Source organism: Croceicoccus mobilis (assembly GCF_001661965.1).
Classification (GTDB): domain Bacteria; phylum Pseudomonadota; class Alphaproteobacteria; order Sphingomonadales; family Sphingomonadaceae; genus Croceicoccus; species Croceicoccus mobilis.
The window spans coordinates 56,164-113,834 of record NZ_LYWZ01000021.1 but is presented as its reverse complement, the minus strand read 5'-3'; the positions used below and the strand labels follow the sequence as shown (position 1 = coordinate 113,834).

Annotated in this window: 51 protein-coding genes, 1 tRNA gene and 4 pseudogenes (2 of these 56 only partly in view); 32 read left to right on the top strand and 24 right to left on the bottom strand. The window is 61.5% G+C overall.

What is annotated here, in order from left to right; all coding sequences use genetic code 11:
• The 5 genes and pseudogenes from A9D13_RS07355 to A9D13_RS07335 form a co-directional block, all read right to left on the bottom strand.
• A protein-coding gene (locus tag A9D13_RS07355; protein ID WP_066772065.1) for a putative nucleotidyltransferase substrate binding domain-containing protein crosses the window boundary here: on the bottom strand, positions 1-543 show its 5' portion. Its footprint begins 1,344 nt before the window's first position; 543 of the gene's 1,887 nt are visible here — the first part of the coding sequence; it begins with the start codon at positions 541-543; the stop codon falls past the left edge of the window.
• A gap of 65 nt (positions 544-608) precedes the next feature.
• Positions 609-1,028, bottom strand: coding sequence for a hypothetical protein (locus A9D13_RS07350; protein WP_066772064.1), 420 nt, complete (start codon positions 1,026-1,028; stop codon positions 609-611).
• Between the two features lie 108 nt (positions 1,029-1,136).
• Positions 1,137-2,144, bottom strand: a complete 1,008-nt coding sequence (locus tag A9D13_RS07345; RefSeq protein WP_066772063.1) for an aldo/keto reductase — start codon at positions 2,142-2,144, stop codon at positions 1,137-1,139.
• Positions 2,145-2,644: 500 nt separating this feature from the next.
• Positions 2,645-3,049, bottom strand: a pseudogene (locus A9D13_RS07340) (ATP-binding protein); the annotation flags it as partial.
• 49 nt (positions 3,050-3,098) lie between these two features.
• Positions 3,099-3,503: pseudogene (locus tag A9D13_RS07335) on the bottom strand (IS21 family transposase); the annotation flags it as partial.
• Positions 3,504-3,616: 113 nt separating this feature from the next.
• On the opposite strand from A9D13_RS07335, the pseudogene A9D13_RS20065 reads away from it, so the two are divergent.
• Both A9D13_RS20065 and A9D13_RS07330 read left to right on the top strand, forming a co-directional pair.
• Positions 3,617-3,853 (top strand): annotated as a pseudogene (locus tag A9D13_RS20065) (ATP-binding protein); the annotation flags it as partial.
• A 506-nt stretch (positions 3,854-4,359) separates the two neighbouring features.
• A complete protein-coding gene (locus tag A9D13_RS07330; RefSeq protein WP_066772060.1) occupies positions 4,360-5,172 on the top strand; it encodes an enoyl-CoA hydratase/isomerase family protein in 813 nt (270 codons plus the stop codon).
• A 345-nt stretch (positions 5,173-5,517) separates the two neighbouring features.
• Here the strand turns inward: A9D13_RS07330 and A9D13_RS07325 are convergent, their stop codons facing one another.
• Positions 5,518-7,962 (bottom strand): TonB-dependent receptor, encoded by a 2,445-nt coding sequence (locus A9D13_RS07325; RefSeq protein WP_066772055.1) that lies wholly within the window; start codon positions 7,960-7,962, stop codon positions 5,518-5,520.
• A 584-nt stretch (positions 7,963-8,546) separates the two neighbouring features.
• Here A9D13_RS07325 and A9D13_RS07320 point away from each other — a divergent pair.
• From A9D13_RS07320 to A9D13_RS07285, 8 genes are all read left to right on the top strand, one after another.
• Positions 8,547-9,470: a hydroxymethylglutaryl-CoA lyase gene (locus A9D13_RS07320; protein ID WP_066772053.1), complete on the top strand. Its 924-nt coding sequence runs from the start codon at positions 8,547-8,549 to the stop codon at positions 9,468-9,470.
• Entirely contained in the window at positions 9,467-11,515 is a 2,049-nt protein-coding gene (locus A9D13_RS07315; RefSeq protein ID WP_066772051.1) for a hydantoinase/oxoprolinase family protein, read from the top strand. Before A9D13_RS07320 ends, A9D13_RS07315 begins: the two co-directional genes overlap by 4 nt.
• A 15-nt stretch (positions 11,516-11,530) precedes the next feature.
• Positions 11,531-13,402, top strand: a complete 1,872-nt coding sequence (locus tag A9D13_RS07310; RefSeq protein ID WP_066772049.1) for a hydantoinase B/oxoprolinase family protein — start codon at positions 11,531-11,533, stop codon at positions 13,400-13,402.
• A 15-nt stretch (positions 13,403-13,417) separates the two neighbouring features.
• Positions 13,418-14,641 carry a CaiB/BaiF CoA transferase family protein gene (locus tag A9D13_RS07305; RefSeq protein ID WP_066772048.1) on the top strand — a complete coding sequence of 408 codons (1,224 nt, stop codon included), beginning with the start codon at positions 13,418-13,420 and terminating at the stop codon, positions 14,639-14,641.
• On the top strand, positions 14,638-15,267 hold the full coding sequence (locus A9D13_RS07300; protein ID WP_066772047.1) for an isochorismatase family protein: 630 nt from the start codon (positions 14,638-14,640) through the stop codon (positions 15,265-15,267). The genes A9D13_RS07305 and A9D13_RS07300 overlap by 4 nt, the downstream gene beginning before the upstream one ends.
• Before the next feature lie 75 nt (positions 15,268-15,342).
• The gene (leuC, locus tag A9D13_RS07295; protein ID WP_066772143.1) at positions 15,343-16,779 is read left to right on the top strand and encodes a 3-isopropylmalate dehydratase large subunit; all 1,437 of its coding nucleotides are present in this window, start codon (positions 15,343-15,345) and stop codon (positions 16,777-16,779) included.
• Entirely contained in the window at positions 16,776-17,354 is a 579-nt protein-coding gene (leuD, locus tag A9D13_RS07290; protein ID WP_066772046.1) for a 3-isopropylmalate dehydratase small subunit, read from the top strand. Before leuC ends, leuD begins: the two co-directional genes overlap by 4 nt.
• 194 nt (positions 17,355-17,548) lie before the next feature.
• Complete coding sequence (locus A9D13_RS07285; RefSeq protein WP_066772044.1) at positions 17,549-18,616, top strand: ChbG/HpnK family deacetylase; 1,068 nt, start codon at positions 17,549-17,551, stop codon at positions 18,614-18,616.
• A 48-nt stretch (positions 18,617-18,664) separates the two neighbouring features.
• Here the strand turns inward: A9D13_RS07285 and A9D13_RS07280 are convergent, their stop codons facing one another.
• Positions 18,665-19,414: an IclR family transcriptional regulator gene (locus tag A9D13_RS07280; protein ID WP_082922197.1), complete on the bottom strand. Its 750-nt coding sequence runs from the start codon at positions 19,412-19,414 to the stop codon at positions 18,665-18,667.
• A gap of 119 nt (positions 19,415-19,533) precedes the next feature.
• Here A9D13_RS07280 and A9D13_RS07275 point away from each other — a divergent pair, with 119 nt between their 5' ends.
• From A9D13_RS07275 to A9D13_RS07250, 6 genes are all read left to right on the top strand, one after another.
• A complete protein-coding gene (locus tag A9D13_RS07275) occupies positions 19,534-20,724 on the top strand; it encodes an FAD-dependent oxidoreductase (RefSeq protein ID WP_066772141.1) in 1,191 nt (396 codons plus the stop codon).
• A 25-nt stretch (positions 20,725-20,749) separates the two neighbouring features.
• Positions 20,750-21,496: a maleate cis-trans isomerase family protein gene (locus tag A9D13_RS07270; protein WP_066772139.1), complete on the top strand. Its 747-nt coding sequence runs from the start codon at positions 20,750-20,752 to the stop codon at positions 21,494-21,496.
• Positions 21,471-22,382, top strand: a complete 912-nt coding sequence (locus A9D13_RS07265; RefSeq protein ID WP_066772041.1) for an SDR family NAD(P)-dependent oxidoreductase — start codon at positions 21,471-21,473, stop codon at positions 22,380-22,382. The genes A9D13_RS07270 and A9D13_RS07265 overlap by 26 nt, the downstream gene beginning before the upstream one ends.
• Before the next feature lie 35 nt (positions 22,383-22,417).
• Positions 22,418-23,665: an MFS transporter gene (locus A9D13_RS07260; protein ID WP_066772040.1), complete on the top strand. Its 1,248-nt coding sequence runs from the start codon at positions 22,418-22,420 to the stop codon at positions 23,663-23,665.
• Positions 23,666-23,879: 214 nt separating this feature from the next.
• On the top strand, positions 23,880-26,066 hold the full coding sequence (locus A9D13_RS07255) for a TonB-dependent receptor (RefSeq protein ID WP_066772038.1): 2,187 nt from the start codon (positions 23,880-23,882) through the stop codon (positions 26,064-26,066).
• A gap of 44 nt (positions 26,067-26,110) precedes the next feature.
• Entirely contained in the window at positions 26,111-27,115 is a 1,005-nt protein-coding gene (locus tag A9D13_RS07250) for a Gfo/Idh/MocA family protein (RefSeq protein ID WP_066772035.1), read from the top strand.
• 45 nt (positions 27,116-27,160) lie between these two features.
• Here A9D13_RS07250 and A9D13_RS07245 read toward each other — a convergent pair whose 3' ends face one another.
• The 3 genes from A9D13_RS07245 to A9D13_RS07235 all read right to left on the bottom strand — a co-directional run bounded on the left by A9D13_RS07245 (position 27,161) and on the right by A9D13_RS07235 (position 30,563).
• Positions 27,161-28,867, bottom strand: a complete 1,707-nt coding sequence (locus A9D13_RS07245; RefSeq protein ID WP_066772030.1) for an alpha/beta fold hydrolase — start codon at positions 28,865-28,867, stop codon at positions 27,161-27,163.
• A 52-nt stretch (positions 28,868-28,919) separates the two neighbouring features.
• Positions 28,920-29,276 carry a hypothetical protein gene (locus A9D13_RS07240; protein WP_066772029.1) on the bottom strand — a complete coding sequence of 119 codons (357 nt, stop codon included), beginning with the start codon at positions 29,274-29,276 and terminating at the stop codon, positions 28,920-28,922.
• Between the two features lie 81 nt (positions 29,277-29,357).
• A complete protein-coding gene (locus tag A9D13_RS07235) occupies positions 29,358-30,563 on the bottom strand; it encodes a class I SAM-dependent methyltransferase (RefSeq protein WP_066772027.1) in 1,206 nt (401 codons plus the stop codon).
• Positions 30,564-30,951: 388 nt separating this feature from the next.
• Here A9D13_RS07235 and A9D13_RS07230 point away from each other — a divergent pair, with 388 nt between their 5' ends.
• Positions 30,952-32,370, top strand: a complete 1,419-nt coding sequence (locus A9D13_RS07230; protein WP_066772025.1) for an MFS transporter — start codon at positions 30,952-30,954, stop codon at positions 32,368-32,370.
• On the opposite strand, the gene A9D13_RS07225 is transcribed toward A9D13_RS07230, so the two are convergent.
• From A9D13_RS07225 to istA, 3 genes and pseudogenes are all read right to left on the bottom strand, one after another.
• A complete protein-coding gene (locus A9D13_RS07225; protein ID WP_066772023.1) occupies positions 32,367-33,008 on the bottom strand; it encodes a GntR family transcriptional regulator in 642 nt (213 codons plus the stop codon). The two genes, A9D13_RS07230 and A9D13_RS07225, sit on opposite strands and share 4 nt — an antisense overlap.
• A gap of 243 nt (positions 33,009-33,251) precedes the next feature.
• The gene (gene istB / locus A9D13_RS07220) at positions 33,252-34,019 is read right to left on the bottom strand and encodes an IS21-like element helper ATPase IstB (RefSeq protein WP_066772021.1); all 768 of its coding nucleotides are present in this window, start codon (positions 34,017-34,019) and stop codon (positions 33,252-33,254) included.
• Positions 34,016-35,230 (bottom strand): annotated as a pseudogene (gene istA, locus A9D13_RS07215) (IS21 family transposase); the annotation flags it as partial. The pseudogene istA and the gene istB, both read right to left, overlap by 4 nt.
• Here istA and A9D13_RS20445 point away from each other — a divergent pair.
• Positions 35,156-35,743, top strand: a complete 588-nt coding sequence (locus A9D13_RS20445) for a hypothetical protein (protein WP_156521952.1) — start codon at positions 35,156-35,158, stop codon at positions 35,741-35,743. The pseudogene istA and the gene A9D13_RS20445 overlap by 75 nt on opposite strands.
• An 18-nt stretch (positions 35,744-35,761) precedes the next feature.
• Here A9D13_RS20445 and A9D13_RS07205 read toward each other — a convergent pair whose 3' ends face one another.
• On the bottom strand, positions 35,762-36,163 hold the full coding sequence (locus A9D13_RS07205; protein ID WP_066772016.1) for a hypothetical protein: 402 nt from the start codon (positions 36,161-36,163) through the stop codon (positions 35,762-35,764).
• Between the two features lie 168 nt (positions 36,164-36,331).
• On the opposite strand from A9D13_RS07205, the gene A9D13_RS07200 reads away from it, so the two are divergent.
• From A9D13_RS07200 to mobF, 7 genes are all read left to right on the top strand, one after another.
• Positions 36,332-36,922 carry a hypothetical protein gene (locus A9D13_RS07200; protein WP_156521951.1) on the top strand — a complete coding sequence of 197 codons (591 nt, stop codon included), beginning with the start codon at positions 36,332-36,334 and terminating at the stop codon, positions 36,920-36,922.
• A gap of 111 nt (positions 36,923-37,033) precedes the next feature.
• Positions 37,034-37,801, top strand: coding sequence for an OmpA family protein (locus A9D13_RS07195; RefSeq protein ID WP_082922194.1), 768 nt, complete (start codon positions 37,034-37,036; stop codon positions 37,799-37,801).
• Positions 37,798-38,040: a hypothetical protein gene (locus A9D13_RS20800; RefSeq protein ID WP_066772010.1), complete on the top strand. Its 243-nt coding sequence runs from the start codon at positions 37,798-37,800 to the stop codon at positions 38,038-38,040. The genes A9D13_RS07195 and A9D13_RS20800 overlap by 4 nt, the downstream gene beginning before the upstream one ends.
• 124 nt (positions 38,041-38,164) lie before the next feature.
• Positions 38,165-38,851 (top strand): TonB-dependent receptor plug domain-containing protein, encoded by a 687-nt coding sequence (locus tag A9D13_RS07185; RefSeq protein WP_066772009.1) that lies wholly within the window; start codon positions 38,165-38,167, stop codon positions 38,849-38,851.
• 330 nt (positions 38,852-39,181) lie between these two features.
• Positions 39,182-39,472, top strand: coding sequence for a hypothetical protein (locus A9D13_RS07180; RefSeq protein ID WP_066772008.1), 291 nt, complete (start codon positions 39,182-39,184; stop codon positions 39,470-39,472).
• Positions 39,462-40,214: a hypothetical protein gene (locus A9D13_RS07175; protein WP_066772007.1), complete on the top strand. Its 753-nt coding sequence runs from the start codon at positions 39,462-39,464 to the stop codon at positions 40,212-40,214. Before A9D13_RS07180 ends, A9D13_RS07175 begins: the two co-directional genes overlap by 11 nt.
• Positions 40,215-43,061, top strand: coding sequence for a MobF family relaxase (gene mobF / locus A9D13_RS07170; protein WP_066772006.1), 2,847 nt, complete (start codon positions 40,215-40,217; stop codon positions 43,059-43,061).
• Here the strand turns inward: mobF and A9D13_RS07165 are convergent, their stop codons facing one another.
• Both A9D13_RS07165 and A9D13_RS07160 read right to left on the bottom strand, forming a co-directional pair.
• On the bottom strand, positions 43,062-44,348 hold the full coding sequence (locus tag A9D13_RS07165) for a tyrosine-type recombinase/integrase (protein ID WP_066772004.1): 1,287 nt from the start codon (positions 44,346-44,348) through the stop codon (positions 43,062-43,064). It lies immediately after the preceding gene.
• 158 nt (positions 44,349-44,506) lie between these two features.
• Positions 44,507-44,598 (bottom strand) — tRNA-Ser (locus tag A9D13_RS07160).
• Between the two features lie 283 nt (positions 44,599-44,881).
• Here A9D13_RS07160 and A9D13_RS07155 point away from each other — a divergent pair.
• Positions 44,882-45,736, top strand: a complete 855-nt coding sequence (locus A9D13_RS07155) for a DUF1134 domain-containing protein (RefSeq protein ID WP_229665551.1) — start codon at positions 44,882-44,884, stop codon at positions 45,734-45,736.
• Between the two features lie 157 nt (positions 45,737-45,893).
• A complete protein-coding gene (locus tag A9D13_RS07150) occupies positions 45,894-47,069 on the top strand; it encodes an amino acid aminotransferase (RefSeq protein WP_066772138.1) in 1,176 nt (391 codons plus the stop codon).
• 77 nt (positions 47,070-47,146) lie between these two features.
• On the opposite strand, the gene A9D13_RS07145 is transcribed toward A9D13_RS07150, so the two are convergent.
• From A9D13_RS07145 to A9D13_RS07120, 6 genes are all read right to left on the bottom strand, one after another.
• Positions 47,147-47,752, bottom strand: a complete 606-nt coding sequence (locus A9D13_RS07145) for a riboflavin synthase (RefSeq protein ID WP_066772000.1) — start codon at positions 47,750-47,752, stop codon at positions 47,147-47,149.
• On the bottom strand, positions 47,734-48,720 hold the full coding sequence (ribD, locus tag A9D13_RS07140; protein WP_066771999.1) for a bifunctional diaminohydroxyphosphoribosylaminopyrimidine deaminase/5-amino-6-(5-phosphoribosylamino)uracil reductase RibD: 987 nt from the start codon (positions 48,718-48,720) through the stop codon (positions 47,734-47,736). The genes A9D13_RS07145 and ribD overlap by 19 nt, the downstream gene beginning before the upstream one ends.
• A gap of 10 nt (positions 48,721-48,730) precedes the next feature.
• The gene (locus tag A9D13_RS07135) at positions 48,731-49,249 is read right to left on the bottom strand and encodes a hypothetical protein (protein WP_066771998.1); all 519 of its coding nucleotides are present in this window, start codon (positions 49,247-49,249) and stop codon (positions 48,731-48,733) included.
• 68 nt (positions 49,250-49,317) lie between these two features.
• Positions 49,318-50,079 (bottom strand): M48 family metallopeptidase, encoded by a 762-nt coding sequence (locus tag A9D13_RS07130; protein ID WP_082922192.1) that lies wholly within the window; start codon positions 50,077-50,079, stop codon positions 49,318-49,320.
• On the bottom strand, positions 50,076-50,582 hold the full coding sequence (locus A9D13_RS07125; RefSeq protein ID WP_066771997.1) for a YcgN family cysteine cluster protein: 507 nt from the start codon (positions 50,580-50,582) through the stop codon (positions 50,076-50,078). The genes A9D13_RS07130 and A9D13_RS07125 overlap by 4 nt, the downstream gene beginning before the upstream one ends.
• The gene (locus tag A9D13_RS07120) at positions 50,570-51,202 is read right to left on the bottom strand and encodes an SCO family protein (RefSeq protein ID WP_066772134.1); all 633 of its coding nucleotides are present in this window, start codon (positions 51,200-51,202) and stop codon (positions 50,570-50,572) included. The genes A9D13_RS07125 and A9D13_RS07120 overlap by 13 nt, the downstream gene beginning before the upstream one ends.
• 152 nt (positions 51,203-51,354) lie before the next feature.
• Between A9D13_RS07120 and A9D13_RS07115 the strand changes: the two genes are divergently transcribed.
• From A9D13_RS07115 to ssb, 5 genes are all read left to right on the top strand, one after another.
• Entirely contained in the window at positions 51,355-51,966 is a 612-nt protein-coding gene (locus A9D13_RS07115) for an ankyrin repeat domain-containing protein (protein WP_229665547.1), read from the top strand.
• Entirely contained in the window at positions 51,966-52,628 is a 663-nt protein-coding gene (locus A9D13_RS07110; RefSeq protein WP_066771995.1) for a COQ9 family protein, read from the top strand. Before A9D13_RS07115 ends, A9D13_RS07110 begins: the two co-directional genes overlap by 1 nt.
• Positions 52,629-52,701: 73 nt before the next feature.
• Positions 52,702-53,037, top strand: a complete 336-nt coding sequence (locus A9D13_RS07105; RefSeq protein ID WP_308420410.1) for a FeoA family protein — start codon at positions 52,702-52,704, stop codon at positions 53,035-53,037.
• Positions 53,034-54,884: a ferrous iron transporter B gene (gene feoB, locus A9D13_RS07100; RefSeq protein WP_066771991.1), complete on the top strand. Its 1,851-nt coding sequence runs from the start codon at positions 53,034-53,036 to the stop codon at positions 54,882-54,884. The genes A9D13_RS07105 and feoB overlap by 4 nt, the downstream gene beginning before the upstream one ends.
• Positions 54,885-55,012: 128 nt before the next feature.
• Positions 55,013-55,573: a single-stranded DNA-binding protein gene (ssb, locus tag A9D13_RS07095; RefSeq protein WP_066771986.1), complete on the top strand. Its 561-nt coding sequence runs from the start codon at positions 55,013-55,015 to the stop codon at positions 55,571-55,573.
• 69 nt (positions 55,574-55,642) lie between these two features.
• Here ssb and A9D13_RS07090 read toward each other — a convergent pair whose 3' ends face one another.
• Together A9D13_RS07090 and A9D13_RS07085 are read right to left on the bottom strand one after the other, a co-directional pair.
• Positions 55,643-56,989: an aromatic ring-hydroxylating oxygenase subunit alpha gene (locus A9D13_RS07090; protein WP_066771985.1), complete on the bottom strand. Its 1,347-nt coding sequence runs from the start codon at positions 56,987-56,989 to the stop codon at positions 55,643-55,645.
• A 112-nt stretch (positions 56,990-57,101) separates the two neighbouring features.
• Positions 57,102-57,671: the 3' portion of a TetR/AcrR family transcriptional regulator gene (locus A9D13_RS07085; protein ID WP_066772130.1), read on the bottom strand. The gene runs 93 nt beyond the window's last position; the window shows 570 of its 663 coding nt (coding positions 94-663); its start codon lies off the right edge, out of view; the stop codon is at positions 57,102-57,104.

The window sequence follows — 57,671 nt, the reverse complement described above, 5'->3', positions numbered from 1 at the left end:
CTCGGCAATCGGCATGGCGGGCGGGGCGGTCACTACCTCGCGCCTGCGGTTGAGCGAGCCGATGGGGCCATGTGCGCCCAGCGCCTCTGACGCATCGCCCGCAGCCATCCGGCGCGACCCTTCCAGGGCACGGCGCAGGCGGCCTGCCTCGTCAGTATCGAAGAAAGCGCGAAAGTCGCTGTCGGCACGGCGCTGGTCGAGGAAGGCCTGCTTCTCGACGCGGTAAAGGAGGGTATCCTCCAGCGCGATTACCTCGTTCTGCGCAGGGCCGCCGCGGATCAGCGAGGGGTAGCCGAAGCTTTCCCCTTCACCCAACCGCGCATTGAGATCGGTGCCTCCCAGCTTCAGTTCCACCGCGCCCGAGCGGACCACCGACAGGAAACGATTATCATCGCCCGCCGTGGTGACGGTGCTGCCGCGGCGATAATAGGAAACCTCTGTATGGCGGACGAGCGATCCCAGGGCCTGCGCCGATAGTCGTGAAAAAGGCGGATGGGCGGCAAGAAAGGCATGGATCTCGCCCAGTTCTGAGTCGCTGGTCATGATGCGAGCGAAACTATGCCTGTGCGCAGGGGCGGTCCATCAGCGAAAGGTCGTAAGCGGGCGGATTATTCGCCACCGGACGCAGGTTCCGGACAATGGCTGACGCATCGCGTACCCGCGTTCGGGGTCATGTGTCCGCTGACCTTGATCCCCGCCCCGTTCGACAGGCGATAGCTGGAGGCGTCGGTCCCCTTCAGCGGATCGACTCCGGCAGGAATGCGGCCCCCGGTAGAAGCAGAGCCGCCGCCCCGGCGTGGCGCGCGATAGGTGCCGCCGCCATTGCCGCCATTGCCGACGCGGACCGCATTGGCGGCATTGCCGATGCTGCCCGAAATTGACCTGCCAAGCGAACGCTGAGCGCCGCCGGTACCGGCATTGCCGGACAGGATGATGGCGCTTTCCGCAGCATCCTGCGCTTTTGCCGTGCCCGCGCCGCCGGCAATCGCGAGAGCCGCGCCAGCTGCGAGAATGGAAATCTGCCGCATCGTATCTTCCCTCCACCCGTTTTCCCACGGGGGAAGGTGCGCCCGTTCGCCGATGGTGGCAAGGCTCCTCCTGGGCCTGTGCCATCATCGGGCGAAACGCCGGGGCCGTCAGTCGGGCGTCGCGGCATCCGGGTGGATCAGCATTTCGCGGCGCAGATCGTCCCAGAACGCGGCCGGGATCGGCGTGTCCATCGCCGTCGCGTCATTGATCGCTTCATCCGGGCGGCCCATGCCGACGACGACCGCCTGCGCCACGTCGGGCGCCTTGGCGAATTGCAGTGCGGCATCGAGCAGGCTGACCCCATGGTCGAATCCCACTTCGGCCAGTTTCTTGCGCTTTTCCATGTGATCCTTCGAAATCACACCGCTGCTCGCGCCGTAATGATAGCGGTGCACGCCTGCCAGGAACCCGGCGTTCAGCGACGAGCCGATGACGAAGCTGTTTCCTTTTTCGCGCGCCTTGGGGAATACGGTCTCGACCGGATAATCGTGCTCGATCAGCGAATACTGGCTGGCCATCAGGTGCAGGTCGGGATCGGAATCCTCCATGCACTTCATGATCGGTTCGGGGCTGTTCACGCCCATGCCCCACGCCTTGATCACGCCTTGGTCGCGCAGTTCGCACAAGGTTGCGAAACAGCCTTCGACCGCCTCGGGCCATAGTTCCAGCCACGGTTTCGGCAGCGCGTCTTCGTTGTCGGGCGACAGGTCGTGGACATAGATAATGTCGATGCTGTCGAGCCCGGTGCGCTGGAGCGTGTCCTCGATCGAACGCATGGTCGCATCGCGGCTGTAATCATACACCTCGATATTGGGTGAGGGCGAATAGGGCATGAGCTGCTGGTCGCGATGCTCGCGCCCGGCCTTCAGCAGGCGCCCGACCTTGGAGCTGAGGATGAAGCTGTCGCGCGGCTGGCGGTGCAGGAACTGGCCATAGCGTCGTTCCGCAAGGCCAAGCCCGTAATGCGGCGCGACATCGAAATAGCGGATGCCTGCCTGCCATGCGGCATGCAGGGTTTCGGCGGCCTGTTCGTCGGTGGTGACGCGAAATTCATTGCCGATCGGCACGCCGCCCATGCCGATGTCGTGGGGAAGTTGGTATTTCTCGGTGCTCAATTACTAACCTTTCATATGGTGAGTAATCGCAACGAACGCCCGGTTGCGCAGTTCCGTCAGTCGACGGACTGAGGCTGGAGATGTGGCGGTGCGTTGATCCCGCTGGCAAGTCAGGCGGCTACGGCGGCGCAATCGCGAGTGGCCTTCGAAGCACCAATGGTGTCCTGGCGGTGATGTTCGCGGTGGGCAGGGGAATGGCGGAGACGGAGGGATTCGATTTAACAATTCAATTATCTATAATATAAGATTATCCTGGAAGTGGGCGCTAAAAAACGCCCCCGGGCGTGCCCCGAAAGACGGTTGATGACCTTGCCGAACATTCGGCCAACACTCGATGCGGCACCTACCCGTCAATCGGCGCGCAAACGGGGACCGGGATCGGCGCTCAATAGGGGGCCAGGTTTTTGATACGCACTTACGTCGTTGCGGGACGGCGTAGGGCGTAGCCCGGAGACGTTTCGCAACGACGTAAATGGTTTTCTTTCGGCTTTGCTGCGGGCTCAGCTGCGGTTCTTGAAGCGCCAGCTATCGTTGCCGGTCTCGATGATGTCGCAATGGTGGGTGAGCCGATCGAGTAGAGCCGTGGTCATCTTCGCATCGCCGAACACGGTGGGCCATTCGCCGAAGGCGAGGTTGGTAGTGACGATAACCGTGCGTTCATACAGGCGGCTGATGAGGTGGAACAGCAATTGGCCGCCGGTTCGGGCGAACGGAAGATAACCCAGTTCGTCGAGGATCAGCAGATCGACCCGCTCCAGGTGTTCGGCGAGCTTGCCGGTACGGTCCTGATGGACTTCCAATTCGAGCATGTTGACCAGATCGGTGGTGTTATAAAATCGGGCCCTGAAGCCACTACGGATACAGTTGCGCGCGATGGTGATGCTGAGATGGGTCTTTCCCGAACCGCCCGCCCACACACGGAATTCCTGACAGTCCCCCAAGGCCCCCATGTGAGTCGAACTGGTAAGCCTCGCCGGGCTCAAAACTCAGCGGCACAAACGCAGTTGCCGTGCGCCCCACTTCCTCGCGTTGCCAGCAGCGCGCATGACGGCGGACCGTATCGTAACCGCCTTCATATCCCGGGGCTCGCAACGCTTCGAACAACCGGATCAGCGTCAGCCGTTCGCGCCGCGGCTTGCGTTCGTTCTCCGCCAGTAATCGTTCGAGTTCTTCAACGTAGGCGCCGAGCTTCGGCTTCGGCTGAACCGTGCGATCGTAGATGAACTTGCCGTCCTCGGCCTCAATCGCCTTCCTGACAGTTTTCCTCGATACATGCAGCCGCCGCGCGATCTCGCGCACCGATTGCCGCTGCACAAAATATGCGCGCCTGATCCGGCCAATCGTCTCCACCGTCGTCATCCTCCGCCTCGTCGTCAGCCCAAATAGCCAACGAACATAGATGACCCGGGGGTGGTCCCCGATTAGGCGCCGATCACCGAGTCAGGTGGGCACCAATTGCACGCCGATTCACAAGCAAGCTCTACGAGCCTACCAGCGTCATCATCACCACCAACCTCAGCTTCTCCGAATGGGCCAGCGTGTTCGGCGATGCCAAGATGACCACCGCCCTGCTCGATCGGCTGACCCATCACTGCCACATCCTCGAAACCGGAAACGACAGCTTCCGCTTCAAGGCTTCCGCCGCCAACAGCACAACCAAAAAGGAAATAAGCCGACCCTTGACCAAACCCGAAGCCAGGGGAACATAGGCACCCCGCAACCCGGGTCACTTCTCGATGAAAACCCCGGGTCAACTCTCAGTGAAAATCAACATCCTGCAATTACAGATCCTTGCCTAGCCAAGGAAATCTAGGGCCGAAAACTCCATCTGCGAATGGTCCAAAATTCAGGTGGCAGAGCAGTCCGTCCGATGCGCCCCGCTGCCCAAGTGTAGCAGAGGTTCGGGGCCAAGAGGTACCGGGCCTGCCTTGCGGCCCAACTCTGGGTTGCTGCCATCACCGCGCAGGGCCTCCAGCACGATGCGGATTTTGCCTTTTACCGATAGATAGCGCCGAATACGCCGCTCGATTTCTCTGACGACTACATTAGCACAGGGTTTGCCCGCCCGATTGGAATTCGGCCGTGCGTGGGCCGTGGTGCGACCGCATGGTCTGTGATTTTGGACACTGAGCCTTTGTAAAGGCCTATTCCTCTTTTCTGTTCGACCGATGGACTGTATCGGGTTGGCCCGTTCCGAACATCGCAGAGAATTTTAATGACCGAACTGCCATACGACATTGACGGCGCAAAACTTTTGATCTCCGGCGCGGTAGCAACGATCCTGCTCGATCGGCCGCAGGCGCGCAATGCCATGCAGTATCGAGTGTGGTCCGCCCTGCCGGACATGATGGCGAAAGCATGTGCCAATCCAGAGGTCGGCGTAATCGTCATTCGTGGTGCAGGCGGGACTTTCGGCGCAGGGAACGACATCTCCGAACTCGGCCAGATCTGCGGCGATGCGGATGCCTGTCGCAGCTATGGTCTGGCCATGGCGGGATCCATGCGGGCCATCGAAATGGCGGCCAAGCCGGTCATCGCGGCCATCGAGGGCAATTGCTACGGTGCATCGGTGGCCCTCGCCATTGCAGCAGACCTGCGGATCGCCTCCGATACGGCGCGCTTTGCCATCACCCCGGCGAAACTGGGGGCCGTTTACCTGCAAAGCGATCACCATCGGCTTGTGTCGCTGATCGGCCCTGCGCGTGCACGCCAGATGATCTTCACCGCGCGCTCCATCGACGCGGCACAGGCAGAGGCATGGGGATTGATCAGCCAGGTCGCGGCCCCGGACCGGTTCGAGGAAGATCTGGCCGCACTGGTGGATGGGCTGCTTTCCGGCTCTGCCTACACCTTGATGCAAAGCAAGCGGATGATCCGTTCATGCGCCGATTGCGAAGCACCGGAAGAGACGGAGGAGACTGTCGGCTGGTTCGTCGATGCGATGCTGGGGCAGGATTTCGCAGAGGGCCTGGACGCCTTCCTGTCGAAAAGGAAGCCGCGCTTTGCCTCAGGCTACGGCGGCGCGTAAATGGACGAATAACGCCGCGCCGCGCGCGTTGCTGTCATGTACGGCTGGTGCCCAGACTCACATTGCTTGATCGGCTGATGATAGGGCGGCTATAGCAATCGCCATGGTCCGGAAGTCCCGCATATGGCCTTCGTCTCAAGGGATGCGCCAATCCGGTGCTACAATGTACCGACAGGCTATCGGGTGTCCCGACAGCCTGTCGGCCGGTATTATTGGATGCATTTTGCGCGGAGGATTCCCAGTCGCAACGCGACCACTGCGTGCCGGTCCGGACATCGGGCATGCCAACGCCCGGTACCGACACGCAGTCGTCTCATCCGGCTGGTCGAGCCAGACCCTTGACGATCAGAACTCCTGACTAAAGCGAACGCCAATCTCGCGCTTGTCCGGCAGGCCAAGGCGCAATTCGTTGAGGGTCAGGGCAACGCCCGGAACGACCCCACCCGCGCTGGGCCGATAGACGACATCATTACCGCGAATTGCTGCTGTGATGGTGTCATCATCGAACAGATTGTTGGCATATGCTTGGATCTTGAAGCCCCGCCTATCGTTTTCGAACCCTGCGTGCAGATTGAAGGTGTCCCGCTTGTCCAGCCATGCGCTGTTGGTGGGATCGACATAGATCTTGCCGCGATGGATATAGTCGACGCGGACGAGGAAGTCCCAGCTTGTGCTGATCGCACGCGTATAGCTGGGCGACAGGGTCCAGGCCCATTTCGGCGACTGGTCGAGCTGGTTGCCAGTGACATCGCTGCTGCCGTTGATCCTCAGCCCATCGGGGTAGACATAATCCCGGATTTTATTGTCGGCATATTGCAGGCTGCCGTCGATTGAGAAATTGGGCGTGGCGGCAAAGCTTGCCTCAAGCTCCACGCCGCGCATCCGCACCTTGCCGCGGTTGACCGTCAGCACGGCTCCCACGGTCGTATCGTCGGGCCTGACGGCAAAGGTGCTGCTGGTGACCTGGCCGTTGTTCCAGTTCATGTTGTAAATCGCCAGCGTCGTGCGCAGTCGGCGGTCGAAGAACGCGCTCTTCAGCCCGATTTCGTAGTTGTCCAGGCGTTCCTGGTCAAAGAATTCCGAAGCGTCGGGCGCAGCGGCCACGATCAGGCTCTTGTCGCTTTCCGAAAGGCCGGCAAAGGTGGCGTTATACCCGCCCTGCCGATACCCGCGAGAGAAAGTGGCATAGACCATCGTATCGGGACTGATCTTGTAATCGGCGGAAACGCGCGGGGAAAAGCTCTTCCAGGTCCGTTTGAAATTGGTGAGCGATGGATCTGCCGGAGCCGGGTAATTTTGTTCGGACCCGATCTTGTCCCATTGATATCGTCCTTCGAAGGTCAGGGTCAGCCCGTCGAGCGGATCGACATAGACACCGCCGAAGATGGCCGGCGTGTCGATCGTCGATTTGGCGTTGGCGCTGCCCCCGCGCCCGAACGGACTGATGTTGAAGACGAATTCGCCGGGACGGTTCAGCCCGTAATAGCTGGCGCCGATCGTCGCGCGGATCGATTGGTCCTGCGGCGAGGTGACACGGCCCTCGAAGAAGGTCTCGCTATATTCGGACTGCTGCATCGCATCGAAGCTGTAGTAGCTCGACTGGGCTTCATTCGTGCCGGTGAAATAGGGATTGGCGATGTCGCTGACATCGCGTCCCGTGAAGGTGTTCAGGCGCTGCTGCTTTGTATGGCTGTATGCGCCAATGGCTGAAAGCTCGAAACCGGACACCTCATAATCAGCGCGCAGTGACACGTGATGAATGTCCTGCTTGAACCCGAAGTGATCGAGGTAGTCCGGGTTGAACAGCGTGTCGGGCCGCTCGCCAGCATTGTTGACGAACTCGGCAATGCGCCGTTCGTCCATCCTGGTGTCGAGCGAGATATAGGAAGCCGGAAGGGCCGATACATCCGGTAATGCGCCACACCAGTAATTTCCTCCGGTGCCGCCAAGGTTGCAGTCGAGCACTGTGCCCGAACCCGCGTTCTTGATCGTAGCCGTGGGCGGTGCGCCGTCCTCGTCACGCGTGTATGCATAGAACAGCCGCAGCTTGAAATCGGGATCGGGATCGAAAGTGAGCGCGAAGTTCGCGTTCAGCGTTTCTTCCTTGCCGAGCTCTCCGCCCGCGTAGAAATTCTTGTACTGGCCGTCCTGCTTGTATTTGCGAATGCTTGCGCGAGCAGTGAGCGTGTCGCCGATCAGCGGCCCTTCAAGCGAAGCGCGAACGTCGAGAAGCCCGTAGGTGCCGATATCGGCACTGACACTTCCGCCGAACGTCGAAGAAGGATCCCGGGTTACGTAATTGACCGCGCCCGAATAGGTCGAGCGGCCGAAATAGACTGCCTGCGGACCCTTGAGAACTTCCAGACGGGACACGTCCGTGAGGTCGGGCTGTCCGCTGCCCGCATAGGGCGCGCCGTTGATGAAGATACCGCCGCTGGCAACCGAAAGCCCGCGGAAGGTGAGGCGGGTCGAACTGCGATCGTTGCGGCCAGACGATACCGATGCGTCGGTCTGTGCGAACAGGCCGGGGGTGAATGACGCGATTTCGTTGATCGATTTGACGCCGCGATCCTCAATAGCCTCTGAGTTGAACGCGCTGACGGCAATCGGAACGTCGAGGATGCTCTCCTCCCGCCGGCGGGCCGTAACGATGATCTCGCCATTCGACGCAGATTCGCTCTCGTCCGCTACTTCTTGCGCATGAACGTTGATGGATGCCGCAAAGCTGGCCAGTGAGCACCCCGCACCCAGCAAAGCCTTGATAAAAAGGCGACTGTCGATCCCTGTCATATGTCCCTCACATTGTTTGTTAGCTGGTTTCTCTGCCCGCGCAAATGTCTTTAGCCGCGGGATCTGAATTCATGGAAAGTATACAAAACGGGACGTCCAGACCTTTGACAAGAGGCTTAGATCGCATAACTCGCACACCGAGCGCTCGTCAGTTTATCGTTTCAATAATGCGCCCAATTATGGATTTTTTGAGCACGCATAGCTGTGACATGGGTTTCGTGTGAACGCCTTCCGCGAAACACAGTTCAATCGATTCAGGTATGCAATTTTAGGCCCTGTCTAGCGTTTGCGTGGCACCCGTTTCGACCGGTCAGTTCTTTGATTACTCGATTCACCGCGGGCCGGCAAAATAGCGCGCAGCCAGTGAAGCGAAGGGTGAGCGCACAATCGGACTGAATGTGAGGGCGTGAGGCCGTGCATAATTTGATCAGTGCTTGCGGTCCGTGCGGCCGTGGCAGGTGCAGAAGCATGATGTCGCAATATATGTATGCTTAAAATTAGTATTTCCGAGATAATGGGTGCGATTTCGGGTTTACATGTGGAGTTTATGCATACATAAATGCGATACGAGGAGGTGACGCGAGTTGTCGGGAATTGAAATCGTCGAGGTGGCGCCGCGCGATGGGCTGCAAAACGAAAAGCAGCTTTTCACCACGGCTCAAAAGATCGCTCTGATCGAGGGTATGGTGGACGCTGGCGCGCGCCGGATCGAGGTCGCGAGTTTCGTTCGCGGCGATCGCGTTCCTCAGATGGCGAATGCCGAGGAAGTCATCGAGGGCCTGTCTTTGCCCGATGGCGTGACGACAATAGGCCTTGTCCTCAATCTCAAGGGGCTTGACCGCGCGCTGGCCACCCGAATCGATGAAATTGGTGCAGTTTGCGTCGCCTCGGACGAATTCGCCCAGCGCAACCAGCGGCAGCAATCGATGGAATCGGTCGATGTTGCCGCAGATGTTGTGCGCGGCGCCAAGGCTGCCGCACGCAGCGCGCAGGTTACGATCGGGGCGGCCTTCGGCTGCCCGTTCGAGGGTGAGGTCGATCCGGAGCATGTCGTGCGAATGGCCCGCATCCTGGCCGAGGCGGCGCCCCGCGAAATCGCCTTGGCCGATACAATCGGAGTGGCCGTTCCGCAGCAGGTTTACGATCTGGTCACCGCCGTGGCTGCGGTGACCGACGGCATTCCGATACGCGTCCACCTGCACAACACCCGCAACACCGGCATCGCGAATGCATGGGCGGCAGTGCAGGCCGGCGCCGCGACGCTGGACAGTGCGGTGGGCGGCATCGGCGGATGCCCCTTCGCCCCGGCCGCAACCGGCAACATCGCCACCGAAGACCTGCTTTACATGCTTGGCCGGTCGCATGTGCCGGTGGACTTCGACCTCGACAGGACGATCTCGATGGCGGGTTGGCTCAAGGCCCAGATGGGCCGGGAATTGCCGGCCATGGTCAGTCGCGCCGGGACCTTTCCTCCGGCAGATCAGAACACAGCAAAGGAACAGCGATGAGTTATCGTCTTGGGGTTGACGTAGGGGGTACCTTTACCGACCTGCTTTTGTTCGATCAGGAAACGAGCGGTTTCTGGCGTCACAAGACCCCGTCGACGCCGCATGACAGTTCGGAAGGTATTCTGAACGGCGTCACCGAAATCTGCGCCAAGGCGGGAATCCAGCCTTCCGATGTGGAGATATTCCTGCACGGCACCACCGTGGCAACCAATGCGGTGCTCGAAGGAAAGGGCGCGCGCGTCGGCCTGATCGTGACCGAAGGTTACCGGCAGATCATGCAGATCGCCCGCAGCTTCGTTCCCGGCGGGCTTGCCGGCTGGATCGTCTGGCCCAAGCCCGAGCCGCTGGCCGCGCTTGAAGACACGTTCGAGATCGAGGGCCGCATGAATGCCAGGGGCGAGGAGCTTCGTCCGATCGACGATGACGATATCCGCGCCCAGCTGCACAGACTGAAGGCACAGGGCGTCGAGGCGATCACCGTCAGCCTGATGAATGCCTATCTCAACGGCGCGCACGAATTGCGCGTGGCCGAGCTCGCGGCAGAGATCGTGCCCGATGTTCCCGTTTCGCTCAGCCACATCGTCTTGCCGGAAATGCAGGAATACGAACGAACCCTGACCACCGTGGCCAATGCGGCGGTGCGGCCCGTGGTGGGGCGCTATGTCCGCAACCTGCGCGCAAGACTGCGCGATGCGGGAATGGCGGGCAGCCTGTCGCTGCTGCGCTCCGACGGCGGCCTGATGACCTCGGAGAAATCCGAGGAGCACCCTGTTTCCCTGCTGATGTCAGGTCCCGCGGGGGGCGTGACCGGCGCGATCTGGGTCGGCCGCAATGCAGGGATCGAAAACATACTGACGCTCGACGTGGGCGGAACATCCACCGATGTCGCGTTGATCGAAAACCTGGAGGCGCGCCGCGTGCGCACCACCGAAGTCGGACATCTTTCGGTCCGTGCATCCGCTCTGGATGTAAAGACCGTGGGTGCGGGCGGCGGATCGATCGCCTATGTGCCGGAACTGACCGGGGCCCTGCGCGTCGGACCGCAGTCGGCGGGCGCGGTGCCGGGGCCGGTCGCCTATGGCAAGGGCGGCACTCTGCCCACCGTGACGGATGCGAATGTCGTGCTGGGCTATCTGCCCGAAGCCTTGCTGGGCGGGAGCTTCAAGCTTGACCGGGAAGGGTCCATCAAGGCGGTGCAGACCATTGCCGATACGCTGGGCATCGACCTTTACGAGGCGGCGCGCGGCATCATCGACATCGTGAACGAGAACATGTTCGGCGCGCTGCGCATGATCTCGGTCCAGCAGGGATATGACCCGCGCCATTTTGCGCTGATGGGTTTTGGCGGCGCCGGACCGATCCATGTCAATGCCGTCGCCCGCCTGATGGGCAGCTGGCCCGCGGTTTCGCCGGTCAGCCCCGGTGTGCTGTGTGCGCTTGGCGATGCAACGACGCGGATGCGAACCGAAACGGCGCGCAGCTTCTCCACGCTGGCATCGCAGACGACGCTTTCCGATCTTTCCGGGATACTCCAGGAAATGGCGGAGCAGATCAGCGACGAACTGAAGGCCGATGGCACGGACGGGGCCGAAATCGAAATCAGCTTCGAGATTGACCTGCGCTATTCGGGCCAGGCTTTCGAAGTGCCGATGGCGGTCACGCTGGCCGATCTGGAAGCCGAAGGGATCGCAGGTCTGACCCGGCGGTTTGATGACGAGCACCACCGTCTCTTCACCTTCAACATGGACAGCGATCACGAGATCGTGAACCTGCGCGCGGTCGCTCTGGGCCGTTCGCTGGACCTCCCTGCGGCACAGCTGCCGGTGGGCAATGGCGATCCTTCGCACGCCAAGATCCGCGACCACGAGGTCTGGATGGATGGGCGTCACCAGCCAGCGGTGATCTACGACCGCGCAAAGCTGATGCAAGGCGATGTCATCAAGGGGCCGGCGATCGTCACCGAGATGGATTCGACCACCCTGATTGAAGCCGATTGCATCGGCACCGTCGACGCTGTCGGCAATATGCTCATCACTCTGGCCTGAACGGAGCGCCCTTCCATGCCTGCACAGATCATCCGCAGCAACGACACGCCCTTTCAGAAAGTCGCAATCGATCCCGTCACGCTCGAGGTGATCGAAAATGCGTTGCGCAATGCGCGCATCGAAATGGACGCCACGCTGGTCCGCACGGCCATGTCGCCCGGAATCCGCGAGCAGGGCGATGCCTTCCCGCTGATCGCCGATCCGGAAGGCCGCATGATCGTCGGCCAGTTCGGATCTTTCATCGGCGGCTTCCTCGACGGCTATTCCGGCACGATCGAGGATGGAGACATGTTCCTCCTGTCGGATCCCTATTCGGTGCAGGGCGCGGTCAGCCACAGCAATGACTGGCTGGTCCTGCTGCCCGTTTTCGAGGATGGCCGCCTGCTCGCCTATACCGCCATGTTCGGGCATATGTCCGACATTGGCGGCAAGGTGCCGGGATCGATGCCGATCGATGCGACCAACATCTTCCAGGAAGGCGTGCGGATCCCGCCCGTAAAGATCTATCGCAAGGGCGAGTATAACGAAGACGTCGTCAAGCTGGCGCTGCACCAGTCGCGCATGCCCGACTGGTGCAAGGCCGACCTGAATGCGCTGATCGCATCGTGCAGGGTGGCCGCGCGCCGGGTCACGGAAATGGCGGAGCGCTTCGGCATCGACACCTATGTATCGGCGACCGAAGAACTGCTGGCGCGCAATCACCGCGCGATGAAGACGCTGCTGGGGCAGGCGGTCAGCGAAGAAAAGGTCAGCTTTCAGGACTATATCTGCGATGACGGCATGGGCTTTGGCCCCTATCGTCTGAAATGCACGATGTGGCGCGAAGGCGAGAAGGTGATCCTCGATTTCGAAGGGACCGATCCGCAGAGCATCGCCTCGATTAATTTCTACCTCAACGAAAACATGTTCAAGATGTTCTTCGGCATCTATATGATCATGGTCTTCGATCCGATGATCCTGTTCAACGACGGATTCTACGATCTGATCGAAGTTCGCATCCCCGAAGGATCGCTGCTCAAGCCGAAATTCCCCGCCGCATTGTCGGGGCGGACGCACGCGCTGGGGCGGATATTCGATATTCTTGGCGGATTGCTGGGTCAGAAAACCCCCGAATTCCTCAATGCCGCAGGCTTTTCGTCAAGCCCGCACCTGTTTTACGCCGGCACCGACAGCAAGGGCGACTGGTTCCAGCTCTTCCAGATCGGCTTTGGCGGAATTCCCGGGCGTCCGATGGGCGATGGTCCCGACGGCCATTCGCTCTGGCCGGGCTTTACCAATGTTCCGAACGAGTTCCTCGAGCGCTATTTCCCGCTGGTCATCGAACGTTATGAAACCGTTGCCGATTCGGGCGGTGCGGGGCTGCACCGCGGCGGCAATGGTATCGTCATGTCGTACCGGTTCCTTGAACCCGGCGTGATCGCGATCCACGATGATCGCTGGTTCGTCCCGCCCTGGGGTGTGAACGGGGGGCGGCCCGGCGCCCGTGCTCGCAAGATCCTCGAAAAGGCCGACGGCACGAAGAGCGTGGTCGGCAACAAGGTCGAGGACGTTGCAGTCGAGGCGAACGACATTCTGCATTTCATCACTTGGGGCGGCGGCGGCTGGGGCGATCCGCTTGAACGCGACCCCGCGCTGGTCGCCAAAGAGATCAAGCAGGGGCTGGTCACCGCCGATGGCGCGCGCGCCTATGGCGTGGTCATCTCCGATGCGGGCGAGGTCGACGATCTCGCCACGGCAAACCTGCGCGAAGAAATGCGCCAGTCGCGCGGGGCGGTGCCCTTGTTCGACTATGGCCCGGACATCGAGGCGCTGCGCGCCGGTTGCGAAGCGGAGACCGGTCTGTCCGCTCCCGTTCAGCCGGAATGGCAGCACGTCAAAACCGCTTGAAGATAAGGATCGAAAATGGGTGTTGAGAACAAGGGTGCGTTGTCCGGCATCCGGGTCGTGGAACTTGGCCAGCTGATTGCGGGACCGTTTTGCGGGCAATTGCTTGGCGACATGGGCGCAGAGGTCATCAAGGTCGAACCGCCAAAGGTCGTCGATGCCGATGGCAAGTCGAGTGGCGGCGACCCGATGCGCAACTGGGGCCACGGCGATGCGAAGCTTTGGTGGGAAGTCGTGGCCCGCAACAAGAAATCGGTTTCCGCGAATCTGCGGATTGCCGAAGGCCAGGACATCGTTCGCAGGCTGGCCGCCACGGCCGATATACTGATCGAGAACTTCAAGCCCGGCACCATGGAAAAATGGGGCCTGGGGCCAGACGCGCTCCACGCCATCAATCCGCGCCTGATCATCGTGCGAGTATCGGGCTACGGCCAGGACGGTCCCTATTCCAGCCGCGCCGGGTTCGGCGGCATCGGTGAAGCCATGGGCGGTTGGCGTTATATCGTCGGCGACCCCGACCGCGCGCCAAGCCGGATGGGAGTCTCTATCGGCGACAGCCTTGCCGCAACCTATGGCTGTATGGGCGCGCTGGCCGCGCTTCACGCGCGTGAACGAACGGGGAAGGGGCAGGTCGTCGACAGCGCGCTGTATGAAGCCGTGCTGCAGGTTATGGAAAGCCTTGTGCCAGAATATATGGTTTCGGGCCATGTCCGTCGCCGGACGGGTTCGGTTCTCGAAGGTGTGGCGCCTTCTAATGTGTATCCGTGCAGCGATGGCGAATATCTGATCGGCGCTAACCAGGATGCGGTCTTCACACGGCTCTGCAATGCCATGGGCAGGCCGGAACTGGCCGCTGACGAGCGCTATTCCACCCATGTCGCGCGGGGCAACAACCAGGCTGAACTCGACGAGATCATTGCGGAATGGAGCCGCACCGTCACTGTCGAGGAGATCGAAAAGCTCATGATCGAGCATAGCGTGCCGGCCGGGAAGATCTTCCGGGCGCAGGAAATGCTCGAAGATCCGCATTTTGAAGCTCGCGAAGCATTGTGCGAGGTCGATTCGCCCAAATGGGGCAAGTTCAAGATGCAGAACGCCTTTCCCAGGCTATCGGATACGCCAAGTGGCATTCGCACGTTGGCGCCTTCCGAAATCGGTCAGGACAACGCTGCCGTCTATGGCGAACTGCTGGGCATGAGCGAAGACGAAATGGACCGCTTGAAGGAAATATCGGCGATATGAGCGATTTGCAGACGAGCTATGCCGGGGCGTTCGACGGGCATTTGCGGCCCGGCAAAAAGGCCGCGCTGGTGATCGTCGATGTCGTAGCCGCCTACCTCGATCCTGCCTCGGACCTCTATTGCGAAGCCGCCGGTTCCGCCCTTTCCGTCAATGAAAGGCTGCTGGCGGCGGCGCATGATGCGGGCGTTCCGGTCATCTTCACGAATGTCGAATACCAGAACGGCGGAACGGATGGTGGGCAGTTCTACCGCAAGGTGCCTGCGCTGCGCGCTTTTCTCAAAGGCTCGCCGCTGGGGGCATTCCCCGCGACGCTTCGTCCGGGCGAGAGCGACCTTGTCGTGACCAAGCAATATGCCTCGGCGTTCTTCGGAACATCGCTGGCGGCCACGCTTAACGGCATGGGGATCGACACCGTTTTCGTCACCGGATTTTCCACCTCGGGCTGCGTGCGTGCGTCGGCGCTCGACGCGCTGCAGCACGGTTTCATACCCTTTGTCGTCAGCGATGCCTGCGCCGACCGGCGTCCAGAGCCGCATGAGGCCAATCTGTTCGATCTTCAGGCCAAATATGCCGAAGTCATCGACGAGGGCAAGGCGCTTGCGCTTATCCGTCAGTTGGGAGCCTAGCCGTTCAGTATCTCAGCTTTGAACGACGTCGCTTGCAAAGCCCGCTGAATTTCCGTGATTGAAGAAGGCAAGAACATGACACCGCGTACAATGTACGAAAAAATCTGGGACGCGCATGTGGTCGACCGCCGTGAGGACGGGACCTGTCTGATCTATATCGATCGGCACCTTGTCCACGAAGTGACCAGTCCGCAGGCGTTCGAAGGGCTGCGCGCCGCCGGCCGCCGCGTAAGGCGGCCTGACCTGACGCTGGCGGTGCCCGATCACAACCTTCCCACCACGCCGCGCCGCGACGCCGCGGGCAACCGGATCCCGATTTCGGATCCGCAAAGCGCGCAGCAGCTCGAACTGCTGGAATCCAACGCGCCTTCGTTCGGCATCCGCTATATTGGCGATGCCGATGCCGAACAGGGCATCGTGCACGTCGTCGGCCCGGAACAGGGATTTACGCTGCCGGGCACGACCCTTGTGTGCGGCGACAGCCACACAAGCTCGCACGGGGCGCTTGGCGCATTGGCCTTCGGCATCGGCACCAGCGAGGTCGAGCATGTGCTGGCGACCCAGACACTGATGCTGAAGCGTTCGAAAACGATGGAAGTGCGGGTGGAGGGCGAACTGCCGCCCGGCGTTTCGCCCAAAGATGTCGCGCTGGCGATCGTGGCGCTGATCGGCACGGGCGGGGCGACTGGTCACGTTATCGAATATCGCGGATCGACGTTCGATGCGATGTCCATCGAAGGGCGGTTGACGGTGGCCAACATGGCGATCGAGGCCGGGGCGCGTTCGGGACTGTTTGCGCCCGACGAAAAGACGCTGGCCTATCTGGCTGGCCGTTCCATGGCCCCAAAGGGCAAGGCGTTCGACGAAGCGGCGCGGCGCTGGTTGGCACTGGCGAGCGACGAGGGAGCGACCTATGATCGCAGCGTCACGATCGATGCGGCCCGGATCGCGCCGGCGGTTACCTGGGGCACGAGCCCCGAAGATGTAGTTGCCATCGATGGAACTGTACCTTCGCCCGACAGCTTTACCGATGCTTCGAAACGGACCTCGGCGCGGCAGGCACTCGATTATATGGACCTGAAGCCCGGCCAGAAGATGGCCGAGATCGAAGTCCAGAACGTCTTTATCGGCAGTTGCACCAACAGCCGGATCGAGGATCTGCGCGCCGCGGCCGGCATTCTGAAGGGCCGCCATATCGCCAATAGCATCCTGCAGGCGCTGGTCGTCCCCGGATCGGGGCTGGTCAAGCGGCAGGCAGAGGCCGAAGGACTGGACCGGGTGTTTATCGATGCTGGCTTCGAATGGCGCGAACCGGGCTGCTCTGCGTGCCTTGGCATGAACCCCGACAAGGTTCCTGCCGGTGAGCGGTGCGCTTCTACCAGCAATCGCAATTTCATGGGGCGGCAGGGGCCGGGTGCGCGCACGCATCTCGTTTCTCCGGCCGTGGCCGCCGCCACTGCGGTTGCCGGACACCTGTGCGATGCGCGAATGCTAGAAGGACTGGACCAATGATCCGCAAACCGCTTGAATTCATCGTCGGGCGCGCAATCCCGCTCGGCCTGAAGAACATCGACACCGATATCATTATCGCGGCCGAATGGCTCAAGACCGTGAGCCGTGCCGGTCTTGGGCAGGGCGCATTCGCGGTCCTGCGCGAAGACCCCGACAATGTGTTCGACGATCCCCGTTTCGCGGGCGCGCCGATCCTGATCGCGGGCGATAATTTCGGCTGCGGATCAAGCCGTGAACATGCGGCATGGGCGATTGCCGACATGGGCATTCGCGCGATCGTTGCGCCGGGTTTTTCCGACATATTCGCCAGTAATGCATTCAAGAACGGCATTGCCACGATCGTGCTGCCGCAAGCGGCCGTCGATACACTGATGAACGTCGCGCAAGATGAAGATCTGACGGTCGATATTCGCGGACAATTCGTCCTGACCGAAAATGGCGATCGTTTCGAATTTGAGCTCGACCCGTTCCGGCGTCATTGTCTGATGGAAGGGCTGGACGAGATCGACCTGACCATGAAGCTGGAAGACCGGATCGCGGCATTCGAACGGCAGTCTGTACAGGCGGTGAGTTGACCGGTGCGCCAGTTTTGCGCCTGACCGCGCTGCTTAAGACGGCGTTCGCCGCGCGGCGTGCCGCCGCGCCGGTAATGCAGCGTGACAGGGCGCGACGGGACGCTCCTTGCGCTTCTGGCCGGTCTGCGGGCAAGCGCATTATCGACTTCCCGCGACCTGAAACCATGCATACATCATTCGAGGAAGGAGCAGCTATGAGACTGGCCGGAGCATTCAAGGGTTCGATATTGTCCGCTGCCGTTCTGGCGGCTTTGACAGGAATACCCGGCGCTCCGACGTCTCTTGGCGGTGCGCCGGTCGCCGTCGCGGAAGAGGCGCCGGATCACGGTCGGCAGATGATTGTCAGGGCCGATGATGTCGGCGCGTCGAAAATATACAATGAAGGCGTGTTCGAGGCGGTCGATAATGGCGTCGTCACGTGGGTCGATATCATGCTCGACAGCCCGGGGACGATCGATGCCCTGATCAAGCTTAAAGAACGGCCATGGATTTCGGTAGGGTGGCACGCCCATATGTGGGGATCGCCGGTTCTTCCGGCTGCCGAGGTTCCATCGCTGGTCGTGCCAGAGGGCGAGGAATATGCGGGCCGCTTTCGCGAGGATATCCAGACCGCGCCGGACGTGAAGTTCGAAGAGGCTCTGGCAGAGCTGCGCGCTCAGATGGAGCTGAGCATCCAGTATCTCGGCCATCCGCCGACCTTCGGATCGCCGGGACTCGGCATGCCGATGCAGGGGCCGGTGGAGCCGACCCCCTTCCTGCGCGCCAAACAGCAGGTGATCGACGAATATCACTTGATCGATGGCTGGTACAACAACATGGGCAAGGTCGAGGCCGAGCCGAAATGGGCCGACAAGAAGGCGTGGTACACCAACATGCTTCCCAGCGTGAAGGACTTCTACCAGACCGATTCGGTTGCGGATTGGGAAGAGAACTACAGCCCCGTGAACTATTATACCGAGGACCGGGGCGGTATGCTCAAGCTTATGGACGAAGGCTGGACTCCGATCCGCGCGTTCCATCCCGGATATCTGGATCTGTGGACCTATCGCAGGATGGAGCGCGGCGACCGCACGATGAGCAGGCGTTTTTCGCTGATCCGCTTGCTGGACCTGGAAGGGCTGACTTCAAACGAGCTCAAGGACTGGATCCGCGAGAACAGGATCGCACTGGTCAGCCCGAAAGACTTGCTGTTCGGCAGGAACGCCTATCAGGACCATCTCAAGGCGGTGGGCAGCGATCTCTATATCGAGCGGGATGATTGATGGATATGGCCGCGCAAACGCGCGGTCGAACCGCATGACGTCTGGCACCTAGCCGGCCATTCCCTCGCTGTCGGCGATCGCCTTCAGGCGAGGGAGATACATCTCGATCGCCTTTTGCACCGACATCGCGCTGGCAAAGAAGCTGAGGGCGAGTGCAGCCGACGCCTTGCCGCCGACGATCACGGGCACCGCGATGGTCGATAATTTGCCGGGTGTCGGATTGTATGGGGAACGCTCATAGGCGGCGACGCCGTCTCTGCGTGCCCGTTCGATCTGTTCGAGCAGCAATGGACCTTCGACATCGTCAAACTCAAGCGGCGCGATAAGCCGGTCGCGCAGCGTCGTCGGCAAAGCCGAGAGATAGGCAATGCCGCTCGCGCTTTGGCACAACGGCGTCGCGAAGCCGGGTTTGTAAACGCTGTAGGTCATCGTGGTGGCGTTGTGCGTGCTGTACCTGACCACCATCGAACTGCCCACCGGGACGACCAGTGAAATCGGCCACATGACCTCTTGGCACAGGATATCCATCGCCGAACGATATCGCCCGACAAGGTTATCGCGATCCTGGAAACCGGCGCTGAGCACCAGTGCGCGCGCGGACAGCACATAGCGTTCGCTGACCGGCGTTGTCTCCAGATACCCCAGTTCGAGCAGGGTCATGAGTATCCGCCACACAGTCGGATAGGGCAATCCAGTCGCCACGGCGATTTCGGCCTGGGTCAACGGATCGCCGCCCCGAAAACACTCGAGGACCATGAGGCCGCGGGCAAGCGACCGGATTGAAGGGCTACGTTTCATGACACTCGCAGTTCGAGCATGCCGGATTATGCCGCTCGCACTGCGAGCATAGCGTGAAAGTGCCGCGACGCAACACCGCGATTACCGCACAATTCTTCCAGCAAACCAAGGGGACTGAATTGACTGAGGTATTGATTGTCGGGTGCGGTCCGGTCGGCTCGGTATGTGCGCTCATTCTTGCGCAGGCAGGCGTGGAGGTGACCGTCACCGACCGCGTCGAAGAGACGCCGATGGACCTGCGCGCCTCGACCGTGCACCCGCCCACGCTTGAAATGCTGGACAGCATCGGCCTTGCCGAACCGCTTATCGCGCAAGGGTTGAAGGCACCGGTCTACACGTTCCGCGACCGCGCGAGCAACGAGACTTTCCGCCTCGATCTTGGCGAGATTGCCGATCGCACGTGCTTTCCGTTCCGTCTTCAATGCGAGCAATACAAGCTCGTCAATCTGGCGATCTCGCAATTGCGGTCGCTATCCAATGTTAGCCTGCAATTCGGCTGCACCCTGCGCGCGGTAGAGCAGGGTGCCGATCGCGTCCGCGCGACCGTCGAATGCGCAGATGGCGAAAAGACGATCGAGGCGCGCTACATGATTGCCGCCGATGGAGCGAGCAGCGTGGTGCGCCGCGCGCTGGATATCGGATTTGACGGGTTCACCTATCCCGAAGCCTATCTGTGCTATTCGACGCTCTTGCCGCTCGAGGACCACATTTCCGGGCTCTCGCTGGTCAATTATGTGTCCGATCCTGAGGAATGGCTTGTCCTGCTGCGCGCGCCAAGCGCCTGGCGCGTGCTGCTTCCGGTGGATTCGGAGGGCGATTCTGACGCCTATCTGGGCGATGCGTTCAAGGATGGAGTGTTCGCGCGCCTGCTGTCGAAAGATCTGCCCGTTGAAACCGTGCATCGCACCATCTATCGGATTCACCAGCGCGTGGCAGAGCGATTTGTCGATGGACGCATCTGCCTTGCCGGCGATGCCGCCCATGTAAACAGCCCGATCGGCGGCTATGGCATGAACGGCGGCATCCACGATGCCTTCAACCTTTGCCGAAAGCTGCTTGCCATATTGCTGGATGGCGGCTCGCCCGAACTTCTCGGCCAGTACGATCGCCAGCGACGCGGTGTCGCGCACAGCTTCGTTCAGGCACAGACGATGGACAACACCAAGGCCATGAAGGAAGGCTGGGGCACCAAGCGCGATTCGCAGCGGGCCAGCATGGCCGAGATCGTGGCCGACCCCGCCAAGCGCCGGGATGCCCTGTACAAACAGGCCATGTTCAAGAGCCTTGATGACGAAGGGGCGATCGCATGAAAATCAGAACGGGAGCCAGCCGGACATGACCGACGTGCTTGGGTGGCGAAAGATATTCGCCGTGCTTGGTCCGTCGACCAACACGATCGTTCAGCCTGATATGGAGGCATTGCGCCCGGCAGGCGTAACCAATGCCTATCGCGATATCTATGTCGAGAACGCCCAGGCCTTGTCCGATGCGAGCTTCATGGCGGGAACTGCGAAGATCGGCGACGGCCTTTCCGATGCGCTTCGCACGGCGATGACCTGCAATCCAGACTATCTCGTGCTTGGCATTTCCGCGATTTCCTTTGCTGGCGGTAAAGCGGGATGCGACCGGATGGTAGGGGAGATCGAGGCCATGACGGGCCTGCGCATCAGCGTGGGGTCACGGGCCCTGGTCGCTGCCCTGCAGGCCTATGGTGGCATACGCAAGGTGGCATTCGTTTCGCCATATTATCCCGCGGCGAATGCCGATGTCCGGGGTTTTCTGAGCGATTATGGGTTTGAGACGGTGCGCGACATTCCGCTGCGCCGTTCCAGCTGGACCGATATCGCGCAGACACCGGAAGACCTCCTGCGCCGGACCTTGCGCGATCTCTACAGCGACGACGTCGATGCCATCTGCCAGGTAGGCACGAACATGTCGATGATGCGGCTCGCGGCCGAAGCGGAGTCGTGGCTGGGCAAACCGGTGATTGCCATCAATGCGGCGACCTACTGGCATGCCTTGCGCGTCAATGGCATCAAAGATCGACTGGAGGGTTATGGCCGTCTCTTCACAGACTTCTGACATCTGCGATCGCTACCGCCTTGCTGGGCGGACCGTTCTTGTAACCGGCGGAGGGCGCGGCTTTGGCCGCGAACTGGCGCTTGCCTTCGTCCGCGCCGGAGCCAATGTCGCCGTTACTGCCCACCGTAGCCGCGATGAACTGGACGCCACGGTTGCCATGGCCGAAACGCTTGCGCGTGGCCGCACGCTGGGCGTTATTGCCGATGCGGCATCGCAGAAGGATTGCGATGCCCTTGTCGATACCATCGGCACGAGGTTCGGCGCGGTCGATATTCTGGTGAACAATGCGGCACGCGGGCCGATCGACGCCATGCCATCCTACGATATCGGCAAGCCGCTTCCCTTCTGGAGCGCGGATGCACAACGCTACGCAGAAGTGGTTCAGACCAATGTCGTGGGCCCGTTCCTGCTGGCGCGCGCTTTCGCGCCGGGAATGGTGGAGCGGGGCTTTGGGAGGATCATCAATATCTCGACCTCGCGCCCCACGATGATACGTCGCGGGGCCGGACCGTATGGAGCGACCAAGGCGGCACTTGAGGCCAGCACCCGAGTGTGGGCCGACGATCTCGATGGAACCGGAGTGACCGTCAATGCGCTGCTGCCCGGCGCGGCAAGCGACACCGCCCTGATCCCGGGCGGTGATGTAGGGACGCGCGCGGCGGCAGATTTCCGGCCCGGCCACGGACCACGCGGCGATTTGGGGCGAATTTCCGGACTGCTGCCTGCAGATATTCTGGTGCCGCCCGCGCTCTGGCTTTCGTCCCGTTTTTCCGACGGCTTCACCGGCCGCCGCCTGATCGCCAAAGACTGGGACCCCCACATCGATCCCGCCAAGGCGCTCCTGGCCGCCGCTGACGAGGCTTCAACGATGCCGAACATCCTTTAGCGATTTCCGGCCAGCATGAAGGGAATCCGCAGTTCATGACCCGCAATGACGATCGACCGCTGACCGGCGGCATGGAACTGCGCATGCGCTGGCCGATCATTCTGGCCGCCGCGCTCGGTGTGGCAATCGGCACCACCGGGATTCCGTACTACACGCTTGGCGTGTTCATAAAGCCGCTCGAGGCTGAGTTCGGCTGGTCACGATCACAGATAGGCCTCGGCGCATTTTTCCTGCATTCCGGGACATTCCTGCTCAGCCCGTTCCTTGGCGGCATCGTCGACCGGCATGGTCCGCGCGGCATCGCGCTCACCTCGCTTGTCGGTCTCGGAATCGGGCTCGCGCTGCTTGCGGCGTCGGGCCCTTCGCTGCTTAGCTATTATGCCGCGTGGATCGCAGTCGCAATGCTTGGCTGCGGCACGACGCCGCTGACCTGGACGCGTATGATCGGGCAGAATTTCCAGCGTGCGCGCGGACTTGCACTCGGCATGGCGCTTGCGGGAACAGGGTTCGCCAGTATCTTTGGCCCTCGCTTTTGCGCCTATCTTATCGAGGAGTTTGGCTGGAGAGCGGCCTATCAGCTTATTGCGCTGGCCGCGGTGTTCCTGATCCTGCCAGCAGTGGCATACTGCAGCCGGAAAGCAGACAAGGGGCCGGGCAGCGGCAATCGTGCCGAATTGGCGGGCGTAACCCTTCGCCAAGCCGTCAGGACCCGGCATTTTGCATTGATCGCCACAGGCATCTTCTGCGTGATCCTCGCGCAGGCCGGATCGATGGTGCATCTGGTGCCGATGCTATCCGATCGCGGCTTGGACGCAGGCGAGGCCGCGTCGATGGCTGGATTGATGGGATTTGCCGTTATCACCGGACGCCTGCTGGTGGGCGCGCTGATCGATCGTTTCCATGCGCCGCGTGTTGCAGTGTGTTTCGTGCCGCTACCGGCAATATCGATGGCGATCATGCTGATGGGTACCGGCCATTACGAGACGGTGTTGGCCATTCTCTTGATAGGCCTTGCGGCCGGTGCGGAAGTGGACCTGATGGCCTATCTGGTCAGCCGCTATTTCGGCATGCGCCACTATGGCGTGATCTATGGCGTGAACTTGTCGATCTTTGCACTGGGAGCGGGCATCGGGCCCAGTCTTGCCGGCCTCTCCTTCGACCGGACCGGCAGCTACGACCAGGCGATGGTGGCTGCCATCGCAATGTTCCTGATCGGCGCGACCCTGATCGGATCGCTTGGCCGATATCCTGAATTGCCCGGCCGCGACGGCAAGTCGGGCTGACCCCGATCTCTGCATTTCCGGCAATCGAACCCCTGCCTGCGTCCATGGCCCTGAACCCAGAAATGTGTATACATAGTAATAGGAAATAGTGACTTAAGCGTGACAAATTCAGACTACATCAAAAAAATGCATACCTAATTCTTGACAGCGCGTTTGCTGGCGAAGATGTTGCAGCCATGTCGACACGGGTTTCCGACGGGCAAAGGGGTAAGCTATGAATTCGCGTTTTCACGGTCGCAGGACCTATCGTGCCTTGGCCATGGCCGGTGTGATGCAGACGGCAATGGTCGTTTGTTCGCCTGCCGCGATTGCCCAGGATGCACAGGACGCCGCCGACCCGCATGAGGGTGCCGGTCTTGGAGAGATCGTTGTCACCGCCGAAAAGCGGGAATCAACTGCACAGCGCACGCCTATTTCGGTTGCGGTGATCGGCGCGGAAAGTGTCGCGCGAAATGGCATCGGCACGCTCTCCGACGCGGTCAAGGTGCTTCCCAGCGTTCAGTTCGGTCGCAATTTCGCCAATTCCATCATCACGATCCGCGGTGTTTCCAGCCGCGATACCGATGAAACCGGCGATCCCGCGATCGCGATCAGTCTCGATGGCGTTTATTTCCAGCGCTCACTTGGCATCAACGATGCGATGTTCGATCTCGAACGCATCGAGGCGCTCAAGGGCCCGCAAGGTACGCTGTATGGGCGCAGTGCAACCGGCGGCGCGATCAATTTCATCTCTGCCAAGCCGGAGAAGTTTTTTGATGCCTATGTGGGCGGGACCATCGGCAATTACGGAGCGATCATAACCGAGGGCATGCTGAATGTGCCGCTGTCCGATACCGTGCAGGTCCGCGCGGCGTTCCAGACCCGGTCGCACGAGGGCTATCGCAACAACGCGCCGGCCAGGGACGGAGACGATCAGGATACCAAGGCCGCACGCATACACGTTGCGTTTCAGCCAACCGAAAGGCTGGAAGGGCTGGTCACGGCGGAAATCGTCCGGTCCAATGGCGTGGGCGCGGCCAATTACGGCTATCCGTTGATTTTCGACGATACAGGCGCGGTCGTTCACGAAAAGCCGCCTTTGCCCAAGGGCGGCAAGACCTGGGCGCTTGGCTATCCGTCCGGCTATACCGACACCGAAACAACTGCTTTCCGATGGAACCTCAAATATGACTTCGGCCCGTTCGAAGTCAGCTACCTGGGCGGTTACCGCAAGCTGAAATTCGAATCGTTGATTGATCTTGACGGCATGGAAGATCACGCCGGCCTATATGGCACGAATACCTATTTCGCGCCGCAGAGCGAAGAGCCGACCACGACGAGTCATGAACTGCGGATCTCCGGAGAGCCGAATACTTCGATCGACTGGCAAGTCGGCGCGATGTATTTCAAGGAAAAGAATGACGTCTACACCGAGCTGTCCTATTTCAACAACTCGAACGATCCCGACGTCGCATTCATCTTTTCCTATCCCGATCTTGGCACGGAATCCAAAGCCGTGTTCGGGCAGGCAACCTTTCACGTAACCGATCAGTTTTCCGTCGAAGGCGGTATTCGTTACACCAATGACAAGAAATGGCGTGATGGCTATGCCGATTACGCCGCATTCGACCTGTTCATTCCGATCTCTCAAAGCGCAGAGTGGAACAAGACGACTTGGCATGGCGGCCTGAATTACCAGGCGACGCCGGACAATCTGATCTATGCAAAATATGATACCGGCTACAAGCCCGGCGGCTACACCGATGTCGCTCCCTATGGGCCGGAAAACATCACGGCCTATGAAATTGGGTCGAAGAACCGTTTCTTCTACGACAGTCTGCAGCTCAACCTGGCCGCGTTCTATTACGATTACACCGATCAGCAGGTCCTGCAGTTCGTAGGCAGCCAGACCATCATCCAGAATGCGGGCAAATCGGAATATTACGGTGCCGAGGCCGAAATCCAGTGGCTGGTGTCAGACAAGACCAAGATCGAGGCTGATGTTGCCTATCTGCATGCCCGGTATAAGGAGTTCGCAATTGCGGGCGCCAACGGCAATCTGGATCTGGCCGGAAATACGCCCCCGCAGGCGCCCGACTGGTCGGGCAATATCGCTATCGAGCACCAGTTCGTTTTGGGCGATGGAGCGAGTATCACGGCAAGGGGCCAGACCCATTTGCAGACTGCGACCCATCTGCAGTTTTACAATTACAACAGCGACCGCCAGGCCGGTTACAGCCGGTCGGACTTTACGCTCGGCTATCAGCCGGCGGACGAGAAATGGCTGGTAGAGGGCTTCGTCCGCAATATTGAGGACAAGGTCATTCTGACGGCTGCACAGGAGCAATCGCTGGTGCAGGCCTATATCTACCAGTTCGCCGACCCGCGTACCTATGGTGTGCGTTTCCGCATGAATTTTTGATCAAGGGTGCAAGGCGGCGCCATGGCTTTGCTTGAGGAGTTGGGATGAAGCGCGTGGAATGGCGCCTTGGTATCGGATGCCTTGGGGCCGCCAGGATCGCTCCGGAAGTGATTGTGAATCCGGCCAAGGTCCGGGGCGATGTGGATCTGGTCGCGATCGCGGGTCGCGACCAGGAGCGTGCGCGCGAGTTTGCCGAATGCCACGGCTTCTTGCGCGCCTTGCCCGATTATGGCGCCGTCATAGCCGACCCGGACGTGACGCTGGTCTATAATCCCCTTCCGATAAGCCACCATGCCCACTGGTCGATCGCGGCGCTGGAGGCGGGCAAGGATGTCCTGTGCGAAAAGCCCTTTGCGATGAATGCAAAAGAGGCACAGGCAGTGCTCGACGCCGCGCGCGCGAATGGCCGGCGCGTCATCGAGGCCATGCACTATCGCTATCACCCGTCTTTCCTGCTTGCTCTGGAGTGGGCGCGCACGGGCCGGATCGGGCGGATCGAGGGGGTCGAGGCCCATCTACACGTGGCGATACCGGACAATGGCGGGCTGGAAATCCGGCACCTGCCGGAAACCGGCGGCGGCGCATTCATGGATCTGGGTTGCTATCCGCTAAGCTATGCGCTGTGCCTGATGGGTGAGCGGCCCGTGGATGTTCGGGCGCAAGGCACGCGAACCGCGCGCGGCGTTGACGAGGCGATGTCGGCCACGCTGACTTTCGCCAATGGTGTCGAGGCGCAACTATCGGCATCGATGGCAATGGATGTCGAGACTTCATCCAAGCTTGAAATCACCGGCAGCGCTGGCCTGATCCGGTTTGACAACCCGTGCGTTCCGCATCTTGGCTATGCGCTTGAATTGGAAACTGCCGATGGGATTGTCCGGCCCGCTATCGACCGGACGACAACCTATCTCCATCAGATGAATACGCTGGTCGCGGCGTTGCGATCGGGCGCATCCATGCCCGCCGAGGGCCAGGCGATCATGGATCAGCAATCCGTCCTCGATCAGGTGTACCAGGCTGCGGGGATGGGCGATCTGCGGGATCGCTAAGGCGCGGATGTCCGGTTCGCGATCGTGTATCGTGAACCGAACGGATCATGGCAGAAGCGCGTTGCGCAGGGCCGGTCCATCCTTGCCCGGCTGCCTGCTGATCTCCACCCTATCGCATTCAGGAAGCATTTGGACGACCTCGCCTTCGAAAACGGAAAAGCGATGCGCAGGATCGGTGCAACGGATCAGCGATCCCTGCGCCGTCGCCAGCATGGGGGCAAGGTCGTAAGCAAGCGCGGCGTTTATGAAGTGATGATAACACCCGAACTGCTTCATCACCTCCACCGTCCAGTCGTGCAATTCGTCGGCTGAACACGGTTCGGCCATCCGGCGAACATCGGCAGCGGTCCGTGCATACCATGGCCACACGGTCAGCGAATCCCGCAGCATTGACCACACATCGTACCAATGCGAGCCGTTGTCCTTGATCTCTATACGCGGGGCGTATGCTTTCGCCATTTCCAGCCGCTTGGCATCGTCGGGCAAGAGCAGGCCGTTGACCGCGACCTTGCGCACCCGGGCCGGGCATCTGGCCTGCAGCGAAAGCGCCAGTGACGATCCCAGACCTACGCCGTAGATCGAAATGGATTCAAGGCCCAGCGCATCGCAAAGGCTTTCCAGCCAAGCGGCATAGTCGGACAGGGCAGACTGTTCGGGCAGGGGGCTGCTCTCGCCCGATCCGGGAAGGTCCGGCGCCACGACCCGCGCACCCCCGGCCATTTCCCGCATCAAAGGCTCTAGCGCTGCGGCAGAGCCGGGAGCGTCATGGAGCAGCAGGATTGCCGGATCGCCTGAACCGCCGGTCTGCCTGACCATAGCCTGCCCGCCATCGATCGACACGAATTGCCGAATGAGCTGCGCTGCGCGGGGAGGCGACGCCGGCAGTTCCCCCGGAGGGACGTCGCCTTTGAAAGAGGCCAGCGCGCTATCGACGACGGCATTGATTTCCGCTTCGTCCGTGCCGAGCGACCGCTTCTCCTGACCCGGCTTCAAGGGAGGGAGCCTGTCGATGTGCGATGCCATGACATCGGCGCTGCTTGCGTAGAGCAGGGCGGGGATGTCCAGCCGGGCGAGAGACCGCATGGCCTGCTTCTCATAAGCCACGGCAGAGCGGTAGGCGGGCCGGAAGTGGCGCGCGCACTCGAAATAATCCAGCAGATCCTTGTGGAGCTTTGCTGCCGACCCGCGACCGCCGTTATAGAAATGCTCCGGCTGGCGGCGCAGCCACGGGAAATAGACATCCGCATCGCGCACTCGCGTCCATGCCCAGGTCAGATGTTCGCCATGCTCGCTCACCTTCAGCGGCGAGAAATAGGCATCGGTGAACCAGTGCTCCTGTTCTTCTTCTGTGAAGAGCGGGACCGCTTCAAGGACGACGCCGGTAAAGATATCCGGATGGGCAACGGCCAGTTCAAGCGCGATCGCAGCGCCCGTATGGCTTCCGATCAGCCGGCACTGTGTCAGCCCCAGCGTTTCGACCAGCCTTGCCATCGCATGGGTTAGACCGTCGACGGTCATATCCTGCGGCGCTAGTGGATCGGATAGCCCGAAGCCGGGGGTGTCCGGTGCGATGCAGGTATAGCGATCGGCCCAGCGTGCGATCGAACCGGCCCAGAAATGGGCGTTATAGGGCGAAGGATGGATCAGCAGCAGCGGCGGCCCCTTGCCGGCACGCAGATAATGGATGTTCCGTCCGTCGATCTGCACGAAGTGCCGAGCGATGCCGCCGGGCGGCGTGGGAGAGGCTTGCATGGATCGATCCTGCCCAGAATTCAGGTGAGACGCGGGAATGGAACGTTCAGGATCAGCCGCCCTTGCTTGCCCTTGCCTGGATGTCCTGAAATTCGGTCATCTTGTCGAACGGGACGAAATCCGATCCGGGCTCCGTCTGCATGCGCAGCACGCGGAAGATCCGGCGCAGATATTCCTTGTGCCTCGTCCTGCGCTCCTCCGTCAGCTTTTCATCGGGCCGGAAGCCTTCCAGATCCTCGCGCTCAAGCAATCCCTTGCCCTCAAGAACTCTTTCCAGCGTATCGGCGCGATCCTGGGCGACGGCCAGTTCGGTGGCAAGTGCAAGAACGATGGCGACCAGCTCGTCCGATTCCGGATGCTCGAAAAAATGCGGCCGGGCTGCCATGTTGGAGGACTTGATCTCGACCATTTGGGAATTCCTGAATTCTTGGGGGAGTAGCTCGGCGCGCATATCGTCGCCGCAAGCGCGGTCTGGCAAATCGCCAGGCCGTCAGTTCTGGGAAGCAGTCTCCGGCTTCCACGCGCCATACATTTCCCAGACGAAATCCTCGCCCCAATGGCCGGAGCGGCTTGGGACGATATTGGACTTGCCTTCGGCCGCAGCCTGAAAAACCTTTTCGGGGGTGCCATAGAAATCGGGCATCGCGATCATGACGTGATCATTTTCCGGGAAGCCGGATTCGATCCATGCCTTGCGCTTGTCGACCTGGCGCCAGCCGTCGATGAAAGGCTCGTTGTTATACCACCCGTCCCAAGCGGTGTAGAATGCGTCATAGCCGTCGATCGCTTCCTGCGACCATGTTTCCATGTGCATCATCAGGCCGCCGGGACGCAGCAGGCGCTGGCACTCCCGAACAATATTGTGAAACGCCTCGGTCGATGTTTCGTGGAAAAGAATGCACGAGACGACAAGATCGAAACTGCCGTCCTCGAAGCTGGTGTTTTCCGCGTTCATCTGGTGGAAGTGGACTTTCTTGCCCAATGCTTCGGCCCGGGCATGGGCAAAGCGCAGGCACGGCGCCGCCACATCGATTGCATGCAGTTCGGCATCGGGAAAAACATCGGCATAGGGCAATGTGTTGTTGCCGATGGTGCAGCCAAGGTCGAGGATGCGCAGCGGCTTGAAATCGGGATAGCGGCGCTTGATCATTTCCGCCTGGGTCCGGCCATTGCCGTCGCTATCCTTTCCGCCCGCGCCATCCGCGTAGATATATAGTCCGCGGTCGAACAGCACGCCGGGCGACACATCGTCGGGCATGCGTTCGCTGTGGTAGTTTCCGGGCATGCAGTGGATGTCTGCCTCTGCCACATAAAAGGGAACCTCGACCGAAGGATCGAGCGTCAGCGAACCCAGCGCATCGGGCTTCGGCTTTGTCTTCTCGATGATGTCGGGCAGATTCCTCTCAATACTGGGGATGACCGAATCCCAGATCATTTCCTGCGTCGAACGGACCATAGAAGAATAGAACCGGACATAGCGTTCCTTGAACATCATGTCGTGAATATCTAGCGCGGATTCGCGGCTGTAATTGCGATCGGGATCGGTATGTTGCCGAACCTTCTGATCATAGATCGTGCGCATGCCCGGCGCGATGTCGTTCAACAGGAAACTGCGCAGATCGGCCGTGAAGGTCTGCCGGTTGAGCTCGTCCAGAGAGACGTCGACAAGCTCGGAGTAAAATGATTGTGCGTCCATGCTACGTATCCGGTTCAATGTCTGGGCAAATTTCCCGCCGGGCGAATGCCGTGAGCGAGCGTTACAGCCTTAATGTATGCATATGGGGTGCTTCTGTAAAGGCCGTTCGCAGACGGCCTTTCGGTCGGGCAACTTCGCTTCCGGCAGGCTGCCCGCGTTACCATCCGCAAGTCCATCCCTGTATATCTTTCTTTGGATCGCTTGGCCGGCGCAGGTATTGCGCTGTGGGTCGCGTCAATTTCGGTAAGGGCTGTCGATGATAGTTTTTGCTGGCAATTATGAGAATATGCATACATATCTTGGCAGGAGCAACCGGACCGGAATAGCGTAATAGCAGGGTGAATTCGACTATGGCAGTTATCGGCGCGTTTGAGATGAGGGCTGCCCAGTGAATCTGATCCTGCGTTTCCAGCTCTCCTTGATGATGTTTGCGCAGTCCTTCGTCTGGGGGGCGTGGTACGTCACGGCGCCGAATTATCTCGGCACAATCGGTTTTACGCCAGCGGATTTCGGGTGGACGTATTCGGTCGGGCCGATCGCCGGGGTCATATCGCCGATCTTTGTCGGCATTCTTGCGGACCGATATGTTTCGGCCGAGAAAGTGCTGGGAGGGATCAATTTCTTCGGCGCGGCGGCCATGCTGCTGGCGACCGTGCTGATGCAGGATTCCGCCCCGTCACCGACCCTGATCAATTTTGTCTTCTTTCTCTATATGCTTGCGTTCTATCCGACCTTTGCGCTGCTGGCGACCTTGACGATGCGGCACATCGAGGATCCGCAAAAGCATTTCCCCGGCATCCGAGTATGGGGCACGATCGGATGGATCGTAGCCGGCTTTGTTCTGACCTGGACGGGATGGGAAAAGTCGATCGACATGTTCTATCTCGCGGTGATCAGTGGCCTGATGATGGGCGTCTATTGCTTCTTTCTGCCCAACACGCGGCCGATGGCCGAGGGCAGGATGGACTGGCGGCAGATGGTCGGTGCACAGGCGTGGGTATTGCTGAAGAACCGCTCCTTCCTGATTTTCATGGTCTGCTCGTGGCTGATCTGCATTCCGCTGGCCTTCTATCAACAGATCGTCAGCCGCGTGGTCGAAATGGCGGACATGCCGATCGGGCAGACCATGGCCTATGGCCAGATCTCTGAGATCGTTTTCATGGTCGTCATGCCATTCTTCTTCATTCGCCTTGGCGTGAAATGGATGCTGGCGGCGGGCATGGCGGCATGGTTGCTGCGATATGTACTGTTTGCGCTTGGTGCGCCGATGGAAATTTCATGGATGATCCTGATCGGCATCATGCTGCACGGCGTGTGCCAGGACTTCTTTGTCGTCACCGGCCAGATATACACCGACCAGCTTGCGCCAAAGGCGATCCGCGCGCAGGCGCAAGGCATGCTGGTGATCCTGACCCTAGGGCTTGGAATGGCCATCGGTGCGCAGCTGGCCGGTTATGTGGAAACGCGATTTACCCCGCCGCAGTCGACCGAATATGCCCAGATGGTACAGGACAAGGGACGCCAGATTGTCCAGCTTGAGGCCGAAAGGAATAATGCATCCGCCGACCGCCGCGATGCGCTGGATACGCAGATTGCTGTGCTGCAGGCAGAGCGCAAGGATGCGCGCGAGGCCGAGCTGAAGAACAAGAACTGGACCTTCATCTTTGGTATTCCGGCCGCCTTGTCCGCGCTGGCCCTGCTTCTCTTTGTGGTGCTGTTTCGAGACGACCGGCTGCCGTTGCGAAGAAAAAGCAACGTCATGCGCAAGACCGGTGTGGCAGCGGACGGATCGTCTGCCGCAGCCTAGCCCTTACGGTTGTTATTCTGCACGTGATAGGCGCGGCGGACATGGGCGACCATGATCGCCTTTGCCCAGTCTGGATCGCCGTTCTCGAACGCTACGATCAGGTCCTCGTGCTCGGCGACGCTGCGTTGCAGTCCGGACTGCGTGTATTTTGCGGCAGTGCGGTGCATCAGCGGTGCAAGCATCAGCCTGCTCAACATACCCGTCAGTCGTTCAGAAGCGGCTGTCTCGATGACAAGGTTATGGAAAGTGGCATTGCCTTCGAGAAACGCAGCGATATCCGGTTTCGGCAAGTTGACCGCGCGTTCGATTGCCTGATTAGTCTCCCGCAAGGCCTGAATGATTTCAGGGGTGATGTTGCGAGCGGCTTGCTCTGCGGCATACCCTTCCCACATGGCCCGCATCGTATACATTTCAGCGAGATCATTGTCAGACCATTCGGTTACGAACGACCGCTGGCTTTCAGTCCGCACGACAAAGGTCTCTGCGGTGAGCAGCCGGAGTGCATCGCGAACCGGGGTGCGGGATACGCCGCACATCGCAACGACTTCCTTTTCCTTTATCTGAGAGCCTGGGGCTAGGCGACCATCCAGAATCGCCTCCTTGATCTCGTGATAAGCCTTTTCAGTGGCGGAAGTCATCCCGGTCATTCTCCTTAGGACATAGGTACCGCAATTGCATGCCATCGCCCGATATGCAATCGAGTAAGGCGCAGTCTGTCGCGCGACAATCAGGGTGAGAAAGCGCGACGAACAAGATGAGAATCCTGCGTTGCGGGATTGGCGGAGGGCGTATGTCAACGGCGGAGTAAAAGTCGGCCATTAGGCGGAGTAAAACCAGGCCACTTGATCCGGGGGTCGCCAACACCCGGATTGTCATTTCTGTCAGGGGTTGGGGCGTGCTTGGCGAGCCTGGCTCTGTGCCAGACGATAGCTCTCGCCATTCATTTCCAGGATGCTGACGTGGTGGGTGAGCCGGTCGAGCAGTGCGCCTGTCAGGCGCTCGGAACCGAAGGTCTCGGTCCATTCGTCGAACGGCAGGTTGCTGGTGATGAGCGTCGAGCCACGCTCGTAACGCTGCGAGATCAGTTCGAACAGCAGTTCCGCGCCGGTCTTTGACAGGGGCACGAACCCCAGCTCGTCGATGATGAGGAGTTTGTATCCGGCCATCTGCTTTTGCAGGCGTAGCAGGCGACGTTCGTCGCGTGCTTCCATCATTGCGCTAACCAGCGCGGACGCCGTGGTAAAACCGACCGTCAGCCCCTTCTGGCAGGCCGCGAGGCCCAGACCGATCGCGACATGGGTCTTGCCGGTTCCAGAGGGACCAAGGGCGATGACGTTCTCGCGCCGGATGATCCATTCGCAGCGCGCCAGTTCGAGCACCTGCATCTTGTTGAGCTTCGGGATGGCGGTAAAATCGAAGCTGTCGAGGCTCTTGGCCGCCGGGAACCGCGCGGCCTTGATCCGGCGCTCGACCATCGGCCGTTCCCGGTCGATCAGTTCCAGTTCGACAAGCCGGACAAGATAGCGGACATGATCCACGCCCTCTGCCGCGCATTGCCGGGCCAGCTTGTCATGCTCACGCAGGAACGTCGGCAGCTTGAGCGTCTTGAGGTGATTGGCCAGCAACAGTTCGGGAGCCGGGCTGCTCATGCCGCATCCTTCGCATCGCCCGACAACAGCCGCATGTACGAGCGCGCCGATGTCGTCTCCACCCTCGCCCTGGGCAGGTAGGGATAGATCGCCATGTCCAGTCTGGGTGGGCGGCGTTCAATCCGGCACAATACAAGGTGCTTCACCGCATCGAAGCCGATTGCCCCCATGTCGAGGGCCTGCTTCACCGCGCCATGCAGATCGGCAAGCGGGAAGCTTTCCAGCAGGCGCAGCACCTGCACATACTCGCGCCGTCCATGCTTGCCCATCCGCGCTTCCATCAGCCGGCGCAGCGTCACGAACACCTCGGGCAGGTTCCAGCCCTGCAAGGGCGCGGCCTGATCGAGGGCATTGATCTTCTGTTCGATCAGGGAAAGGTAATGGACAGGATCGAAGATCACATCCTCGCGCTCGTAGCTGCGGGAATGGCGGGCAATGACCTCGCCCCGGCAGCCGATCACCACCTCGCCGACATAGCCCCGGATCCACACCTCCTGATGGCCGAAGCGTACCGGCACCGAGTAATCGTTGGTCCGGTAGCGCACCAGCGCCTGCGACGAGACCTGGCCGCTGGTCTGGTCACAGGCCTCGAACGGCGACGCCGGCAGCTCCTGCATCGCCGCCAGATCGCGTTGTAGCCTCTCGCCGATCGTCTCGCTCTCGCCGCGCAGCCGGTCGTTCTGCCGATTGCGGCATTGCTCCTCCAGCCACAGGTTGAACGCGTCCCATGTCGCGAACCGCGGGATCGGGACCATGAAGTTGCGGCGGGCATAGCCGACCAGACCTTCCACGCTGCCCTTGTCGTTCCCCTTGCCGGGGCGACCATACCGGTCGCGGATCAGGAAGTGCGACAGGAAGGCGCTGAACAACCTCGCGCGCAGCCTCGTGCCGTCGGGCAGGATCTTCGAGACCAGGCAGCGGTCATTGTCGTAGACGATCGAGAGCGGCACAGCACCGAAGAACGCGAAGGCATGAACGTGGCCGTCCATCCACGCCTCGGCCACGGCAGCAGGATAGGCGCGCACATAGCCGGCATCGCTGTGCGGCAGATCGAGCACGAAGAAGTGCGCCTTCTGCTCCACGCCGCCGATCTCGACCAGCGCCTCGCCGAAATCGGCCTGGGCATGGCCGGGAGCGTGCGCAAGCGGCACGAACATCTCCCGCCCGCGCTGATCCCGCTCCCGGATGTAATCCTTGATGATCGTGTAGCCGAACCCTCAGGTAAAGTTCCACGGTGTAAATCCCTCATCCCCCTCGCCGTCATTGCGAAAGGGAAAAAGTGGACTACTTTTACGCCGCCCGCAGCAGCACTTCGCCGCCGCTACCGTGGTCTAATTTTGCACCGCCGTTCTCAGGCCATCGCGGAGGAGTCATTCAAGGCCAACCTGCCGACAGACCACCCACGCCGCGTGTTTCCCGCGCTGACCCGGTCGGAAATGCGCATCGCCCAGCACCGCTGGGACGAGGCCGAAAGCGACGCGAAGGTCGCGCTGGCGCAACTGGAAAAAGCACTGCCCGCCGGACACTACGCTACTGAACCTGCACGCTGCCGCGTCGGCATCGCCTTGCTGGGTAAAGGCCGAAACGCGCAGGCAGCCAGTTATATCGGGCCCGCGATCAAGGCGCTGGAGAGTGCCGCTGGCAGTGTTCCCGCGCGCTATGTCGGGCCGTGCCGGAACGCTGCAGATGCCCTGGCTGGTAGCCTCACCATGGCAGGCCGTTAACCGCCAGAATGATGGCATTTATGCCATTTGGCTTTTCCTGAACCTGCAGACTGGCGGCTGCTTCGGCCTTAGATTTTTAACGCTTGTTTCAAGGCCCCACTTCACTGCCGCGTCGGCTACTTCATCTCCACTCGCGCGGGTCCGAGCCTGGATCATGTAGATCGGAGGCGTTTGCTTGTCGTTGTTGACCGTGGTGAAGATATGGGCGTCTGCGGGCAGCGGGAAGTCCGCCGGCAACCAGGCCGGGCGCGGCAAATCGACTGATCCCAGATCTTTCGCGTCGAGAATGCTGGTGTCGACCTGATCTTTACCCCCATTGCTCTGGATCACCTCGCTGGTTTCCGTGCCTTGCTCGCTGCCGCAGCCTGCGAGAAATGCGATTAGCATTCCCGCAGCAGCGACTTGACGGATCGAGATCATCGGTTTGCTCCTTCGCAGTTCGATTGCATCAGCGGGCACATGCCCCTTCGTCCGTTCAACGCGAAATCACCGAGGTTTCCGCCGAATGCGGTTGGCGGGTTTCGCCGACGATTCCCGTTTCAGGAGGCAAGACATGACGCTTTGATCAGGCGAAGGAGATCAAGGACAATGCCGGCATTCAGCACTATATCGCGCCTATCGACGATGTTTGCCTGTGCCGCACTGCTCGCAGTCACTGCGACGCCTGCAGCCGCGCAAGGCATTTTTGGCGATATCAAGCGCGCGGCAGAACAGGCCGTAAAGCGTGAAACCACGCGCAAGACCGATGAGACCATCACTCAGGCAACCCGCTGCGCGATGGGCGATAGCCGTTGCCAGGCAGAGACATCCAGCACGGCCAGCTCAAACGGCAGCCAGGGTGGTTCCTCGGTCGATCCGGGTGGCGATCATCCGCTTGTCACGCCCTACGCCGGCTCCGTCCGGAATGATCGCAAGTTCGAAGCCTATACCGATTATCGCCGGATCATCGGCGTACACAAGCAACGCCATGTCATCACCGAAATGCTGGAAGGCAAGTTGACCAGCATCGTTTATAACAATCCGAAAGAACGTTCGACGCTGGAAATCATCAGGAATTACCAGCAGGCGCTGGCCGCGCGCGGCTTCCGGATCGATTATCAAATGTCGGGCGGCGAAACCTGGGTTGATAATGCCCGGAGAATCAACGGTATGATCCAGTACGGGCAGGATGTGCGATAATTCAGCGGCAAGCTGCATTATGGTGAAGGCACCGCCTATGTCTCGATCCTAGTTTACCGCGAGGGCGGCGGGTTCGGGCGCACCACGATACAGGTGCTGGAAACGTCGCAAATGGACACTGGCATGGTCTCGGTCGATCAGTCAGCTATGGCAGCCGAACTGGACCGCAGCGGGCAGATCAACCTGCAAGGGGTCTATTTCGACACCGGAAAATCCGTGTTGAAGCCCAATTCCGGTCCAGCAATCGAGGATGTCGTCGCGCTGATGAGCCAGCGCCCTGAGCTCAAGCTCCAGATTGTCGGCCATACCGATAGCGTGGGCAACGCGACGACAAACCAGCTGCTCTCTCAAGATCGTGCGAACGCTGTGCGCAGTGCGCTGATTGCTCGCGGCGTCGCAACAGACCGGCTCGTCGCCTATGGTGTGGGCAGCCAGCAACCGATTGCCAGCAATGCCACCAGCGAAGGCCCCGGCGCGTCATGCTGCTGCGCCTCAACTGATCTGGCGATCCAACAGAAAGGACACCACAAGATGAAGCGTACGACAATCGCGCTGCTGGCGGCTGTAATGATCGCCGGTTTTCCCGTGATGTCTGCCGAGGCCAAGCGTCCCACACCCATTCCCTTGTTGCCTGAACGCAGCGAGCCGACAGCGCTTGCCCTGCTTGCCAATCAGGATGCGGTGGTGAATGCTGAAGGCGAAGCCCTGCTGAAGGAAATGGTGCGTTCACTGTATATTTCGGCGGATAGGGAAACAGCAGAGGCGGGCGTCGACCTCTATTTCCTGCGGGTTGAGAACGGCAAGGTCGTCAAGCTGATGAATACCGTCGTCAATGGCGAGGACCTCTCCCAGATGCGCGCCAGATTCCCGATGATGTGAAACTGCCCGGAGAAACCTTCCTGCTTGGCGAGTGGATCGTGCCGATCGACATCTATCTTGGCGATGAACGGCCTGAACGCCTTTTGGCTGGTCCCGAGCCTCGTGACAGACGCGATGAACAGATGTTCTCGGCGGCTGTGCGATTTTCGCAAGGTGGTGCAGGGGTGTTGATTGCAGCATATCCGGTCGCACAACCTGAAAGTCTCGCAGATGGCGGTTTCTACTTGCCGCGAAATTGAGCAGGTCGGCTCCCTCCGGCGTTGTTTTGTTTCTCCTTGGCCACCGCCAGGCATTGGTTATCGGCGGTCCCAGCTGGTCCGGTTGCTTATCTCGCCGGAACCTTTTGGGGGAAAGGGACGATTCTTGAATTATTTGACTTGGGGCGTTGCGCGAAAGCTGGCGCTTGGCATCGCACTGTCATCCTGCCTTTCGCCCCGTGCTGCGTTCGCCGCTGGTGCAGATGACATCGACAAGAATGGCATTATCGTAACCGGCACACGTATCACCGCCGAATCCGATGAAGTCGAAGTTTCGCTCGAAGTCATTCCGGCTGCGGCCATGGAAAAGCGCGCGATTGGCAATGTTGCCGATATTCTCGACGAAGTACCGGTCTTTGGTCCGCCTGCGAGCAGTCCGGTAGGCGAGCAAAGCGGCAGTTTCGGGGCGGACCAACGTTATATCGACCTATTCGGCCTTGGCTCGCAGCGCACGCTAGTACTGGTTGACGGCAAACGCTTTGTCAGCGGCAATACCGCGACAGTTTTCGGGCTTGCGGCTCCCGGATCGCAGGTGGATCTCAACACGATTCCAAGCCTGTTGCTGGACCGGGTCGAGATACTGTCTGTCGAAGGCGCGCCCGTCTATGGCATACCTTCGGATCGACGGCAGGCTTCAGGGTCAGGCCTCCCTCGCCAATGCGCCATCGACGCTGCGTGCGGCGCTGCGGCAGTGCGTGAAGCTGTAATTGCGGTCACACTCCATCGGGCGATTCCTAGCAGAATCGATCGCGTCGTCCGTGGAAATATCCGTAATATGGAGGCGGATCATTGAGCCGCAGGCGCACCCACAAGAACGATCGAAAGTACCTTCAGTCAATTGACGCATGATATACTGGATCAAGCCTTCCGCAGTGGGGAGAAGAGAGCACACCATACCCCTCACCGGGAATGAATCGTGAGCGCAGGCCTTTGATATAAAGCGACTTTGGTCGCGCGCCGCGAAATCCTGCTAAACTGACCATTGGTGACCGCGCTGACCACTGGTGACCAGCTGCCACAACCGTCTGACAGCAAACGGATATCCGCGCTTGAATTTGCAGCATGTTCTATTTATGTTCTCACTCAAGGAGGCGGATCGTGAAGGGGCGTGGAGAATGCCCGAATGCCGCGACGCCATCACCTTGCCTGCTATGTAACGCAGGATATCTTCGACCAGTTCGGTGCATTGGCAACAAGCCGCCACATGACGGTGACGGGCCTGCTGCGCAAACTGGTCGTCGACGAACTCGATGCCGCCTCGCTGCTCGCTCCGGGCGATCTGGAGCGCAACGTGCTGTTCACCGCAAGGGCGGTGAGCGCGCTCCTCGAACGCCATGATCCCAGGCTCTATGCGCAAGTGATAGCCACCTGGCGCAGTGACCTTGCGGGCGAGGATCGCGACGATGTGGGATGACGCGCGCTCCACCTTTGACGAGCCGTTCTACCTCACCCGCTGGGTGGGACCGAAGCTGGCCGTCGCAATCGTTCTGGCGGTATTATACCTGTCGATCCGGTACCAGCTGGAGGTCCATTCCGACGTCACCACCAACGTGTTTGGCCTGGCCCATGCCAAGGCGAACCTGTTCCTGTTTCTCGGCGCGAGCGGGGACGCACAATGGTACTTCTCAGGTGGCGGCGAAAGCTTCGTTGTGCGTCAGGACGTGATTGCAACGACGAACCCATTCGTGGCGGCGTGGGCGCATATGCTGGACCGGATCGTGCGCGGCACATGGATCGCGACAGGCCTGCTATTCGCCCCGCCAGCACTCTGGCATTCATTGCCCATTCTGGAAGAGGCTTTGACCCGGATCAGGGTGCAATGGGCGAGGCGGTGTGAGCGGAATACGCTGCCGGAAGAATCACCAGCTGAGCTCCCGGTGGAGACCAAACCACGACGGCGTACGAAATCGAAAGCGGCACTAGGCGAGCAGCTTTCGTTTCCCTTTGCCGAACCTGACGGGAGTCGGCCCAAGGCTTCGAGCGACGCGATCGATCCGATGCAAACGCGCATTGTTCGGCGGACCGAACAAGCACCAACGCGCCCACCCGATCCGGCGTCCAAACTGCCACCCGCCTTGCCGCCGCCTGTGACACCCGAGAAACCCAGATTCGTTCCCGGGCAAGCCCGCCGCAAGCCGCAGCGCGAGGACAAGTAGGTGCTCTCGGTCGCATCGGTTCGCTCGGCAGGCGGGGCAGCTTCGTACTTCGCTGCCGACAACTACTACACCCACGAACAGGGTCAGGGCGAATGGTTCGGCAAGGGCGCCGAAGCATTGGGCCTATCCGGCGGGATCGATGCCAGACAGTTCGAAGCCGTACTGCGCGGCGAACTACCCGATGGTTCGCGCGTGGGCCGCGAAGGCATTCACCGTGCCGGCATCGACCTCACATTTTCGATGCCCAAGAGCTGGTCGCTGATTGCACTGGTGGGCGGGGACCGGCGGATCATCGAAGCCTATGGCGAGGCAGTGAAGGCAACGCTGACCTGGGCGGAAAAGAACGCGGCACAGGCCCGTGTCGATGACGGGAAAGGGCAGAAGCTGGTACCGACCAGCAACCTTGTGATTGGTCTGTTCGAGCACGACACGAGCCGCGCGCAGGAGCCGCAAAGCCACTTCCATGCCGTGATCGCCAACATGACCCGGTTGCCGGGTGGCGAATGGCGCGCGCTGCGCAACGACAAGCTCTGGACCTACAACACACTGCTCAACTCGATGACGATGGCGCACTTCCGTCGCAGCGTCGAAGCGATGGGTTACAGGATCGGCGACCGCTCGAAGCACGGCAACTTCGAAGCGGCGGGCATCGCGCGCAACATGGTGATGGCGTTCAGCACCCGCCGCCAGCAGATTTTAGCCAAGGTCAGCGAGATGACCTCGCGCTCGCCGCAAGCTTTGCAGGCGGCCACGCTGATGACACGCGAAAACAAGGCGCCTGTCGAAGATCGCGGCGCGCTCTATGCGGGATGGAAGGAGACAGCCCGCGAAATCCGGCTCGACCTGGCCGCCATCCGCGCCGAGGCCGATCAAAGGTTCCAATCCGAACCGGGCATGACCCGGCGCATGGGCGAAGTGTGGAACACGATTGCAGGCAAGGCGCGGGATATCGCCGATCGTTTTGCCAGTGCCATGGGGATGCAAGCCACCGATCCCTATCTGCCGCAGCGGTTCCCCAGGCAGACACTGGGCGACATTGCCGCTGCCCATGCGGTGGCGTCCGCCATCCGGCACCTGGAACAACGCGAGGCAGGCTTTGCCGTGACCGATATTGCCAAGGCGGCGCTGGACTTCGGCCTGCCGACAACCTTCGACGAGGTCGAGAAGGCGATCGATCGCCAACTGCGTACAGGCAACCTGCAACGCGGGGCTGACGAGCGTGCCGGACTGGTCACGATCATGCAGGCTCTGGCGACCGAGCGGTGCATGCTGGAGGAGATCGACAAGGGGCGCGGACAAGTTCCACCTCTCCTGTCGTCTGATATTGCCGGGACGAGCCTCCAGCACTTTGCGCAAGATGCGAACGGCTTCGCCCTCAATCCCGGGCAGGAAGCGGCAGGGCGCATGATGTTTGCGTCCTCCGACCGCATCGTTGCCATCCAGGGGATTGCCGGGGCGGGCAAATCGAGCCTGCTTGCACCCGCCGCGCGCCTGTTCGAAGCACAGGGGCGCAAGGTCATGGGACTTGCCGTACAGAACACCCTCGTTCGGCAACTGGAGCGCGATACCGGCATCGCGTCGATGACCGTATCGCGGTTCCTCAAGGCCTATGGCGGGGAGGTAGGAAAAACCGACAGGGCGGAACTTGCAGGCAGCGTGCTCGTGGTCGACGAAGCCTCGATGCTCGCCAATGCCGATCAGCTGAAGCTGGTCGAGATCGCCAACCGGCTCCAGGTCGCGCGCCTCGTTCTGATCGGCGATGCAAAGCAGCTGGGCGCGGTCGATGCCGGAAAACCCTTTGCGCTGGCACAGGGCGCCGGGATCGCGACCGCGCACATGGACCAGAATGTCCGCGCCCGCGACAATACGATCCGCGAGATCGCGAAAGCCGCGCAGGCAGGCGACGTCAACAAGGCCATGGCCCTGCTCGGCGGCAAGGTGGTCGAAGCCGACGGCGGCGTGCTCGAACGGGCCGCGCGGCAATGGCTCGATCTGCCAAGGGACGAGCGCGATCGAACCATGATCTTTGCATCGGGCCGGCGGCTACGCGATGCTGTCAACCAGACCGTGCAAGCGGGACTCCGCGACAAGGGCGAGCTTGGCGGCGGCAGCCTGACCGTCCGGGCGCTCGACCGGGTCAACCTCACCAACGAGGAACTGCGCTATGCGCACCACTACAAACCAGGCAGGATTGTCGAGCTGGCCAAACCCGTCAAGGCACAGCGGCTGCCGTCAGGACTTTACGCGGTAACCGGCGTAAATGAAAATGGTCGCGTGGAACTGGTCGATGCCCATGGCAAGCCGCATCGCTTCGATCCCGACCGTATCCGGCCCGGACAGGACAATCGCATCGCGCTTCACGAACAGCGGGAGCGGACCATCCAAGCGGGCGATCGCATCCGCTGGACGACGAACGACCACCAGCGCGGGCTGCTCAATGCCGATCGCGCCACGGTGACGGCAATCGGCAAGTCCCACGTCGACATCGAGACTTCGACCGGTATGAAGATGTCACTATCGAAAGCCGACCCAATGCTCTCCCGAATCGATCTGGCCTATGCTTACAACGCGCACATGGCCCAGGGCATGACCACCGACAAGGCCATCGTCGTCATGGAAGCACGCGACACGAAACTGCTGACACGGCAGAACTTCCTCGTCTCGGTCACCCGCGTGCGCGACGATCTTACCGTCTATGTCGATAAGGCCGACCAGACACAGCGGAAGCTGGAACTGCAATCGGGCGAAAAGACTTCCGCGCTGGAAACCGTGGGCGAGAAGGAGCCCGAGGCGCCCGAACTCGAATTGCAGCGCGAGCGGGTCAAACCGTTCGAGATCGGCATCTGATTAGCGGCTTGGCCAGCCCAGCATCTTGTGCGGCGCGGGGAAAGCATCGAGCAGCGTGGCGCCCCATACATCGAGCAGTTCGCGCCGGCGTTCCATGTAGGCAGCGCGATTATAGGCACCTTCCGACCCCGACACCCCTTCGGGGACATGGGCAAGGATCAGGTCGATCACATGCCGGTCGCCCGGCGAACCGGTTCGTTCGGCCCATTCGTTCATGATCGTGGAGAAAGAGGCCCGCCAGCCATGCGGGACATGCCGCCCCTGATAGCCGCATCGGTTGTAGAAGTACGAGAGCGTGTTCTCGCTCATCGACCTGTGGGCATTGCGGTTCGACGGAAAGATCAACGGTCCGCGCCCGGTCAGCACCCATGCCGCGCGCAGGACATCGACTGCCTGCGGTGACAGCGGCACCAGGTGTTCGAAGCCTTCGTCGGACTTCAGTTCCTTGTCGAGCTTCATGCGGTGAGCAGGCACCCGCCATCGCGCATCAAGGCACGAATCATTGCTTTGCCAATCCACGCCCTCGATCTCGTCCCACGGCAGCGCACGGATCATGCCGGGGCGCTGCGCGGTCAACGCCAGGAACCGTGAGGCGAGCTTGGTCAGCGGGGATGCCGGTTCGGCTTCGGTCTTGCGCACCATGTCCTGCAACGCGTCGAGCGAGAGGAAGGCTGGCCGCTTCTTCGCGCGCGGCACGGGCTTCAGCGCCTTGGTGACGATCGCTGCCGGATCGCGCGAGCCTGCCCCTTCGGCAATGGCATGGACAAACACCGCCGACATGCGCTGGCGCACCCTGTGCGCCGTCTCGATCGCCCCGCGCTTCTCAATCTTGCGGAGAACCGACAGCACCATCGGTTCGTCGATCTCTGATATCGGCAGGACACCGACCCAGGGGAAGACTTCCTTCTCCAGGCTCGTGATCACATCGCGGGAATGGATCGGCGTCCAGCGATCCTTCTGCAGATCGTACCAGCCCCGCGCCAAGACCTCGAAGGTGTTGGCTGATGCGACCGCGCGTTCGACCTTAGCCTTGGCCGCTTCGATCCCCGGATCGCGGCCATCGGACAGGAGACGACGGGCATCGCCCTTGCGGTCTCGCGCTTCCTTCAACCCCATTTCGGGATAGCGGCCCAGAACGAGCCGCCGTTCCTTGCCGGCAAAGCGATATTTGAGGCGCCAGCTGCGCAGGCCTGCCTTCGAGACGAACAGGTACAGCCCTTCGGAATCGGCGAGCTTGTAGTCCTTTTGCCTGGGCTTAGCCTGCCTTACGGCCATGTCGGTCAGCATCAGTGCCCCCAAAGTCGCGTTGCGCTGCCCCCATATGTGCCCCCGAATCGGGGTGGATGCAGGCGGAAGACCGGAAACAAATAGAGAACAATGATGACCGAAGATTGGCGGAAAAGCAAGGAAATTAGCGCTTTAAGGGATGCCCTCGGATCACGAGGTGGCGGAGACGGAGGGATTCGAACCCTCGAGACAGGTTACCCCGTCTGGTTCCTTAGCAGGGAACTGGTTTCAGCCACTCACCCACGTCTCCGGAAGGAGTGGGCCTATAGCGGGCAGTTCCGGTGCCATCAAGTGTGCTTCGCCTAAGTTTTTGCAAAGAATTTTCAGACCGGCCCTTCGCGCCCGTCATCCGCCGAAAAGCGGAGGAAAAGGGGGCGCATCCACTCGACATGGCGCGGTTTAGATTCGATTCACCGATCATTCATTGCCCGGCTGGCTCCATAGGAACCAAGCCATGCCCCCTTATGAAGGGGCCTTGCCGGCGCGAATTCACGCCGGAAATTCGAATCTTTGACGGGGATCACCTGATGATCATGCGAATTGTCGCACACAGCAAACTGGCAACCACCCTTGGCGGGATCATCGCGCTGGCCGCGGTGCAGCCTGCCTATGCGCAGATGCAGACTGTCGATCCCGATACCGCCTATCAGGGCACGGGCGGCGCGATCGACGGCGATCTCAATGGTGAGCTGCCGCCGGTGGCGAACGATCCCTATACCGCGACCGACCCCTATGCGGCCCCGGCCGCCACGCCCACCCCGGCGCCGACGCAGACACCGGCTCCCACTCCCACGCAGCAGCCTGCTCCGGTTGACCCGGCCTATCCCGCGGCCACGGGACAGGTGGCCACCCCCTATCCGGCAGAGCAGGCCGCGACGCAGGCGGCCACGACCCCGGCTGCGGGCGATACCTATCAGGAAGACGATCTGATAGGCGCGGCCGAGGGCGTATTCGGCAAGGGCGCGGAAGGTCTCGCGGGACTGATCGAAAAGATCCTCAAGGACCAGGGCGAGCCCAACGGCTATATCGTCGGGCGTGAAGCCGGCGGCGCGTTTATTGCTGGTCTCCGCTATGGCTCGGGCACGCTGCACCACAAGATCGAGGGCGAGCAGCCGATCTACTGGACCGGTCCTTCGGTCGGCTTCGACTTCGGCGCCAATGCGGCATCGACCTTCGTGCTGGTCTATAACCTCTGGGATACCGAGCAGCTTTACGAACGCTATCCGGCGGGCGAGGGCGCTGCCTATGTCGTGGGCGGTCTCAATGCCAGCTATCTGCGTAAAGGCGACGTTGTGCTGATCCCGATCCGTCTGGGCGCGGGCGCGCGGCTGGGCGTCAATGCGGGTTACATGAAGTTCTCGCACAAGCAGAAATGGATGCCGTTCTGATCCGGCCTTTTTCCAACACTGGCAGCCGCTAATCCGGCAATACAGTTACGCTAAGGCTTGCTACTGGCGGCAAGCAGCGGCATGAGGCGCCCGCTCCGGCCCAAGCCGGGTCCGGGGCGTGCGACTCGAAACTGCCGAACCGGAATTTGCCATGACCATTCTCGCCCAGCTTACCCAGCAGCCCCCTGACGCGCTTCTTGCGCTCATCAAGCTCTATTCGGCGGACGAGCGCGGCGACAAGATCGACCTCGGTGTCGGCGTGTACCGCACCGACGATGGCGCGACCCCTGTCTTCACCTCGATCAAGAAGGCCGAGCAGGCGCTGGTCGATAAGCAGGATTCAAAGGCCTATCTCGGCCCCGAAGGCGACATGGGCTTTGTCGAGGCGCTGAAGCCGATCATCTTCGGCAAGGATTTCGCCAAGATCGACTCCATTGACGGTATGCAGACCCCGGGCGGCACCGGCGGTGTGCGCCTTGCGGTTGCGCTCGCCAAGGCTGCGGGCGTCACCAAGGTCTGGATGGGCACGCCGAGCTGGCCCAACCATGCGCAGATCCTGAAGGATGTCGGCGTCGCAGCGGGCAGCTTCAATCACGCCACCGCCGATGGCACGGCAGACATGGCCGCGCTGCGCGAAGCGATTGCGGGCGCAGCGCCCACCGATGCGATCCTGCTGCACGGCTGCTGCCACAACCCCACCGGCATCGATTATTCGCTGGCCGAATGGGAAGAGATCACCGCTCTTCTGAAGGACAAGGGCATCCTTCCGATCCTCGACCTTGCCTATCAGGGTCTGGGCGATGGGCTGGAGGAAGATGCAGCCGGCGTTCGCATGGTGCTCGAAGCCGTGCCGGAAGCACTGATCGCCTATAGCTGCGACAAGAATTTCGGCCTTTACCGGGACCGTGTCGGCGCGATCTACATGATGGGTGAGGGCGCGGATTGCCTGCCCTGCATCGCATCGAACGGCGCGTCGCTGGCGCGTGCCAACTGGTCGATGCCGCCCGATCACGGCGCGGCTGCGGTGCGCACGATCCTGTCGGATGCGGCGCTGACCACCGAGTGGAAGGAAGAGCTGGAATCGATGCGCACTCGCATCAACCAGGTCCGCGCCAAGCTCGCCGAGGCAGGCGTTGCAGGGTCGGTCGACCTCAAGCCGCTCGCCACGCAGCGCGGCCTGTTCGCGATCCTGCCGCTGTCAAAGGAGCAGATCCAGAAGCTGCGCGAGGATCACGCCATCTATATGGCAGGGTCGGGCCGCATCAATATCGCGGGCCTCACCATGGGCAATATCGACAAGTTCATCGCGGCGGTCGCTGAAGTCAGCGCCTGATCCGACCGATAACGTCAAACAAAAGGGCGGGGCCTTGCGGCTCCGCCCTTTTTCGTTGTGGTCTGCGGTTGCTGGGATCAGCCCTGCAGTGCCTGCATGCGCTTCAGGTAACGCGCCAGCACGTCGATCTCCAGATTGACGGCGTCGCCTTCCGCCAGACCGCCAATGGTCGTGACCTCGGCGGTGTGCGGGATGATGTTCAGCGAAAAGCGCGCCACGCCATCGGGCAGGTCTTCCACCGCGTTCACTGTCAGCGATACGCCATCGACGGTGATCGAACCCTTTTCGGCGATGAAGGCGGCGATGTCCTTGGGCGCATCGACCTCCATGTGGATCGACCCGCCGCGTGTTTCGCGCACTGCCACAAAGCCGACCGCATCGACATGGCCGGTGACGATATGGCCGCCCAGCTCGTCGCCCAGCTTCATCGCGGGTTCCAGATTGATGCGCCGCCCTTCGTGCCACTGGCCGGGTGCGGTGCGGCTGCGGGTCTCGCCGCTGACGTCGACCGCGAACCAGTCGCTTCCGCGCTCCACCACGGTCAGGCACACGCCCGAACAGGCGATGGACGCGCCAATGGCGATATCCGAAGTGTCGAAGGGGCAGGCGATCCTCAGATGCGTGTCTCCACGGTCGGAGACGGTCTGGACGGTGCCGATTGCGGTTACGATGCCAGTGAACATGGAATGCGCTCGTATATCTCCAGCGCGTCCTTGCCAAGCATGCGGCTGTCGCTTCTTGCCCAGCGGCCATGCGCGTCGGGAAGGGAGCCAAGTCCGATGTCGGTAATCCCCGGCCTGCCGCCGCCGATCACGATGGGCGCGCGATAGATGACCAGCCGGTCGACATGATCGGCCCGCAGGAAGGCGGCGGCGGCGGACGCACCGCCCTCGATCATCAGATATTGCGCCGGGACGAGAGGGGAAAGGTCTGCGGGATCGGCCAGCTTGCGCCAGCCATCGGGCACGTCACCGCCTGTCAGTACCCAGCGTTCGGGGCTGCGATCCTCCAGCCCCGGCAGGCGCACGTTCAGCGTGGGATTGTCGTCGCGCAATGTCCCGCCACCGACAAGGATCGCGTCCTGACGGCTGCGCAGAACATGGGCATGGGCGCGCGCTTCGGGGCCGGTGATCCACTGGCTTTCGCCATTGGCCATCGCGATGCAGCCATCCAGCGACAGCGCCAGCTTCAAAGTCACGAATGGGCGACCGCGTGTCTCACGCATCAGGAACCCTTCGAGCGATCGGTGTGAGGAAGGGCAATCGACCACCATGACCTCGACCCCTGCATCCTGCAAACGGGCGATGCCCTTGCCATTGGTGCGCGGGTCGGGATCGCCGCAGCCGATGATGACGCGGGCAGGGCGCGCCTTCGCCAGCAGGTCGGAGCAGGAGGGGCCGCGGGCGCTGTCATGGGCGCAGGGCTCCAGCGTGGCATAGATATCCGCGCCCCTTGCGGCATCGCCTGCCTGCGCCAGCGCGGCGGCCTCGGCATGGGGGCGGCCACCGGCGGCGGTCCAGCCGCGCCCCAATACGATATCGTCCTTGACCACCAGCGCGCCGACGGCGGGATTGGGGCGGGAAAGCGGGCGGGCGCGTCCGGCCAGCCGGGCGGCTGCCGCAAGCCAGCGGCGGTCCTGCGGGCTGGCCATCGGGTGTACCCTAGTTTCCGTCACCGGCACCTTCGGGTGCGGTGGGCATGATGATCGCGCCGGTTTCGGGGTCGATAGTTCCGTATCTGGCGACCGCTTCTGCTCGCGCCTTGGCCAGCTTGCGCTCATATTCGGCGCGTTCGGCTTCGCCTTCGGCCTTGGCGTCGCTGGTGTCGACCCCGGTGGCATTGCCGATCACCTCGTAAGTGCGGCGCATTTCGGCGCGCTGGGCGTCGCGCAATGCGAAAAGCTCTTCCTTCTCGCGCTGGTTCTCGATGTTTTCGGCGATGATTTCCTTGTCGCTGCGTTCGGCGTCATACTGGGTTATCCAGGTGATTTCGGGCACCGGGGGCGCGGCCATCTGGCTGCGGCCCATGATCGCCATGGCCGAAAATATCGCGCAGGTCGCCGCGCCCGCCATCAGCAGGTTGCGACCGCGATGGGGCGTATCCTGCTCCCACACGTCGCGGAAATCGCGAAAGGCAAGCAGCGGATTGAACAGGCGCAGGTAACGGGTGATGACTGACATGATGCGACAGATAATAGGCGAAGCGACCTTGCGCCAGCCTTGACGGGATTTCGCTGCGCGCGGGCCGCTCAACCGAACGCGGCGTATAGCCCGCGCCCATGGCGTTTCAGCCAGCGGTCGGCGGCGCGCAGGTCGTCGTCGAATATGCCTTCCAGCAGCGTGTAAAACGCGGGCGAATGATCGAAATGGACGAGATGCGCGACTTCATGTGCGACCACGGAACGGCGCACTGCATCGGGTGCCATGATCAGCCGCCAGTTGATGCGCACGGTCCCCTCGCTGGAACAGCTGCCCCAGCGGCGCTGCGCGCGCGACAGGCGAATGCCGGGGGGCGTCACACCGGCGCGGGCGCAATAATGGGCAAGATCGTCGCGGCACAGCTCCAGCGCCTGCGCCTCCATCCAGCGCTGAATCCGGCTGGCAAGGCTTTCGGCAGGGCCGCCAAGACGCAGTTCTTCACCGGCAATGCGCGGCGTGCGCGGATGCGCGGCATCCCATGCGATTGTGATGTCCTGCCCGCGAAAGGCGACGATTTCACCGCTTTTTACCGTCCGCGCTGCAGGCACGGCGCGGCGCTGGCCGGAAAGCCATGTGACGCGCGAGCGCGCAAAGGCGGCGCCTTCGGACAGGGGGACGCCCAGCGGCACGGTGACGCGCGCCTCACCGCCGTCGGGTGACAGCCGCAGGGTCATGCGGCGGGCGGTGGAATGGGTGCGCACCAATAAAGGCAGCGGGCCTTCTGGCAGGTCGATGCGGTCACGCAGTTCGCGCGCAGGGGCCGCACGGCGCGACAGGAAATTTTCAAGGCCCCGGCGAGCGCGGCCCGTCATAGGAAGAAATCCCCATCATCATCGTCGCCTGGCGCATCCATCAGGACATAGCCGTCGATCTGGACATGCGCCTCGATCGGTCCGGCCTCGTCTTCCGAAATCACCTTGCCCGCGACCGATACGCCCGCGCGGTGCACTGCACCGCGGTCGCCGCTGATAAGGTAATGCCATTCGGGCAGCGGCTTGCCATGGGCGCGCAGGCGATAGGCGCAAGTGTCCGGAAGCCATGGCAGATCGCCCGCGGTTTCGCGGGTGAGTTGCAGGCAATCGGGGACGAAAGCCTTACGATGCGCGTAATTGGTGCAGCGTGCGGTGGTGACATCGAGCAGTTTGCAGGAGACATTGGTGGGATAGATCTCCCCGGTGTCCGCATCCTCCAGCTTATGCGTGCAGCACTGGCCGCAGCCATCGCACAGCGCTTCCCACTGCTCGTCGGTCAGTTCGGCAAGCGGCTTTTCCCAGAAAGCTTCGCCGTCAGGGCCGGTGTCCTTCAATGCACCCATTTCGCCAGTTCCTGCGCCACGACCGGCGCGCCTTCGCGGGGGGAGAGGATGGCGACGGGTTCGCCCTTGGGGTCGAACAATATGGTCGCGCCGCTGTGTTCGACGAGATAGCTCCCGTCCTCGCGTGGCTGGCCGAGCGAGTAGAAGACCTTGAATTCCTTCGCCGCTGCCGTGATCTGCTCTTGCGTGCCGGTCAGCCCGACGAAACGCGGGTGGAACGCTTTCGCGAACTGGCCCACCACTTCGGGCGTGTCGCGATCGGGATCGACGGTGATGAAGATCGGCGTGACCTTCGCGGCAAGCTCCGGGTCCTCCTCGGCGAATCGGGTCAGCCCGCCGCCGATGCCGGCGGCATCGACCGGGCAGATGTCGGGGCAATAGGTGTAGCCGAAATAGACGATGCGCCACTGTCCGTTGAAATCGGTCCAGCTGACGGGTTCGCCTTCGCTGTTCGTCAGCGTGAAATCCCCGCCGATGGTCGCGCCCGCCAGCGGAGGCTCTGGCCTTTGCGCCTGTTCCTGCGCGGAATCGCCGCTACCGCAGGCGGCGACGGCCAGCGCGAGGCCGGTGGCGAGAAGCAGGCGCGTTGCGCCGGCGTGAAACTTGATGATGCTTGGCATGGCAGGGCGGTTCATGTCGTGCTAAAGCCCCGCATGCAAGGACGAAGCCACGCCCGGCTGGGGAGATAAGGGCATGGCAATGAGAATATGGAAACGGATCGCCCGTGTTTCGCACTGACGTAGCAAGTAAGACATTTTCGATGATCGCTTCGATGACAGCAATGCCCGTCCGGGCCATGGTCGCAGCACTGGTGCTGGCATTGGGTATCGGGGGGCTTTCCGCTCCTGCCGCCGCGCAGTTTTCCGCCGGGTATAAATTCCTGGAAGCGGTGAAGAAATCCGATGGCTCTGCCGTGGTGGAGGCATTGTCCGACCCGTCGTCGACCATCGTCAATACCCGCAACATCACGACGGGTGAGACGGCGCTGCACATCACCGTTGCCCGCCGCGACGCGACCTGGACGCAATTCCTGCTGCAGAGGGGCGCAAACCCCAATATCGCCGATAAAAAGGGCGTAACCCCGCTTGAAACGGCGGTAACGCTGGGCTTCGCCGATGGGGTCAAGTCACTGCTTCAGAACGGGGCCAATCCCAACGCGACCAATTCGACCGGCGAAACGCCGCTGATCGTCGCCACCCACATGCAGGCCGAAGAAATCGCGAAGCTGCTGATCGAGAACGGTGCTGATCCCGACCGGGCCGACAGCTCGGGCCGCAGCGCGCGCGATTATGCGATGCAGGACGAGCGCAATCCGGTGCTGGCCGTGATCCAGTCCAATGACGAGGAAGGCGGCGCGCATAATTACGGGCCGATGATCAATTGATGAGTATTGCAGCAGACGATCTGACGCTTGAGGAGCTGGCGCTCGCGCTGGCCCCTGCCGTGGCGCAGGCAGCGGTGTTCGACGGCTGGACGCCGCTTGCCGTTGCAGGCGCAGCCGAGATGGAAGGGGTGGACCCCGATATCGCCGGTCTCGCCTTCAAGGGCGGAGCGATGGACATGATCGCCGCATGGATCGATTCGATCGATGTCGCCATGGCCGAAGCCTTTTCCGACGAGGTGCTGGCCTCCATGGGCGTGGGGCAAAGGATCCGCGCCATGCTGCTGTTCCGGCTGGAGCGGATGACGCCCGACCGTGAGGCATTGCGCCGCGCGCTGGCCATCATGGCGATGCCGCAGAACCTGAAGCGTGCCGCCAAGCTCGGCTGGCGCAGTGCGGATCGCATGTGGCGGCTGGCGGGCGATACGGCCACTGACTTCAACCATTATTCGAAGCGCGCCATTCTTGCCTCTGTCTATGGCTCCACCCTCGCTGTCTTCGTCGATGACCAGAGCGAGGATTTTGCCGAGACCCATGCCTTCCTCGACCGGCGGCTGCAGGATGTGGCGAAGTTCGGGAAATTCACCGCGCGCTTCAAGCGCGACGATGTCGAGCATTTCTCGATGATGCGTCTGTTGGGGCGGCTACGCTATCCGGCGCGCTAGGGCGTGATTGCGCTCGATCAATATTGCGAACCAGTTGCAATTCCGGTTCCGATATGCGAGCGCCACGCCCATCATGACGAATGCAGGCGACTCAATGGCCGGTGAGAGGCTGGCTGACTGTGAACTCGGCACCTCGGTCCGCATACTTGCGGTGGACTGGGACCATCTCGGCAATGCCGAGGCACGGCGCTTGCGCGCATTGGGCTTTGATGTCGGTGCGGTGTTGAGGCTTGCTCATCGCGGTGTTTTCGGCGGGCGCGATCCCATCGCGATCGAGGTGGGCCGTATGACCGTTGCCCTGCGCCGTCATCATGCAAGTGCGATCATGGTCGAAGCTGCGCCCGATGAAGGGCTGCACCCGGCCGGGCAACGGCCCGCATCAAATTCGAATCCGGAAAGCGCCGCGTGACCAGACCGATTCAGACCGTTGCGCTGGTAGGCAATCCCAATGCCGGCAAGAGCGCTCTTTTCAACGCGCTGACCGGCGCGCGCCAGAAGATCGCCAATTACCCCGGCGTCACGGTGGAGCGCAAATCGGGCCGCATGACGCTGCCCAGCGGCGAACTGGCTGAACTGATCGATCTTCCCGGCAGCTATTCGCTCGACGCGGCAAGCCCCGATGAAGAGGTGACGCGCCGGGTCATCCTTGGCGAACAGCAGGGCCAGCGCCGCCCCGATGCGCTGATCCTCGTGCTCGATGCCAATAATCTCGAACAGCATCTCGTCTTCGCGCAAGAGATCATCGCGCTGGGCCTGCCGGTGGTGGCGGCGCTCAACATGGTCGACCTGGCGAAACGCGACGGGCTGATTCTCGATGCCAAGGCGCTGGAAAACGCGCTGGGCATTCCGGTCGTCGAAACCGTGGCTGTGCGTCGCAAGGGGCTGACCGAATTGTCGACCGCGCTGGCCAAGGCCGCCGACGGGCACGAGATCGAACCCGCCATTTCCGACGATCTCGACATGGCCGAACGCCGCATTTCCGCGCGCGCCATGGCCAAGGCCGCGATCCTTTCCGAAACGCGCCAGCGTCGCCTGCATCGCGGGCTGGACAAGGTGCTGCTCAACCCATGGGCCGGGCCGGTCATTCTGGTCGCGCTGCTCTTCGTGATTTTCCAGGCCGTGTTTGCCTGGGCCACGCCCTTTGCCGATGCGCTGGACGGCGCGGTCATGGCGATTTCCGACTGGGTGGTGGCGACTTTCCCGTCAAACATCCTGCGCGACGCCATAACCGAGGGGTTGCTGGCAGGCGTGGGATCGGTGGTGGTATTCCTGCCGCAGATCGTGATCCTGTTCTTCTTCATCCTGTTGATGGAGGCATCGGGCTACATGGCCCGCGCCGCCTTCCTGATGGACCGGATGATGGCATTCGTCGGCCTGTCGGGCCGCAGCTTCATCCCGCTTTTGTCCAGCTTTGCCTGCGCCATTCCCGGCATCATGGCGACGCGTTCGATCGCCGATCCGAAAGACCGGCTGACCACGATCCTGATCGCGCCGATGATGACCTGTTCGGCGCGCCTCCCTGTCTATGCGGTGATCATCGCCGCCTTTATCCCGGCGCGCTCGGTGGGGCCGGGGATCGGGCTTCAGGGGCTGGTCCTGTTTGCGCTCTATATCGCTGGGATCGTCGGCGCGATGCTGGTTGCGCTGATCCTGCGCCGCTCGGCCGTGAAGGGCGACAGTTCGGGTTTCATCATGGAACTGCCCCGCTATCAGATGCCGCGGCTGCGCGATCTGGCCATCGGCCTTTGGCAGCGTGCGTGGATCTTCCTGCGCCGTGCGGGCACGATCATCTTTTCCGTCACTGTGGTGCTGTGGCTGCTCCTTTCCTTTCCGCAGGCGGGTCCGGGCGAGGATCAGGTCGACGCATCCATTGCCGGCCATATCGCCAACGGGCTTGCCGTGGTGGTCGAACCGATCGGCTTCAACCGCGACATGGCGCTGGCGCTGATCCCCGCGATGGCCGCGCGCGAAGTCGCCGTGTCCTCGCTTGCCACCACCTATGCGGTCGCCAGCGATGACGAGGAAAAAACCGCGCAGGCGCTGGAGGACAGGCTGGCGGGTGACTGGACGCTGCCGATGGCGCTGTCCTTCCTGGCATGGTTCGTGTTCGCGCCGCAGTGCCTTTCGACCATCGCTGTCGCCAAGCGGGAGACGAATGGCTGGAAATGGCCGGCCTTCATGCTCGCCTATCTGTTTGCGCTGGCCTATCTCTCGGCGGGCGCGACCTATTGGATCGCTCTCAGCGCGGGGCTTTAGCGGCGCCGATGCGATGGGCTGACCCGAATATGGGGAAATCGCCCTTCCAAACTCTGGCGATACTCGGCGCGGCTCCCTAGGTCAGTGGGCAAGCAATTCTTATTCGATTCTACGCTAGGGACACTGACATGGCGGGCTCACTCAACAAGGTCATGCTGATCGGCAATCTGGGCGCCGACCCGGAAATCCGCAGCTTCCAGAACGGCGGCAAGGTCGCAAACCTGCGCATTGCCACCAGTGAAACATGGAAGGACCGCAACACCGGCGAACGTCAGGAACGCACCGAGTGGCACACCGTCGCGATCTTCTCCGAAGGTCTGGTTGGCGTGGTCGAACGTTTCCTGCGCAAAGGCTCGAAGGTCTATATCGAAGGCCAGCTGCAAACCCGCAAATGGCAGGACCAGCAGGGCAATGACCGCTATTCGACCGAAGTCGTGCTGCGCGGCATGAACGGCACGCTGACCATGCTCGACGGTGCGTCGGGCGGTGGCGGCAACCGTGGCGGCGGTGGCGGCGGCGGCGAATGGGGCGGCGGCTCCGGCGGCGGTGGCGGCGGCAACTGGAACCAGGGCGGTGGCTCTGGTGGCGGTGGCGGCTGGAACCAGGGCGGCGGCGGATCGTCGGGCGGTTCTTCGGGCGGTGGCTCGGGCGGCGGTTACGACGACCTCGACGACGACATTCCGTTCTGATCGGAACAGAAAAACCGGCAGCGGCGCAAAGCCACTGCCGGTTTTTTCATCTCGGCATTCGGCGCCGCTTCAGGGCTGACTGTCGTTCAGCCAGTCGTTCAGCACTTCATGGAAAAAGCGGATGCGCGTTTCCTGATCCGACAAATAGGCGTCTTTATAACCGCGCGAATGCATGCCGGCCTGCATGTTCTCGGCCAGCTCCATGTCCTGATACACGATCTGCCCGGCAAGCTCGGGAATGCCCCGTCCGCCGTCGAATTCGCGGTGCTCGCACTCCATCACTTCGCGTAGCGGCTTGGGCCCCGCCATGATCGATTCCACCTCGGTCTGACCTTCTACCGGGAAGGCCATGCACCATAGGTCGAAATAGCATTTTTCCGGATCGGACGCATGCGGTTCGGACCGGAAGAAGACAAGGTTGTCCGGCAGGAAGCTGATCGTTACATTCGGGAAGATCACCGTGTGCGGGCTGTCGGTAATCTCCTCGTCATTCATCTTCTCATAATGGCGATAGCCCTTTTCGGCCCACAGCTTCTGCTTGGCAGCCTTCAGGTCCTTCCAGCCCTGCAGCGCGAATTCCTCATAGGTTTCGTATTTGCCGGGATCGATGTCCCACTTGCGCAGCTCTGCCTCGAACATCGCATTGCCGCCGCCTGCCGGGCGATCGGATAGCGACGGGCGCATCGGCTGCACCGTGCGGCCATGCCCCTTGGGCCACATTTCGTGCCGGGCGGAGTCGACGTCCTGATCGATCCATGGCGGAACCTGCGGATGGGCGGTGCGGGTGTGATAGCTTTCCGAGAAATTGTCGGTCACGAATTTCCAGTTGGCGTTCAGCTCGATCCGGTACCACGCGACGCGCACGGCGGTATCCATCGGATAGCCGCGATAGAGCGCGACCATCGGTTCCAGATATTCCTCAAGGCTCTGGCCATCGTCATCCATCGTGTACCAGACGAAGCCGCCCCATATGTCGCAGCGCAATTCGCCCAGCTTCAGCTTGCCGCACGGATTGCCGCGCTTGAAATCGACATCGGCGTCCTGCGCATCGACCAGCGTGCCGTCCTTGCCCCACTTCCAGCCGTGATAGGGGCAATGGAACGTGTCGACGGAGCTGGATTCGCTGACCATGCGCATGCCGCGATGGCCGCAGCTGTTGTAGAAAGCGCGGACGGATCCATCGTCCTGCCGGACGGCGATCACCGATTCCTGCATGAAATTATGGACGAGGAAATCGCCGGGTTCGGGAATGTCAGCCGTGCGCCCGGCAATGTGCCAGATCTTGGTCCAGAGGTGATCCCATTCCTTTTGCGCGAATTCGGGCGAGTAATAACGGTCGCCGGTAATCTTGTCGCCGCGCAGGTTCGACGGGTCACGCCCGTCCATGGGTGGTGGTACTGCTGTCTGGCTGTTCATCGCCGCTCTCCCATTGCTGCGGCTCACCGGAACGGGGCCGCGTGCTTTTTTACCCGACCGATCATATAAAAATTGGACGATTGTCCAAACTATCGCTTCGGAGAGGGTGCGATCAGCGGTCGATCAGAGCCGAAAGTCCGGCGGAGAAGAAGGCAAGGCTGGCATCGGCGATCCTGTCGAGATGCTCGGCGCTGTGGTGATGCTCCGACAGATCGTCGAGGAAGCCGGGGTCCTGCATCATGAAGATCAGCGCCGCCTCGATCAGATAGGTCCCTGTCAGCAGCCGGTCGGTATCGACATCGGCGCGGATGTCGCAAAGGGCGGTGATGAATATCTGCGTGATCGCGGACAGGCGGCGGATCGCCGGTTCGACTTCCGGCACGCGGTAACTGCTCATCAGATGCGAGGTCATCACCACAAAATGATGGAGGGGATGGCTGCGATCGGCGTTGATGACGAGGAAGGGCATGATAAAGGCGCGCACGCAGTCCTGCACGTCCGACAGCCGGTTGCCCGCACGGGCGGCGGCAAAGCTTGCCTCGATCTCGTCATGCAGCGTGCCCAGTCGCCGGTCGATAGCGGCGGCCAGCACCTGGTCCTTCGCCCCGAAGTGGTAGTGGAGCGCGCCGAGGCGGACATCCGCTTCCCCCGCAAGGTCGCGCAGGGACGTGCCATCATAGCC

Excerpts from the sequence above, each read along its gene's own strand:
- A9D13_RS07285 (WP_066772044.1), top strand. The coding sequence starts at position 17,549 with ATGAGACTGGCCGGAGCATTCAAGGGTTCGATATTGTCCGCTGCCGTT.
- A9D13_RS07130 (WP_082922192.1), bottom strand. The coding sequence starts at position 50,079 with ATGACGGGCCGCGCTCGCCGGGGCCTTGAAAATTTCCTGTCGCGCCGT.
- A9D13_RS07305 (WP_066772048.1), top strand. The coding sequence starts at position 13,418 with ATGGGTGTTGAGAACAAGGGTGCGTTGTCCGGCATCCGGGTCGTGGAA.
- A9D13_RS07125 (WP_066771997.1), bottom strand. The coding sequence starts at position 50,582 with ATGGGTGCATTGAAGGACACCGGCCCTGACGGCGAAGCTTTCTGGGAA.
- A9D13_RS07105 (WP_308420410.1), top strand. The coding sequence starts at position 52,702 with ATGACGAATGCAGGCGACTCAATGGCCGGTGAGAGGCTGGCTGACTGT.
- A9D13_RS07240 (WP_066772029.1), bottom strand. The coding sequence starts at position 29,276 with ATGGTCGAGATCAAGTCCTCCAACATGGCAGCCCGGCCGCATTTTTTC.
- A9D13_RS07330 (WP_066772060.1), top strand. The coding sequence starts at position 4,360 with ATGACCGAACTGCCATACGACATTGACGGCGCAAAACTTTTGATCTCC.
- A9D13_RS07115 (WP_229665547.1), top strand. The coding sequence starts at position 51,355 with ATGACAGCAATGCCCGTCCGGGCCATGGTCGCAGCACTGGTGCTGGCA.
- A9D13_RS07205 (WP_066772016.1), bottom strand. The coding sequence starts at position 36,163 with ATGATCTCGATCCGTCAAGTCGCTGCTGCGGGAATGCTAATCGCATTT.
- A9D13_RS07265 (WP_066772041.1), top strand. The coding sequence starts at position 21,471 with ATGGCCGTCTCTTCACAGACTTCTGACATCTGCGATCGCTACCGCCTT.
- A9D13_RS07255 (WP_066772038.1), top strand. The coding sequence starts at position 23,880 with ATGAATTCGCGTTTTCACGGTCGCAGGACCTATCGTGCCTTGGCCATG.
- ssb (WP_066771986.1), top strand. The coding sequence starts at position 55,013 with ATGGCGGGCTCACTCAACAAGGTCATGCTGATCGGCAATCTGGGCGCC.
- A9D13_RS07120 (WP_066772134.1), bottom strand. The coding sequence starts at position 51,202 with ATGCCAAGCATCATCAAGTTTCACGCCGGCGCAACGCGCCTGCTTCTC.
- A9D13_RS07235 (WP_066772027.1), bottom strand. The coding sequence starts at position 30,563 with ATGGACGCACAATCATTTTACTCCGAGCTTGTCGACGTCTCTCTGGAC.
- A9D13_RS07165 (WP_066772004.1), bottom strand. The coding sequence starts at position 44,348 with ATGCTGACCGACATGGCCGTAAGGCAGGCTAAGCCCAGGCAAAAGGAC.
- A9D13_RS07280 (WP_082922197.1), bottom strand. The coding sequence starts at position 19,414 with ATGAAACGTAGCCCTTCAATCCGGTCGCTTGCCCGCGGCCTCATGGTC.
- A9D13_RS07225 (WP_066772023.1), bottom strand. The coding sequence starts at position 33,008 with ATGACTTCCGCCACTGAAAAGGCTTATCACGAGATCAAGGAGGCGATT.
- A9D13_RS07325 (WP_066772055.1), bottom strand. The coding sequence starts at position 7,962 with ATGACAGGGATCGACAGTCGCCTTTTTATCAAGGCTTTGCTGGGTGCG.
- A9D13_RS07135 (WP_066771998.1), bottom strand. The coding sequence starts at position 49,249 with ATGTCAGTCATCACCCGTTACCTGCGCCTGTTCAATCCGCTGCTTGCC.
- A9D13_RS07315 (WP_066772051.1), top strand. The coding sequence starts at position 9,467 with ATGAGTTATCGTCTTGGGGTTGACGTAGGGGGTACCTTTACCGACCTG.
- istB (WP_066772021.1), bottom strand. The coding sequence starts at position 34,019 with ATGAGCAGCCCGGCTCCCGAACTGTTGCTGGCCAATCACCTCAAGACG.
- A9D13_RS07250 (WP_066772035.1), top strand. The coding sequence starts at position 26,111 with ATGAAGCGCGTGGAATGGCGCCTTGGTATCGGATGCCTTGGGGCCGCC.
- A9D13_RS07195 (WP_082922194.1), top strand. The coding sequence starts at position 37,034 with ATGGACACTGGCATGGTCTCGGTCGATCAGTCAGCTATGGCAGCCGAA.
- A9D13_RS07200 (WP_156521951.1), top strand. The coding sequence starts at position 36,332 with ATGCCGGCATTCAGCACTATATCGCGCCTATCGACGATGTTTGCCTGT.
- A9D13_RS07180 (WP_066772008.1), top strand. The coding sequence starts at position 39,182 with ATGCCGCGACGCCATCACCTTGCCTGCTATGTAACGCAGGATATCTTC.
- ribD (WP_066771999.1), bottom strand. The coding sequence starts at position 48,720 with ATGGCCAGCCCGCAGGACCGCCGCTGGCTTGCGGCAGCCGCCCGGCTG.
- A9D13_RS07155 (WP_229665551.1), top strand. The coding sequence starts at position 44,882 with ATGCGAATTGTCGCACACAGCAAACTGGCAACCACCCTTGGCGGGATC.
- A9D13_RS07270 (WP_066772139.1), top strand. The coding sequence starts at position 20,750 with ATGACCGACGTGCTTGGGTGGCGAAAGATATTCGCCGTGCTTGGTCCG.
- A9D13_RS07090 (WP_066771985.1), bottom strand. The coding sequence starts at position 56,989 with ATGAACAGCCAGACAGCAGTACCACCACCCATGGACGGGCGTGACCCG.
- leuC (WP_066772143.1), top strand. The coding sequence starts at position 15,343 with ATGACACCGCGTACAATGTACGAAAAAATCTGGGACGCGCATGTGGTC.
- A9D13_RS07245 (WP_066772030.1), bottom strand. The coding sequence starts at position 28,867 with ATGCAAGCCTCTCCCACGCCGCCCGGCGGCATCGCTCGGCACTTCGTG.
- A9D13_RS07350 (WP_066772064.1), bottom strand. The coding sequence starts at position 1,028 with ATGCGGCAGATTTCCATTCTCGCAGCTGGCGCGGCTCTCGCGATTGCC.
- A9D13_RS07260 (WP_066772040.1), top strand. The coding sequence starts at position 22,418 with ATGACCCGCAATGACGATCGACCGCTGACCGGCGGCATGGAACTGCGC.
- A9D13_RS07310 (WP_066772049.1), top strand. The coding sequence starts at position 11,531 with ATGCCTGCACAGATCATCCGCAGCAACGACACGCCCTTTCAGAAAGTC.
- leuD (WP_066772046.1), top strand. The coding sequence starts at position 16,776 with ATGATCCGCAAACCGCTTGAATTCATCGTCGGGCGCGCAATCCCGCTC.
- A9D13_RS07145 (WP_066772000.1), bottom strand. The coding sequence starts at position 47,752 with ATGTTCACTGGCATCGTAACCGCAATCGGCACCGTCCAGACCGTCTCC.
- A9D13_RS07110 (WP_066771995.1), top strand. The coding sequence starts at position 51,966 with ATGAGTATTGCAGCAGACGATCTGACGCTTGAGGAGCTGGCGCTCGCG.
- A9D13_RS07300 (WP_066772047.1), top strand. The coding sequence starts at position 14,638 with ATGAGCGATTTGCAGACGAGCTATGCCGGGGCGTTCGACGGGCATTTG.
- A9D13_RS07175 (WP_066772007.1), top strand. The coding sequence starts at position 39,462 with ATGTGGGATGACGCGCGCTCCACCTTTGACGAGCCGTTCTACCTCACC.